The organism is Algoriphagus antarcticus, assembly GCF_002150685.1.
In the GTDB taxonomy this organism is placed as follows: Bacteria; Bacteroidota; Bacteroidia; order Cytophagales; family Cyclobacteriaceae; genus Algoriphagus; species Algoriphagus antarcticus.
Genome location: NZ_MSSW01000077.1, coordinates 1 through 44717, shown reverse-complemented (window position 1 = coordinate 44717; position 44717 = coordinate 1). Strand labels below are relative to the sequence as shown.

Here is a 44717-nt window from a genome sequence, read left to right as displayed (position 1 = left end):
AGGTAAGGTTTGTAAGAGGTGAGAAGTGATAGGTGAAAGGTATCATTTAGCCTATGTCCGAGTCTTCAAAGACCGAAATATCCTAACAACTGAATGTTCTGTGAGGACACAGACCACGGTCGGAATGCATTATTTTGATGTGTCGGATAATATTAGCTGAGGTATAAAAGAAAGTCAAACCCTAATCACTGAGTGCAACTTTGACCTTGTCTAAAGTGTTTGAATCTTATGCATACTCTTGAGCCATACTTTAACTGGAGAAATTTATATATAGCTTCAGAAGATCCCCAGTCCCCTTTTTTTGGTTACCAAAACAGTGAGGTTCACTTTACAGATCAGATTTATAATTTTTTGATTCATCCTCAATGGGACAATATAGAAAGCGAGACACTTTTTTTGAAAGTTATTTTCGCGGATTACAAGGATGGTTTTGCTGTAATTGAATTGATAGGAGAATGGAATGACCTTTTGCACAATGACATTATGACGCTTAAGCGTAATATTATTGAATTGATGATTGAAGAAGGGATCAATAAGTACATCCTGATTTGTGAAAATGTATTCAACTTCCACACTGATTTAGATGCTAATGATTATTATGAGGAATGGCAAGATGAATTAGAAGAAGGCTGGATTGCCGTATTAAACTTGCGTGATCATGTCTTGACCGAAATGAGTAAATATGGCATTGATCAATACTTGGTTATGGGAGGGAAGCTGAACGATATGAGTTGGAGAACCCGTCACCCAAAGCAACTTTTTGAAAAAATTGATGAATTGGTGATGAGAAGGTTGAGTATTTGATCTCAAAGTTTTTAGCCAAGGTTTTCTGATTTCTGATTTAAGTTCTGAATTTAATTTTTTGCTCGAAAGTGGACGATTTTGTCCGAGTAAATAATTCAAGATTTTTACAATTCGGCTCATTCTATTGATTTAGGCCATTTTTTGATGGCACGAAAGTGGAAATAATTTTATATATCATTACGGAACCAGTCACATCATTACTAGATCTGAAACGATACATTGAGTTGAAAAGGGCTTCTTTCAGGTCGAAGCAATCTCAGCATCATGAACAGATTGCTTCGGGCTTTATAGACTTAGAATAAATAAAATGATTAGAAAAAGCCCTCGCAATGACGATTAAGCAATAACGAAACGCAATGATGCCAAAAGCCAACTATAAAACATTCCCACTTCCAACAACCTAACTCATGCTTAAAAACTACATAAAAATCGCTTTAAGGAACCTAGCTAAGCATAAGTTTTACACATTTATCAACATCATAGGACTTTCTGTAGGTGTGGCAGTCTGCATGATTATATCTCTTTTTGTCATCAATGAACTGAGTTATGATACCGGATTCAAAGATGCGGATAGAATTTACAGGGTTAAGAGTGAAATTGTTTTTGGTGGCAACCATTGGGATATGGTTTTGGCACCGGCTCCTTTAGCAGATGCCTTGCCTGAGGATTTCCCTGAAGTAGAGTCCGCGGTTCACTTTAGAACCAGAGGGACATATTTGGTTAAAAGATTAGATGAAAATATCAAGGAGGACAAGGTAGTCTGGGCAAGTAAGGACTTTTTTAAGGTGTTTGAAATACCACTGCTAGAAGGAAATCCAGAAGGTGCTTTATCGGAGCCAAATACCATGGCTATCAGTAAGAGTACAGCCAAGAAGTACTTCCCCAATGAGGATGCCTTAGGACAGTCATTGACCTTGGACAATGATATGGATTTTAGAATTACGGGAGTTTATCAGGATATTCCCAAAAACACTCACTTCCATTTTGATTTTCTGCTATCAGCAGAGGGACTTGAGGAGGCGCAACGAATAGTTTGGATGAGTAGTAATTTTCAGACTTATTTTAAGCTGAGGGAAAATGCTGATCCAGATGCACTGAGGGCTAAGTTGCCATCTTTGATCAAAACCCATATGGAGCCAGAAATCATTCAGGTTTTTGGTGAGGGATCAACACTTGAGACGCTATCTAAAAATGGTGGCAAATTTGAATTTGATATTCAGCCTCTCCTCGATATCCACCTGAAAAGTGACTTGATGGGTGAATTTGAGCCTAATTTCAACATAACCTACATTTATCTTTTTGTTGCGGTAGCACTCTTTATACTTGCCATTGCCTGCATCAACTTTATGAATTTGTCCACAGCGAGATCTGCCAATCGAGCTAAGGAAGTAGGCATTCGAAAAGCGATGGGTTCTTTCCGGTCACATTTGATCCGGCAGTTTTTGATGGAATCTATCCTCCTGAGTTTTATTTCATTCCTAATAGCTATTCCCATAGTTTCCATATTGCTTCCATTTTTCAACGATTTGGCAGGAAGGGAGCTTGTATTGCCATTTAAGGATTTCGCATTTTATGGGATTTTAGTTGCGGGAGCCATAGGAACTGGAATGTTGGCTGGTATGTATCCAGCGTTTTTCCTCTCGGGGTTTAAGCCGATCAGTATCCTGAAAGGTAAAGTATCCATGGGAATGAAAAGTGGTTTGATCCGTAGCTCTTTGGTCGTGTTCCAGTTTGCCGTTTCCATTATCCTTGTTATCGCAACTATTGCCGTTTTCAATCAGCTGAATTACATACAGAACAAGAAGATCGGATTCAACAAAGAGCAGATCATCACCGTAGATGATATCTACGCGCTGGGTGATCAGGCGGAGACATTTAAAAAAGAAGTGCTGGCAAATAGTATGATGGAAAGTGGGACGATCACTGGCTTTTTACCAGTTTCTGGCACTTGGAGAAATAGTACCTCTTGGTGGGGAGAGGGTAAAGATCCAAAACAGACAGAGAATTTGGTTTCCCTACAAAACTGGTCGGTGGACTACGATTACGTCAATACTATGGGCATGAATATCGTGGAGGGGAGAGATTTTTCAATTCAATATGCTTCAGATTCCAATTCGGTAATTTTGAACGAAACAGCTGCAAAGAGTTTCAATTTTGAGGGTGATCTAATTGGACAAAAGATCTTCACCCTCTCGCAAGGTGAGGAGTTGGATTTGAAAGAACAGGAAGGAAAGACTGTGGTAGGTATTGTCGAAAATTTTCATTTCGAATCCTTAAAAGAGAATATCGGTCCTGTGATTATTTTGCTAAGTGAAACACCTGATGGGATTGCTTCTTTTAGGTTTAATTCCAGCGACACAGAAGCAGTAGTCACTTTCATAGAATCAAAATGGAACGAACTTGCCCCTGGGCAACCATTTACCTACTCATTCCTGGATGATCGTTTTGGAAATATGTATGCATCTGAAACACGATTGGGAAAGGTATTTGCCATTTTCGCCGCTTTTGCAATTATCATTGCCTGCTTGGGTTTATTTGCTTTGACAGCATTTACAGCTGAGCAGCGTACCAAAGAAATCGGGATTAGAAAAGTATTAGGATCCAGCGTACGAAGTATCGTGTTCTTACTCTCCAAGGAGTTCACAAAACTTGTTGTGATCGCATTTCTAATAGCTTCACCGATCGCATGGTGGGCAATGAACCTATGGCTGGAGGACTATGAGTTTAAAATCCAATTGGGCTGGAAGGTCTTTTTATCTGCGGGAGTATTTGCAGCGGTAATCTCCTTGCTGACGATAAGCTACCAATCCATCAAAGCGGCTACGAGCAATCCTGTGAATTCGCTGAAAAGCGAGTAATGAGATTTTAACATTAGAAGATATTAATTCCTTGTACGGGTGGCGGATAGGAAAATTACCATAACTGTTGGCTTTGAAGGTAAATTATACGGAGCGGGCCATTTAATACGTGTGATTGGTGAGCCAAAAAATCATTGAATCCATGTTGACTAAGTAAGCTGCGAAGAATAAAAGTTCTCTAATTCTGGATATAAATTTTTAGAAAAAAATAACTTGTATTGACATGGATGAAGATATCAGATGGCAACAACTGTTTTCCAATTTCAATAAAGCCTTTTTGAAATTATCCCAAGCTGTTCTCAGGCTAAGGAGAAAAAGTTATCAGAGCTGGAGACGGAAGGGTTGATGGATCGATTTGAATACACCTATGAACTTGCTTAGAAAACACTTCAGGACTACATTAAGGATATTGGAATATCGGATATAAATGGACCATCCAAAATTTTACAGGAAGCTCTCAAAATGAAGTTAATTACTGATTCCGAAGGCTGGAGTAAGTTGAAAAAAAGCAGAGAAAAAACTTCTCATACCTATAATCCTGAGACTGCTGAGGAAATAAAAGAGTTGATTTTGGATCTGTTCTTTAAGCTTTTTAGTGACCTTCAAACCAAGCTTGAATCCGAAAGATCAGGCAACCAAAACCTATTGGATCTATGAATAATACTGGAATTAGCGAAAGTGTATTATCAAAAATAAAGACCGTTTTTTCAAATTTTCGCGAAATTGAAAAAGCGGTACTTTTTGGCTCAAGAGCAAAAGGCAACTTTTATGAGGGTTAGGATATTGATATTGCTGTGTTTGGAGAAAAGCTGAATTTTGAGAAGTTGCTAGGTATTTCAATTGAGTTAGATAAGATTGATCTATTGCAAACAATCGATCTGGTTCATTTTGAAAAAATCAAGGAAGCAGAGCTCAAAAAAAACATATCGAGCGAGTTGGGATCAAAATCTATGATCTGGAATTGGCAACAAAAAGATGAGCTTTTACTTGATGAGATTGGCTGATTGACCTCGGCCTGTGTACTTACTGGCAGTAATGATGGTGGTCTATGGGGATACAGACCACGGTGGCGGAAATCAAATTCCTTTGGTTTATTAAATGATTGTTTTTGGTATTTTTGTTTGAATCTTATTTGATGTAATAGTATGAAAACGATCAACGTTGAAGTCCCGGAAGATATAGCAAAACGATATCTCAACATGTCGCCCTCCGAACAACTGTCTGTTTCGAAAGAGTTGATCCGCATCCTTGAGAAAAGAAAGGGACTGCGGGAGATTATGGATGATATGAGTGAACAGGCAAAAAAAAATGGGCTTACCCCTGAACTATTGGAAGAACTCTTAAAAGATGAATAATTGAGAGTTGTCTTTGATTGTAATGTTTTGATCAGTGCCACTCTGAAAAAAAACTCATCGTCTGATGTGGCTTTCAGATTGGCCATAAAGGAAGGGATTGTACTATATTCCTAGAACACATTAAAAGAATTGTCCAGCAAACTCCTCAATTCAAAGTTTGATAAATATGTTTCAGTGGAAAAAAGGATTGAATTCCTGCTTGAATTCAAAGAGGTTTGTCAGTCGATTGAGATCTGTCACGATATCAATATCTGCCGAGATCCTAAAGACAACATGTATCTAGAACTGGCACTTTCAGGCAAGGCTGACTATGTAGTTACGGGTGACAAAGATTTATTGGTTTTACATCCATTTGAAAATATTCCCATACTATCTGCAACTGACTTTTTTGTCAATTTTTGATTTACCTTTTTTTTAGCCAGCCTTTTGATTTGCTTTTCAAAAAGTGGGATCACTGATATTTCAAAGCTCATCTAGTAGATTTTGAATTGGGCGAGCCTTCATTTTACACTGTTCCACAAGCTTGAGCTCAATAAGTGCCTCTTTAAGTTCATCCAAGATTTGCTCTTTGCTTGGTTCTTCATACTCAAGACTCTCTAATACTTTGAATTCCTTTTTCAATTCATTCCATTCTTTGATAGGAATGTAAACACCAGTCGCTTTTCCTTGGCTGTCTTGAATGATTTGTAATTTCATAACTCAAACTTACTTGATTAAGAAGATATTATATAAAATGATAGTTATTATAGTATTTAATACCGTACCCAAAAAAGGCTATTACAATGAGGAAAAGATTATCAATCAGATTAGAAGCACTCAGATAGACAAGCAATATCTTCGTGAAATGAGGTTATGGAATCGAAGAAAATTTTGCAAATAGGCCAGATTGCCTGCCTTGTGGGAGGAGAGCTTTGGACTAGAAAAGCCCTAGTCGAAATAGTAGGAAGTGTAAGTCCTCTCTTACTACAGCTATCGGGAGACAAATCAGACCTAACCTACTCACTACGATTCCAATAAATTTTCAAATTATTTGTGGAGCGGCCGGCGGCAATGATATCGAGTTTTCCATCGCCATTGAGATCAGCTACGGTCAAACTCTCGGTGGCCATTCCGCCTTGATCGATCCAATGGGTTTTGAATTTGCTATAAGAATCATCCACAGGCTCATAGAGTTTGATTCCCATTTCTTCAGCCTCATTTGGCGATCGCCAACCTGCTACAATTTGAATAGTACCATTTCCCAAAAAATCTCCTGTTGCAATTCCGTGGCCTTCCTTAAGACTTTCATCTAAGACAATCCTTCTGATTTGGGTGGATTCCGTTTTTCCGAAAGGACCCAAATAGACTGTCACTTGATTACCATGCATGGGTTCCACACCTGCCAGCAGCATTCCATTGCGGTAAATATCAGCCAGACTCAATTCACCAAAGGATTGATGTTCAAGGGGAGATTCTTCAGTAGGTCCAGCAAACCATTCACCAGCCTGATAGGAAAAGCTTTTTACTCCCTCTTTTCCTCCTATGAAAATTGTCTCACCATCCCCAACTCCTAAGTCTTTGGAGGTCATATTGTGGGTCAAATGCATGGATTCATCGATAAGCTGTGTTTTCCAAGGACTTTTTGGATCGGTTGGTTTCTCATACCCGATCACTTTCACCCCAGCTCCTTCGCCTCCTTTATTTCCTCGGCCATGTAATGGAAGTACCACCAGTTGATAGTTAGAAGCTCCAGTTTTCACCCAATACATGCGATGAACAGTAGGCTCGTGCGGTAGCTGAACCGGAGTCCAAAGCTGAGTGGGATCGGATGGTCGGATCAAATAATGCACCGACCCTGATTGAGATTCATCGCTGGTTTCTCCGGGATTCCACTGAGCACCTACGGCAATTTCTACTTTGCCATCTCCATTGATATCCCGGGCAGCAATGCAAACGTTATCAAACTCAGTAAGATTCTCAGCCAATACAAATCGCTTCCAATCCCCATTTCGGTACCAGACGAATTGTTTTTTATCAGCAAGGATCAGATCTGGCTTTCCATCTCCATCCACATCACCGACGACAACGCCATATCCTATGGAGACGTTGGAGTCGATGATTTGGGATTCAAACTTTGGGTTTTCGAGAGCAGAAAACAAAAGTGAAAACAAGGGTAGAATCAGGAGGTTCATAGTTCAAAAATTTTGGTGTCTTCTAAAGTTAGAAAAAATCGAGTTGGATGCTATAGTGAGGGAGTATTCAACAAATTCGTGAATATGGTCTGCAAGTCAATTTCCACAAAGTAGAAGGGATTGTGATAATCATACTAATTGATTACTGATCGTGCCGTTGGCACTCTTGGATCCAACTTCAATTATACGTACCCTGAATTTCGCTTCGCTGTATTCAGGGCTCTTACTGGATGTGCCGTTGGCACAAAAATGAGTAGATTTTCATAAGCATCTTGCCAAAGGCAAGACCTGTAAAAGCCCAGAATTCAATTCTGGGTTAAAGCAGGAAGTACAATCATCCTAAAGTGCCAACGGCACGATCCGTATTATTATGACTTCAACGCCGTTAGCTTACGAAGGCAACTTTATCAAAGTAGAGTGAATTGCGGATATACATTTTAGTAAACTCAGTTCAGGTTTCTTAAAATCGATTCAATCAATATCTTTGGAAAACCTGAAACCGTCTTTCCCAACAGATATGAAACCCATCCTACTTTTTTCTCTAAGCATATTCCTTTGTTTTTGGGCGCCAAAACTCCGAGCAAATCAAATTGATGCAACTGGCCGAGAAATAAAAACGGGCGCTGAGCAAACTGAATTATACCTACCTCTTTTAAAAGGTAAAAGGGTGGCGGTGCTGGCCAACCAAACATCTATTATTGGCCAAACTCATTTGGTGGATAGTTTGCAGAAGTTGGGGATTAACATTGTAAAAGTTTTTGGGCCTGAGCATGGTTTTAGGGGGGATGCGAGTGCTGGCGCAAAAGTGAGTGATGCTATAGATGCGCGCACCGGAATTCCCATCATATCTCTTTATGGCAAAAAGAATAAACCGAGCAAAGAAGATTTGCAGGATGTAGATATTTTAATCTATGATCTGCAAGATGTGGGAGTTCGATTTTATACCAACATCAATGCCTTGGCTCGTTTGATGGAAGCTTGTGAAGAAAATAACAAACGCTTAGTAATCTTGGACAGGCCTAATCCCAATGGATATTTAATTGATGGGCCGGTGCTGGATATGAAGTATAAATCGGGTATCGGTATGTTTCCGATTCCTATGTCGCATGGGCTCACTGTCGGTGAATTTGCTATGATGGCTAACGGAGAAGGTTGGCTGACCAATAAAGTAACTGCAGATATCAAAGTGATTCCTGTGGCAAATTATTCGCATGATATGCGCTATGTTTTACCTGTGAGCCCATCACCAAATTTGAATACAGAACAGGCAGTTTTGCTTTACCCGAGTCTTTGTATGTTCGAAGGCACGTACATAAACCTAGGTAGAGGAACCTATTTTCCTTTTACAGTTTTGGGAAGTCCGGCCTACAAAGGAATTTATGACTTCAATTTTACGCCAACAGGCATAAAAGGAATGGCTGAGACCCCACTTTTCATGGATCAATTATGCTATGGCCTGGATTTGCGTGAGTACGACACAGAACAATTAAGAAAGAGCGGACAAATCAATTTTGAATGGATCAGAGCCCTTTATAAAGCCAGTCCAGAGAAGGAAAAGTTTTTTGATTCTAAGTTGAGCAACCAAATGAACAACATCGAAATCCAGATTGGGCGTGGGGATTTCAGACAGCAAATCATTGACGGTGTGCCGATGGAAACTATCCGAGCAGGTTGGGAACCAGAGCTGACTGCTTATAAGAAGATGCGGTTGAATTATCTGCTTTATCCTTAAATTATTCTAGCTGTTGGGTAAATCCTAGAGTTCACACAGACCTCTAAGGATGATTGACCGCGAGCGAACAAAAATGTCCGATAGATTTTTGGGATTAAGTGCTTATCACATCTTAAGATGATGATTTGCGGGTTTTTGGATGGCATAGAAGTGGATTTGAATTGGTAGAATCAATTCATCACTAGTAGCTATTAAAGTTTGAGTGATGTGATTTGAGACTAAACTATTTACCAGCAAAAAATATAAGATCTAAAATTTTATCACTATTGATCATGCTAAAGAATTATTTTAAGATCGCATTACGGGGTTTTTCAAAGCATAAACTCACGTTTTTCATCAACCTATTTGGCTTGTCTTTGGGACTTTGGGCGGCAATCTTAATAGGACTATGGGTCGATTCCGAACTCAATGTCAACAAGGAATTCGAAGATATAGATCAAATTTATCAGGTGATGGAACACCAATCCTATGGTGATGATATTTTTACGATGGGCTCGACTCCTGGCTTATTGGCAGAGAGCATGAAAGAAACTCTTTCAGAGGTTGAATATGCATCCACCTATACTTGGCCAGAAACTCGGTTATTCGTTCAAAAGGATAAAAGGATCAAGTTAAATGGTTTTTATGCGATGCCTGATTTTCTCCAGATTCTCCGGTACGATGTCCTTCAGGGAGATCCAAATCAAATGTTGACGGAAAACAATCATGTTATTCTTACTGAAAAAGGAGCAATTTCTCTTTTTGGCAAGACGGATGTCATGGGCGAAGATGTTGAAATACGACAGGGAACAGATGCAAAAAACTTTATTGTTCAGGGAGTTTTGAAAGATTTGCCTGAGGGTTCTTCCATTAGATTTGACTATTTGTTGCCCTATGCGCTTTATTTTCAAGAGAATGAATGGGTTTCTCAATGGGGTAATAATGGGCCAAGTACACTAATTAAACTTCGAAAAGGAACAGATGCAGCGGAATTTTCAGAGAGTATTGAAGGGTATGTTGCAGCAAAAAATGAAGGGTCAAATGTCAGGCTTTTTACCTTTCCTTTGGGAGACTTATACCTTTATGGGCAGTGGAAAGGTGGGCAGCTAGTAGAAGGAAGAATCCAAAATGTAAAGCTTTTTGCCATGATCGGGCTATTTGTTTTGATCATTGCCTGCATCAATTTCATGAACCTGAGTACTGCAAAATCTCAGAAAAGAGCCAAAGAAGTAGGAGTTAGAAAAGTAGCAGGTGCCGATAAAGGATCTTTGGTGATGCAGTTTATGAGTGAATCAATTTTGATCACCCTTTTTTCAGGAATTATTGCAATTATTTTAGTAGAAGTTTCAATCCCAGTTTTTAATAATTTGACAGGTAAAGTCATGACTGTTCCTTATGGATCTGGTTTGTTTTGGCTTCAGTTTATTTCAATTATTATTTTCACAGGATTAGTGGCAGGGAGCTATCCTGCTTTTTATCTATCTGCCACCAAAGTAGTCTCTGTTTTTAGGTCTTATGCCAAGGCAGGAAAGGGTGTGGTGATGGCTAGAAAAGGCCTCGTTTTATTTCAGTTTATTTTAGCTACGATTCTGATAGTTTCTACTATGGTAGTTTATCAGCAAATCAATTTTGCAATGAATCAGGATTTGGGTTATTCTAAAGATCAGTTGATTAAGATTCCATTGGAAGGAAAGATTTTAGAAAGCTTTGATGTTTTTAAAGCTGAACTTGAGAAAAATGAAAACATAGAATCTGTCAGTCGTTCCTCCTTTGGGTTTATGGGTAGAAACTCAAATAGAGGAGATATTTCTTGGGAAGGGAAAGATCCTGAAAATGCCGCCTTGTTTGAAATCATTAAAGTTGACTATGATTTCCTAAAAACTGCAGGTTTGGAATTGGTTCAAGGAAGAAGTTTTGATCTTGAACATGGAGCTGATTCAGTTTCAGGTGCGATTTTGAACCAAACAGCCCTAGACCTGATGGAGCAAGATCATGAGGGGAATGAGTTTTTTAGGATTTCGGAGGATGAAATGGCAATCACTGGAGTTGTTAAAGACTTTCATTTTGAAAGTTTCCGACAAAATGTTGCACCTGCAATATTGCTTTTGGATCCAGGAAATTCTTCGCAAGGATATATTAAGGTGAATACAGATAAGGTTCAGGAAACTGTGGCTTATATGGAAAAAGTGGCTAAAAATCTTAACCCGGAATTTCCATTTGAATATAGTTTTATGGATGAGAATTACGCCCGATTATATCAAGAAGATGTACGTCTCAGAGACCTAGCTCAGTATTTCAGTATTCTGACTATCATCATTTCCTGTTTGGGATTATTGGGATTGTCTGCTCATGTGGCTGAGCAAAAGACCAAAGAAATTGGTATAAGAAAAGTACTGGGTGCATCTACATTCTCCATACTTCAGGTGATTAATAAAGAGTTTATTTTGATTGTGACCATATCCATCGCGATTGGTTCTGGATTGGCATTTTGGTTGATGCAAGATTGGCTAGATGGATATCAATATAAGATATCCTTCGAATGGTGGTTTATTCCGCTGGCTGCAGCCACTATTCTGGGCATAGCTTTCTTGACAGTAACCCTACAGTCGCTTAAAGCTGCTAATTCGAATCCTGTCAAAGCAATTAAATCTGAATAAAAGAGTAGCAAGTGTATAACTGAAATTTTCCATTTACTTCAAGTCCCTTGTATGTTTACAAACTACCTTAAAATTGCATTTCGAAGTCTGATCAAGCGTCGGCTATTCACAGTGGTGAATTTGCTTGGGCTGGTTCTTGGGCTAGTAGCGTTCTTGGGACTTCTCGCCTATGTGGGAACAGAATGGAGCTATAATGATTTTCATGCAAATAAGGATAGGATCTATCGCATGGTGGTCAATGAGAGTAATGACTCCTATGAGATTTTTTTACCTCCAGGATATGCTGATGTGCTTGAAACTAATTTTTCGGATATTGCTTCTGCAAACCGTATAGCCGGGTTTATCGGAGGTGGATTGGTGGCAATTCCTGAAACCGATCTGGTGTTCAGAGAAAATGAAATCAGTTTTGTAGAGGGAGACTTTTTTCAGACTTTTTCATTTCCAATAGCACGGGGAACTGCCGATTTAAGTGCCTCAAATACTGCCGTGATTACTCAAGCGATGGCTGAAAAGTTTTTTGGAAATACGGATCCTATTGGGAAAAGCTTTCTGCTCAGCAATCAATTTGGAAAGCAGGAGTTTACTGTAACTGGAGTCTTGGAACCGATCTCATTCCGTTCAGATATCACTGGGAATATATTTCTATCCATCCACACTCTGGAAAATCCTGCCAATCGCCCAGGGAATGATTGGGCAGACCCAAATGGATTTGATTCTGGATTTGTCAACCTGTTTATATTGACCAAAGCCGGTGTAGATCGGGATGAATTAGCCGGGCAGCTTACTAGTTTCATCCAAAAAACCCCTAATTCTGAGGGAACGACAATAGTACTCCAAGACTTACCTAGTCTTCATTTGGGAACTTCGATTTCTGATCCGCTGCCTACGGTTACTAAGATGGGTTCGGTTTTAGTCTTTTTAGCCATCGCGATATTGATTTTGGCCATCGCCTATGTCAATTACCTCAATCTCTCTTCCGCCAATATTCTGACCCGGATCAAAGAGATTAAGATGCGAAAGGTGTTGGGCGCACATTCTTGGCAATTGGCCCAACAATTTATGACTGAAACTTTGCTACTGCTTCTAGCATCGTTGATGATTTCTGTTGTCTTCTTATATCTTTTGGCACCATTTGCTGCCGGTATTTTTGGGAAAGAAATTTGGTTCGGAGCATTGCAAAAGCCACAAACCATCTTGAATATTAGCGCTATTATCGGCTTCTGTGCATTGATTTCAGGATTTTATGTGGTGGTTCTTTCTGGGAAATTTGAACAGCGATCTCAATTGAAATTCAAGCCTGAGAGTCACTTGGTTCGCAAATCGCTGGTAGTTTTTCAGTTTGTTATTTCTATTGGAATCATCATTTGCACCCTAGTAATCCGAGACCAACTTTCCTTTATGCAGTCTCAAAGTTTGGGAATGAATGTGGATCAAAAACTAGTCGTAGAAGGCCCAAATGATGTCGGTGAAAATCGATCTTCCAAAATGAATGCCTTCAAACAATCCCTCGAAGCTCAAACGTTTGTGAAAGGGATTGCCGGTTCAAATACCCTGCCTGGTCAAGGCTATAATTTTTCAGCGGGAGGGATTACCCCGCTGGTAGCCAGGCTTGAGGATAAGGAGTACAGTTATTCTATGTTCATTATTGATGAGCAATTTATTCCTACCTATGAAATCGAGGTATTGGCTGGAAGAAATTTCACTTCGGATGAGGCTGACCAAAATTGGAATAATCTGAACAAAGTCATGCTCAACGAGTCAGCTGCTACTCAACTTGGATTTGAGACTCCAGCTGCAGCAGTCGGTGAAAATATTCTATGGGGAAAGCCATTTGAGGTAGTCGGAGTGACTAAAGATTACCATCATATGTCGTTGCGGGAGCCTATCAAACCCATGATTTTCTTGGCTTCTCAAGCTGACGGGTACTTTACTTTGGTAGTAGATCCAGCCCAGATGAAAGAAGCTATTGCCGCTACCCAAAAGACTTATGAATCGGTATTTCCGGGCAATCCCTATACTTATTCCTTTATGGATGATAAGTTTGGAGAGCAATATGAGCAGGAAGCACAATTGAGTTTGGCCTTTTCTATTGCTGGAATACTGGCCATTTTGATTTCCTGCTTGGGATTATTTGGCTTGGCAGCCTATGCTGTTCAGCAGCGAATTAAGGAGATTGGCATTCGCAAAGTGCTGGGAGCGAGCACACAAAGCCTCTTGAATTTGATCAGTAAGGATTTTGTAATCCTGGTTTTCCTAGCGATGATTTTCGCTTTTCCTCTGGCTTGGTATGCGATGGATTCTTGGCAGGCAGATTTTCCATATAAGGTAGGACTTTCCTTTTGGACATTTGCCTCGGCTGGAGTCATGACTTTAGCTATCGCGCTGCTAACTGTAGGTTTTCAAGCGCTCAAGGCAGCTTGGGCTAATCCTGCTAAGACGCTGAAGAGCGAGTAGTTTTTTGAGTAAAAAGTATAAAATATCGAGAACTAATGTATGTCGAATACTGAACCCGCTTGCGGCTGACAGTTGATGAATATTGCAGGGAAAAGCAAGAAAAATAACTTCACTACAAGAGCGAAGCAGACAACAATGACAGAACTTTAAGAGTGAATGTCGAACCCCGAATGATGAATGTTGAAGTTCCAGAATTAAGAACAACCTAAAATTCTAAACCATGTGGAAAAACTACCTTAAAATCGGCTGGAGAGTTCTGAAGAAAAACAGACTTTATACCATTCTCAATGTATTGGGCCTGACGATGGGTATTTCTGGTTTTTTGATGATTATGCTCTTCATTCAGGATGAGGTGAATTATGATAACTTCTATCCTGAATCGGAATCGGTATTTCGGATTACATCTCATTGGGGGGATTACTCTACGGGGAGCTTTGCAACAGCTCCACCTCCCCTTGGCCCGAGAATCCAGGCCGATATTCCTGAAGTGGAAGCTATTACCAGACTTTTGAAATGGAATGATTTCACTATTCAGCCTGGCTCAGGTCAAAATAAGGAGCAGGTATTTCGAGAGGAAAGCGTCTATTATGCGGAACCTAACTTTTTTATAGTTTTTGATCTCAATGTTCTGGCAGGAAATAAGGAGAAAGCACTTTCAGATTCCAAAAGTGTGGTGATTACTGAGAGTTTGGGACGCAAATACTTTGGAGATGTTTCCCCCCAAGAGATGGTTGGAAAACCCATAATTATGGGCAGCAATAATCCAGATCTGAAGCAAATTTCCGCAGTGGTGGAGGATATTCCTGCGCAGTCGCATTTTCATTTTGACATGCTGGTATATGAGCCAGGGATGAATGCTGAGATTTTTGATATGGATAGCTGGTCTTGGTCTATTCTTTACACTTATGCCAAATTCCCAAAAGAAAAGCAGCGGGTCGTGGGTGAAAAGCTGGATCACCTTGTGGCAACTTATATCATCCCATCTCTTGAAGCAGGAGAAGAGAATTCGAATTACAATCTGAAAGTAATGTCCGTGCAGGATATTCATCTGAACTCGCACTTACTGCGGGAGCATGAGTCGAATGCCTATCAGAGTAATATCTATATTTTCTCCTTGGTTGCGGCATTTGTGTTGCTTTTGGCTTGTATAAATTTCATGAATTTGGCTACCGCCAAAGCTGGGCTTCGCTCCATGGAAGTGGGGGTGCGAAAGGTGATGGGATCACAGAAATCCCAACTCATCTATCAGTTTCTCACCGAAGCGCTCATATTGGTGTTGATCAGTATGGCGATTTCACTGGTAATCGTGGCACTTTCTAACGAGCCATTCAATCAGCTTACCGGTAAAAACCTACAGTTTAACCTGTTGACAAACGAAATGATTTTATGGATGATTCCTGCTCTGGTAGTCATTTTGACATTGCTCTCAGGCTTTTATCCGGCATTTTACCTATCATCTTTTAAGCCGCTACAGATCATAAAGCGGCAATTGTCAGTTGGGAAAAATAGTCACAATTTCCGCAATGGGCTGGTGGTTTTTCAGTTTGCCACTTCACTTACCTTGATCATTTGCACCTTGCTGGTTCAGCGTCAGATGAGTTTTATCCAAAATTCTGATCCGGGCTTTGATCGGGATCAGTTGGTTATCATTCATAATGACGGGGAAATTCAAAATTCCCAGCGGGATGATTTCAAAGGCCATTTTGTCTCCAGTTCCAATGTGCAATCTCTGAGCTTTTCGACAGGTATTCCCATGTCTGGCTCGTTCCAGATGCGTTCTTTCAATTTCCCTACCAGCGATATGGAGCATGGCATGAATTGGTACGAAGCGGATGCTTCCTATTTGGATACGTATCAATTCAAACTTTTGGAAGGTAGAAACTTTGGTCAAACATCCGGTGCCGATCAAAATAAGGTAATCATCAATGAAATGGCGGCAAAGCAATTGGGGATAGCGGATGATCCGATTGGACAATTGGTAGTCAAAAATGCCGGAGAAAATGACGAGGCTACGCTTGAGGTAATCGGATTAGTTGAAGACTTTAATTTTGAATCTTTTCGAAATGAAATCAAGCCACTGGTGATCGAATACATGTATGATTATTTCCTTCGGGATTATATTTCTGTAAAAATTCAGGGTGGAAATATCGAGGCAGGAGTAGATGAACTGAATGTTGCATGGAAGCAATTTGAGCCAAGAGTGCCGATGAATTACAGCTTCTTGGATGAGGATTTTGGAAGAGTGTATCAGTCCGAAATGAAAATGGCGAACCTACTTCAGGTCTTGACAGGTATTTCTATTTTGATTGCCTGTTTGGGATTATTTGGATTGACGGCTTATACCACCGAATTGAGAAACAAGGAAATCGGAATTCGAAAGGTATTTGGGGCCACAATGTCCGAGATCTTCCTGCTGCTCTCGGCTTCTTATTTCAAGTTGATTCTTATATCCATACTGATAGCCGTACCACTGGCTTTGGTATTTATGCAGCGCTGGTTGGAGGATTTTGCTTATAAGACAGGGATTGAGATTTGGGTGTTTGTGCTTGCAAGTCTGGCTTGCTTTGGATTGGCGTTGGCCACCATATTCTTCCAAACCTATAAAAGCATCCGGGCAAATCCTGTTAATATTTTGAAAAGTGAGTAGGGCAGAAAGTATGAAAAGCTTAAGTGAGAAGTCCAAAAAAATGTGTGATGAGGGATATAAGATTTGGGATTTGATAACAATGAAAATCATGATAACCAAGAATCTCGAACGCTGAACTCCGAATTTCGAATGAAGAAGTAATGAAGAACCAAACCGCTTAATGACCACAAACTCATGTTCAAAAACTACTTGAAAATTGCGATCAGAAACCTCCTCAAAAAGAAGGTGTATTCATTCATCAATATCTTCGGATTGGGAGTGGGCATGGCTTGCTGTGTACTTATTTTCATGTTTGTCCAAGAGGAACTCTCCTATGACAACTACCATGAAAAAGGTGACCGAATCTATCGTGTCATACATGGATCAACTCAAGAAGGCGTTGAGGAAAGCGAAGCTACCAATGACTTTTGGGTTTGGGGGAATGCACCTGTCGGTCCTGCATTAAAACGGGATTTTCCTGAAATCGAAAAAGTTGTCCAATTCTCAGGAAGGGCAGATATTCTCTTGAGTATAGGTGATATTACACAGCAGGAAGAAGGGATTTTGTTCATGGACTCTACTGCTTTTGAGGTATTCAGTTGGGAATTGCTCCAAGGCGATCCAAAGACCGCTTTAGCCGCTCCTTACAGTGTCGTACTGACTGAATCGACTGCCAAAAAGTACTTTGGAGATGCGAATGCGCTAGGTCAATCTATCAAAGGAAGTGAAGTGGCCGGAAGGGCAAATGCAGGCGAGTACACAGTAACAGGGATCTTGGCTGATGTTCCTTCAAATTCCCATTTTAAATTTAACCTTTTGATTTCATTGAATACTTTTCGCCAGACAAGAGCGGAGGTTTTTGATGACTGGGGTTACGCAGACACGTATACCTATTTGCTGGTCAATGAGCAATTTGATCAAGCGGCCTTTCAGGAAAAAATTCCGGATTTCATCCAGCGGGGAAATACTGATACTGAGGAATCCAACTATATGATTCGCTTAGAGCCACTTAAAGATGTCTATCTCCGCTCGGATGCGCAGCGTCAACCCGGCCAAACTGGATCCCTTTCTAATATCTATGTCTTTTCGATTATTGGAATTTTCATCCTCGTAATTGCCATTATCAATTTTATGAACCTCTCCACGGCTCGATCTATGGAGCGTGCCAAGGAGGTAGGGATACGGAAGTCCATTGGCGCGGGTCGGAAGAGTTTGATTTTTCAGTTTTTGGGAGAAAGCTTGATTATAGTCCTATTGGCGGCTTTAGTGGGATTTGCTTTGGTATCGGTTTCGATTCCGTTGATCAATGAGCTAACTGCAAAAGAATTTCAATTAGCCAGCTTGATTAATTGGCAGACAATTCCAGTTGTTCTGGCCACAATTGTCATCATTGGACTTTTGGCAGGTTCTTACCCTGCATTGGTGCTTTCCAGTTTCAGGCCAGTTTCGATCCTGAAGGGAATCAATAATTCCAATGCCCGAGGAGTAAACCTTCGAAAGACGCTGGTGGTATTTCAATTCAGCCTATCCATTGCTCTGATTGCTGGAACGATGATCGTGTATTCTCAAATGGCTTTGCTTTTAGACCAAGATATGGGTTTTGACAAAGAGCAGATGGTAGTTTTGGATTACAACTACGATGGAGATGTCACTAATGTCTCGGCTTCTATCAAGAATGAAATGGAAGCCATCCCTGGCGTGAGTTCAGTGGCTTTTTCCAGAAGCGTACCAGGAAGTCACTTCCCAGCTGCCTATACTACGCTGGAAATGGCAGATGGGGAAATGGTCGGTCAAGCACAACCAATTTTCCAAGTAGGCTTGGATTTCATCGACCACTATGGATTGGAATTGGTAGCGGGAAGGTCTTATTCGCGAGATTTTCCTTCAGATTCTACGCAGGCGCTCGTGATCAACGAAGCTGCAGCCAGGCAATATGGCTATGCAAATCCGGAAGATATTATTGGAAAAAAATTTGATCAGTGGGGTAGAGCTGGAGAGGTGATCGGTGTGGTCAAGGACTTCAATTATATCTCATTGCATGCATCAATTGAACCGTTGACGCTTCCATTTGAAGCCTATGCTAGCCGCTATGTCAGTGTGAAACTGACTGGGGAAGATATTCCTGCCACGCTTGCAGGCCTTGAGGGAGTTTGGAATCAGCTTGTACCTCACCGGCCTTTTATCTACAGCTTTCTAGATGAGGATTTTAACCAGCAATATCAATCGGATTTTCGATTTAGGAAGATTTTCACTACGTTTTCTATCCTCGCTATTCTCATTGCAAGTTTGGGCTTATTAGGATTGGCAACCTATACCGCAGAGCAGCGAACCAAAGAGATTGGTATCCGGAAAGTGATGGGTGCAAATGTGGGGAATATCGTCGGCCTGCTATCCAAAGACTTTGTCAAATTGATCTTGATAGCCATTCTAGTTTCCACGCCAGTTTCTTGGTATGCCATGAATCTATGGCTGGAAGGCTTTGCCTATCAAGTATCGATCCAATGGTGGGTATTTCTTGTGGCAGGAGTAGGCTCCATTATTATTGCCTTAATGACGATTAGCTTCCAGTCTATCAAAGCAGCCCTGATGAATCCGGTGAAGAGTTTAAAAAGTGAGTAAAGGTGAAAAGTCAGAAAGTTGAAGTGAGAAGTCTGAAAGGGTTTAGCAGGTATGATTTTAGAAGTCAGAAAGCTGAAATCAAAAAGCTGAAACCTAAAGCGGGTAGCTACAAATTCAATTAAATAGAGAAGCGGAGTTATTGGCTATACTTAGTGGAAATGTAGGCCTACATCATTGAGAACACATTCAATCCCAGCAACAAGCTGCTAATAACCAGTACTGTATAATTCAAAATCCTCCATATTTTCTGCGGTAGCTTCAGACTCATGTTACTGAGAATAATTGATACAATACAGAAAAACATACTGAGAAGGGTTGTGCCCCATCTTCCATGAAGAAAATCCGGAAAGTAACTTTGAAAAATAGCTACTCTTTCGGCTTGGGTAGCCCCTAAATCAAAAATACAGATCCACAATACATATATCGAAAGAGGAATCGATAAGCTTACTAAACTCACTAGAGTAAATACTTTCAAGCGGTTTTGATTTAGGCTTTTCATAGGTGAGTTTGAAGAATATGTAAGATGTTTCAGGTTTGCCAACTTTGCTTTTGCGCAGGTCTAAAGTTATAAAATTCCAATTGCCTAGAAATAGATAGGATTAGTTACAAACTAAGCTTAGTGTGTTTTTAGGAGCTAAAATAAAGTACTGAGTGCTCGAAACGTATGACAAAATACTAAACTTCTAAAAACATGAGCCACATCGCTATACCTATTCCGACAATTCCTGGAAAGCATAATATTGAAATCCAAGTGATCATTAATAACGAGGTGCAGTCGCAGGGTGCAACTTTGCGCCTGCCAATACTGTTCGAATCTTATGCATACACTCGAACCATACTTCAACTGGAGACACCTATATGTAGCTTCAGAGGATCCACAGTCCCCTTTTTTTGGTTATCAAAACAGTGAGGTTCACTTTACAGATCAGATCTATAATTTTCTGATTCACCCCCAATGGGACAATATTGATAGCGAAACACTTTTTCTGAAAGTTATTTATGTGGATTACACCGATGGTTTTGCAGTAATCGAACTCATGGGAGAATGGAATGACCTTTTGCATAACGACATTATGACGTTAAAACGTGGGGTTATTGAATTGATGATCGAAGAGGGGATTACTAAATACATTCTGATTTGTGAAAATCTGCTGAATTTTCACGCCGATTTGGATGCCGATGATTATTACGATGAATGGCAAGATGAATTGGAAGATGGCTGGATTGCCGTATTAAACTTGCGCGATCATGTCTTGGTCGAAATGAGCAAATTCGGGATCGATCAATATTTGGTCATGGGAGGTACCCTGAACGATATTAGCTGGAGAACCCGTCACCCAAAACAACTTTTTGAAAAAATTGATGAATTGGTGATGAAAAGGTTGAGTATTTAATTTCAAAACTGGACAAGGTTGGGAATATTCAAAGCAGGAAAATTTTACTCCATATTACCTTTTTGCTCCAACTTATGCTCGGCAATTGTCAACTGCGTTCGACCTCCAGAATCAACTTTGCCCGCAAGCGGACAGTTTTGTTCGAGGTGACTATTTTAGATTTTAAGAAAAGCTCTTTTTAATGTATTCAGGCTATTTTTTGATGGCATAGAAGTGGGATAATTTCATACGTCACAATGAAACCAGCGACGTCATTCCGGGACTGAAATAGAATATTGAATTTACACGAGGCTCAGCCAGGTTGAAGCCATCCCTTCGGGAGGCAGGCAATATCAAACTTTGAAGTAGATTGCCTGTCCTCCGGGAGGCGGGCTTCAGATTTGTAATGATCTGGTAACCGTTAAGCTTAGTATAAAATCCTTGCAATGATGAATAGTAATGACAACCGACAACCCAAAACCGACAACCCCCAACTGACAACCCAAAACTCACAACTGACAACCGACAACCAATAAAACCATGTTCAAAAACTACCTTAAAATTGCTTTTCGCGGATATTTGAGAAATCGAAAATTCACCGCTTTAAACTTGATGAGTTTGGTTGCCGGTCTGTTTGTAGCCTACGTAGGCATTTCTTACATCAGTTTTGAAAACAGTTATGAAAGCTTTCATGAAAATTCCGATCAAATCTATCGACTAGCTCGAACCTACCGTTCTCAGGATTACAGTGTGATAGGATTCTCGAATTGGTCTGATGATACAGCTGAATCCCAGCAAGGACAAGCTGAAACTTTTAAATCATCCCCGGGAATTGAGAACATTACTCAATTTATTACTTCACCTAATACAGAGTTTATCCGGTCGGGAGAAAGTAAAATTCAAAACGATGGGATTTTGACTACCAATACGCCAGCTGGTTTTGTAAATATGTTTACTTGGGAGCCAATTCTAGGGACTTTGGAGAGCTTCTCCTCTGGCAATAAAAAAGTAATGCTCACAGCTTCGGTTGCCGAAAAGCTCTTTGGTCCAGACTATTCATCGCAGTCAGGTCTAATCAATAGTTCTGTGCAGATTGGTGGTGAAGACTATGAGCTTGCAGCAATTATTCAAGATGTTCCTCTCAATTCTCACTTTGATTTTCAGGTTGCCATAAGTTCAGGTCGCATTGATTATTGGGGCAGTAGAATTTATGTTCAGACCAGTGAAAAAAGCGATTTCAAAGAAGTTGAAAGTCAACTAAATAAAACCATCGCAGGCTTCAACCCACGGCTTGCAAAAGAGGAGTTATATGCCGGGCACTACCTTCAACCAATCCAAGATATTCACCTCAACTCGAATATTCTCTACGAGTCGAAAACTCCCGGGAATACCAATTACATTACCCTAATCGGCTTTTTTGCAGGCTTTATTCTGGTAATAACAATTTTTAATTATGCCAACCTTACACTGGCTATTAAATCAAAAGAAAGTAAAACAATCGGAGTCAGGAAAGCCATGGGAGCTCAAAATTCCATGATCACCACTCAGTTTTTGATGGAGGGAGTTTTACTTTCACTGATTGCTCTCCCTTTTGTTGGACTTCTGATTTCCTTGGTAATCCCTCAATTCAATGCATTGATGGGGACGGCGATTTCCAATAATCTAATCACTGAGCCGATGACCTTTTTGACCTTATTAGTTTTGGCAATTCTGGTGGGCATATTGGCAAGTTTATCCCCGGCGATTTACTTGAGCATGAGGGGCGCAGTCAGTCTTTTCAAAGAAGATCTAAAGCAGTCTAGCTTCCAGCAATTCCCTATTCGAAAATATTTGGTGATCAGTCAGTTTGTACTTTTGATTGCCATTAGCTGTGTTTCCTATTTCATATCCCAACAGCTTCTATTTGTGGAAGGAAAAGATATCGGATACAAGAAGAAAGGGATACTTTATACCTACTCTTCACCGGAAAATCGGGGAGTTTTTCAGCAAAGACTTCGGCAAATCTCTGGAGTGATCGCGGTTGGGAATGGGAGTTCTTTTGGGATTCAATCATTCAATCAAGGGACCTATCAGCTTGAGGGATTGGAGACTGTTTTTGATGATTCCAACCAATTGTATTTGGACTTCGAAGGAATCAAAGCATACGAATTGGAGACTACGCTCAAGGAAAAACCTGGAGCCCGAACTACCCTTATCAATCGCACGGCCGCAGAGAAATATGCAAACCTAAAAGGGATAACTGCGGAGGATCTGATTGGTATGCAGATCGTCACCGAGCCTGAGTATACCGATGAAGAATCGGGACAAATTGGGTTTCCATTTACTATTGGGGGGATTTTCGAAGATATTAATCTCTTTTCCCTTCATGAAAAAGTTGAACCTTATTTCTTGACTATCTATGAAAATGTTGAAATGGATGGGCGAAGTATAGTTTCCTATTATCCTGAAAATGCTGCCGCCGTTTTAGCTGCTGTGAATTCAATCTATAGTGATTTGGATGAGCCGTTTCCTTTGGAACTTGAATTCCTCAGCGAAAATGTGAGCCAGCTTTATGCTCAAGATCGACAGACTGCCGACTTGCTTCTTTACTTTAATATTATTGCAGTTTTCCTTGCTGCCTTAGGAATCATTGGGATTACCATCTTCTTGACGATGGCTCGAAAAAAAGAAATTGGGATACGAAAGGTGCTAGGAGCTTCCGTCTTTTCAATCATCCAATCGGCTACCAAAGAATACTTGATCTTAGTCGGCATTGCTTTCCTGATTGCTTGGCCAATTGCCTACTACGCGGCGAATTCATGGCTTTCTAATTTTGCTTACCGGATCGAAATCAATCAATTTGTCTTCGCTTCCATTGGTTTGATGACTTTTGCATTCACAGCAGTCATTGTAGGGATCATCGCCTATCAAGCTGCCCAGGCAAACCCTGTGAATAGTTTGAAAAGCGAGTAGAAAAAGGAATGTAAAATGCTGAATGAAGAATTTAAAATTAACCTAAATCCAAAACTTAGGTTGGGGTAAAAAATGTAATGATTTCGGTCTGTGTCCCCACAGACCGAGGTTTAGACTGAAGTGAATACTCATTCTCCGGAATGTAATCCTACCAGATTCCCTTCCGAATCTTCAAAAAAGGCCATAAAGCCACTTTCTCCAATGCTGGTTTTTTGCAAGGTGATTTCAGCTCCGGCAGCTTCGATTCGATCCAAGACGAGCTGAAGATTTGGATTTCCATTGAGGTAGATCACTGCCCCTTCTTTACTGGGTTTATGATCCGGGCCTTGGACAAGTCCTCCGCCTGAGTGAGGTGGTTCTGTGGGAAACATTGCCATTTTCGTATCCATCATATCGATGACCATCATTTCTACTTCAAAAATTTTCTCGTAGAAAGCTTTTGCCCGAGTTAGGTCCGTGGCGGGAATTTCAAACCAGTTGAGTGCGTTGGTGTCTTTGCTGAGTCGTTCCATTTTTTGTTTTTTTAGTTTAAAATCTTGGGTTTTGGTTTCGAACTTTGAAAAATTTCAAAGAAATCTTGTTATCAGTAAGTTACAAAAAAAATATAACCACATTTCCCTTAGCTAATTGATTTGATCAAAGAACCTTAGAAAGTGAAGTTTCTTTTAAACTAGGATATAATGGGAAAAGGTTAGCACTTAAAATAAAGTACCATCCACTGCCCACTGAGTTCTGCCCACTGAGTACTGCCCATTGCCTCCTGATTCAACTTTGCCCGCAAGCGAACGATTTTGTTCGAGTAAATTAATCAATATTTTTCTAAAGTGCTTAATTGATTGTTTTAGGCTATTTTTTGATGGCACAGAAGTGGAAATAATAGAGAACATCAATGAGATACCAGAGACTTCATTGCGAGGGTCCCGTGATTGCGGGACCAGCGAAGTCATTGCGAGACCTGAAACGAGGTGTTGACTCTATACGAGACTCAGCCAGGTCGAAGCAATCTTATCGGTATGAACCAGATTGCCTGCCCTCCGGGAGGCGGGCTTCGGATTTGAAGAAGTGTAGTAAATTATTAAGTGTGTTATTAAATCCTCGCAATGACGTAAAGGCCTTCAAAAATAACGATAAGCAATGACGCCAAAATTCAACCCCCAAACTTTCTAACCAAAGAAATCCATGCTCAAAAACTACTTTAAAATCGCTTGGAGAAGTCTGATTAGACAGCGAGTCTTTTCCTTGATCAATATATTCGGGCTGTCTATGGGATTGGCTTGTTTTCTCACCTTGCTGGCTTTTGTCAAATTTGAGAAGTCTTATGACTCCTTTCATCCAGAAGATGATCAAGTCTACAGGGTGGTTCAGAATGTTAAAGATGATCAGCAATGGGCATGGGTAGGAGGGGCTGTAGCTCCAATGCTACGAAATGAATTTGGAGAAAAACTGGATGAAGTAGTGAGCATCATTAAGATCTCCACCTATGCGAAAGCTCCCGAGGGGCTATATCCAGAAGATCGATTCAGAGAGGATAAATTCCTTTTTGCAGATCATGGTTTCGATCGCTTGTTTGGCTTTGAGCTTGTTGCTGGTTCTTGGGAAGGTGTATTTGAAACCCCGTATCAACTAGTGATTACAGAGCGAATCGCGAAGAAGTATTTCGGAGACCAAAATCCGGTAGGGCAGGTAATTTCTTTGACCGGCGACTTTGATTTTGAGATCAGGGGAGTTTTGAAAAACCCTCCGTCCAATTCACATATGGACTTTGACTTTGTGTCGAGTATAGTCTCTTTTAAAGCAACTGAAAATTTTCCTGCAACTGCTGACTTTGGGAGTTTCTGGTGGCCTCAAACATACACCTACTTGAAGGTGAATGAAAATCAGGTGGCTTCAGAAATAAGTCGCTCCATTCCACAGATCAATCCAAAATATAGAAATGAGGAAGAGGCTAAGTCGTATGTACACTATTTGCAACCTATAGGAGAAGTGCATACGAGTCCTGATTTCCAAGGAGAATGGACTCCCTCGATGTCTTCAAAAACCTTATGGGTATTTCTTTCCATTGGAATTTTTGTGTTGGTTTTAGCTTGTATCAATTACGTAAATCTCGCAACTGCCAGAGCCATAGTTCGCATGAAAGAAATCGGGATTCGTAAGGTTAATGGAGCTCAAAAAGGTCAGTTGGTCGGTCAGTTTTTAATGGAATCGATCCTGATAAATGGGATCTCAATTTTCTTTGGCTTGATTCTAGTTATCCTGATTACTCCCCTCATCGAGTCCGCCATAGCGCTGACCATCCCAGTAGATTTCATTCATGATTCAAAGCTACAAGCCCTTATAATTGGGATTTGGCTGCTTTCGGCTTTAGTTTCAGGGATTTTCCCAGCCTTTTACTTGTCAAGTCTGAAACCGGAGATGATTCTAAAGCAATCTGGAATAGGGATAAGGAAATCCGGACTGAGAAAAAGCCTTGTAGTGTTTCAGTTTGTTATATCTACTTTGCTGGTTTTCAGTGCTACTGTAGCCTATTTTCAGCATGATTTCATGAATAATGCCTCCATGGGCTTTGAAAAGGAGGGTTTGATTTCTGTGAAAATGGGAAACCTTGCGACACAGAATGGTGAAACTTTAAAGCAGGAGATTCAGAATATATCTGGGATACAAAATGTGAAATTTGTAAGTGATCGTCCCGGTGTGGATACCGGCTGGAATCCATCGGTTGACTACCCAGAAATGCAAGAAGGGAATAATCAGGCCATAAATGTTCAATACGTGGATTTCGGATTTTTTGAAACCATGGAAATACCCATGATTTCAGGACGCGAATTTGAAGAGGGAAGTGCAGATGGGGGCACATCTTATTTGATGCGTGAACAATTCCCCGCGCTGGATAATGTAGCTATGATTGTAAATGAAGCTGCTTTAGCTTGGTTGGGCAAGTCTAGTGAAGAGGCCATTGGTGCGCCGCTGCGAGTTTACACTGAAGAAAATGGTCAGCTCTTTTCTAATTACAAAGGGAATATAGTCGGTGTGGTAAAGGATTACCACACCCGAGATTTGCGTTTTGCGATAGCCCCAACGGTGTATCTGCCGGTAAAAAATCCAGCATTTAATGGAAGTCAGCACATGCTGATTAAAGCAAGTTCGCACTTCAATGCAGAGATGCTGGAAGATCTTCAAGCCACTTGGAAAACAGTAATTCCAGGATTGCCTTTTGATTATTCATTTATCGACGAGGCCATCAATCTTCAATATGAGCAGCAGCAGAAGACGAGTTCGCTTTTGGGCGGATTTGCAGTTTTGACCTTATTGATTTCCTGTTTGGGGATTTTGGGACTTTCCATTTTCACTTCTGAGTCTAAGCGAAAAGAAATTGGGATTCGCAAAGTACTGGGTGCTTCCGTATTCGGAATTATTCAAAAGCTTTCCCTCGAATTCTTGATTCCGGTTGGAATTGCGATGTTGATCGCCTTACCAATTGGCTATTATCTGATGAATGAGTGGCTGAGCCAATTCGCCAATAAAGTCCAAATTTCCAGTTGGTTCTACTTGGGAACAGCCTCGATTTCCTTGGTCATCGCTTGGATGACGGTATTAATTCAATCTTGGAAATCCGCCACAGCGAATCCGGTGGAGTCGATTAAAAGTGAGTAAAGCGAGGTGTAGGATCTAGACGCAAGTAAAAATTATCTAGAATCAAGAAGGCAGGATTAATGGATAGCATGCTCTCAGCAATACAGAAAACAAGTTTGCCAAATTAAAAAAAGCCCGGATCAACTCCGGGCTTTGCTACTTTATAATAAAATATATTCTTAAAATACTCCTTTGAATTGCTCCATTTTCTGATCCACCTGAGTATCTACCTCAAAAGTTAGCATCACATCTGCCCACATGAAAGTAACCGAAGCTACTTGGTTGTCTTCTGCGGAGATGAAGTAAGCAAGTCTTTCAAAAGTTTCTGGTGTTGGCATTGGGGATACTTTTATCGCCACAGCATCGTCTTTTGCCAGTGCAGCTTCGTCCACCTTGCCATCTTTCGTGTATGCATAAACTGCATTTGCTTTGCTGTTCAGGTGGATAGTCCAGTCCCCAGATTCCTGTGGAGTGATGAAAATAGAATATTTGCCTGCTCCTATGTTTTTGCCGGCAATGCTTACACCAGTGCTGAATTCTATGATCGAAGGGTTATTTGCGCCGGCTCTCCATGAGACGCCATATTTTTCCAGCTCACCGAATACTTTTCTCCCTTTTACTGCAGGCGAGGAGTAGTCAATGCTGATTTTGGTGAAGCCTACTACTTGGGAGATTGAAGCAGCCGGGCTTGGTGCTGGTGCTTGTAGCTGCGCAAAAGATGTGGTGGAAACTGAGAAAAAGAGTACTAGAGCAAATGCCGATAAAAAGAGTTTATTGTTTTTCATGAGTCTGTCAATTGTTATTGGATTTATAATAATGGCAAGCTATACCAATTTATTCAAATGGAGATTACAAGGAACTTTGAATATTTAAATGTCAAACCTTTTGGTGAAATAGCTACTCCCGAGGGAATGGTTTCTGACTTGGTCTATAGAAAACATACTTAAACCACTGGTTTGTTAGTTTCTAAGATTTTGTTTTTAATGGTTTTCATCAAGTTCTTCGGATAGGTTCTGTTTCCTATAAATAGGTCGGTCATAAAGGATATAGCATAGTCTCCATATTTTCTCAATAGTAAGTTTCGGATAGTTCGATAGCCATAAAACCATTTTGCTGCTGACTGAGAGGTGTTAAGTTCAGGCAATAATTCTTTTTCTAGTTTTTGTTGATAAAGAGTCCCTGCCTTTTCTGGATTCAAGGCAGATTCGATGATAGCTTCTGCTGCCAATTCTCCACTCCACAGGGCATTGGAAATCCCTTCTGCTGTCACCGAGTCGGCAAATCCTGCTGCATCCCCAATCAGGAAAACATTTTTCCTGTAAAAGCCATCCGTGCGTGGAGATATTGGAATCTGAAAACCATGAGCCTTTTCACTCAGGATTTCTTTAATTCCCAGTTTTTCCACATACTTTTTGTAATAGCTCTTCAGGTCTATTCTTGTTCTGCGCGTGGATGCTATACCAAGCGAAAGGTGGTTGTTTTTGGGAAAACTCCACGCATATCCATAGGGAACGCTATCCATGTCAAATCGCACATCTTTGGATAGTCGCTCGAAATCCTCCGGATTAACTTCTACTTCATACTCTAAAGCGGGTATGAGTGTTCTCGTTTCTTTCCATCCTGCTAGCCTAGCGGTGGGACTGAGTGCCCCATCTGCAGCAATGATAAACTTTGCATGGAGGTCGCCTTGATTGGTATGTAGCGTAAGAATATCGCCAAAAGTGATGTCTTTAAGCTTATGTCCTTCTTTTATTTCTACTCCAAGTTCTTTCGCTTTTCCAATCAGAAAACTGTCAAATTCATCTCGCATGACCATGCTTATTACTGGCACATCTCGCTCAGCATTAAGCACTCTCTGTTCACCTTCCAAATAGAGCTTAATCTGATAGAACTCACATTCTACAACTGATGAAATATCAAAAGGTAACTTCCGTCTCCCCCGGTAGACCAATCCTCCACCGCAGGTTTTATACCTTGGCAAGGTTTCCTTTTCAATTATAACTGTGGACACTCCTTTTTTCGCTAGATAGTAAGCCGCCATAGCACCTGAAGGGCCGCTGCCTATTATCGCTACATCATATAGACTCATAAAATTGAAAGAAAATCCATGTTAAAACGAAATTGCAAAGAAATATAGAATCAATGCCCATTTTTATTTCTGAAGGTCTTTTTTTTAATATCACCGGGGATTTGGATTTTTTCACCCAGAAGACAATCTTATCCCCGCTCCGGAAGCTTGGATCGATCATTTTTATTTTACACCTTTTACTTCTTACTATTTAAAAACAGATCGCTTCATTCCTTCGTTGTTCCCGATGACGCTGGCCGGACTCCCGTCTTCTGTCTTACGCTAATTCTTCTCCAATTCCTTTTTGATAAAAGCCACACTTAGAGGAATCTGTCTGACGGATCTTGAGCTTTCGTCCTCTATGCTCAAATACTCAGTTCCTTGCTTTTTAGATTCCTTGATCAGTCCGGCGATGTCTATGTCACCTGTCCCTAGGACTACATTGGTTTCTACATCTCCATGCCCGTCCTTTGATCCTGGAGTTCCATTTTTGCGGTCTTTGAGATGAAGTACGGGGAATTTTCCCGGATATTTTTTCATAATCTTCAGCGGATCACCACCACCCATTTTCACCCAGAATACATCCATATTGAAAGCGAAGTTTTTGGCATTTTTAAGCATATAATCAAATGTGACTCCTTTGCCGTTTTTCGCAAACTCATAGCCGTGCGGATGATAAAGGAATGTGATTCCTTCCTTTTTCAGTTCTTCGCCCACAGCATTGAAGAGAGCAGTTGCTATTTTTATTTCCTCAATGGAAATCGGGCCATCAGTATGAGGTATCCAATAGCAGGTGACATATTTTGCATCATACTTCTTCGCTTGATCAATAATGGGTTGCAGGTCTTTGGTTAGTTGATTGTAGTCAGCTCCTACACCGATGACAGAAAGATTATTGTCTGCTAGAAGTTTTGCATATGCATCATCAGACATTCCGTATCCGCCACCGCCTTCCAGTGCAGAGATTCCCCATTCTGAAATTAGTTGGTGATACTTGACTGGGTCTATTTTCATTTCGTTGCGAAGGGAATAGAGCTGAAGTGCCACTTCCTGTGCATGGAGCTTCATGAGTGGTGACATTATAAACAGGAAGAGAAATAATAATTTGACGCGTATTTTCATTTTAGGATTTGATTGGGTTTGACCTAAAATATCGATTATTCTTCAGTTTTCGAAAGGAATCCTTAAATTCAAGCTTATCTCTGCGCTATGAACTCTGATCGACGAAAATTTATCCAAAATACCTCCCTGATGGGACTCGCTATGTCTATTTCACCTTCTTTTTCTTTTGCTCAAAACCGTGATGAAGTTATAGGTCACGGAGATTTTCAATATCAGGTTGACCAGAAATGGGGTATGCTTGACCCTTCCAAAGTACCTGTGAATAACTGTCACGAGATGGTGATGGATCGCAAAGGAAGGATGATCATGGTCACTGATGAACCTAAAAACAATGTCATTGTCTACGATCAATCCGGGAAGTTTCTTAGTGCATGGACACTTGGAATGGATCGTGCGCATGGCCTGACCTTAGTGGATGAAGGCGATGCGGAATATCTATGGATCTCTGATAATGCAGGTAGAGTAGTGAAAACGACACTGGAGGGGACGATAGTGGCTGAAATAGCTACTCCGGTAAAAGAAGGAATATACACTGAGAAAATGTCCTATGTGCCTACAGAGACTACAGTCGCGCCTAATGGAGATTTGTATGTGGCGGATGGCTACGGCTCCCAGTTTTTTTTACACTATGACAAAGACGGAAAGTTCGTTCGGAAATTCGGTGGTAGTGGATCAGGTGATGCGCAGTTCAGCACCGCACATGGTATCACGGTGGATCAGCGTGGCGGTAAAGCTCCCACCTTGCTTTGTACTTCGCGAGGCCATAATTCTTTCAAGCGATTTACCATGGATGGGGAATACATAGAGACTATATTTTTGCCAGGTGCATTTGTGTGCCGTCCGGTTATTCATGGAGATAATCTATATGCTGGGGTATGCTGGTCGAGACTTAGGTATTTAGAGCAAACGCCGGATTCAGGATTTGTGACTATTTTGGATAAAGACAATAAGGTGGTTTCTAATCCTGGGGGTACAGCCCCAGAATATAGAAATGGAGATCTTCAGTTGATGGTACAGTCAGAAGCGATCTTCAAGCATTGTCATGATGTGTGCATAGATCAGGATGAAAATATCTATGTGTGTCAGTGGAATGCAGGGAAAACTTATCCGATTAAGCTTATCAGAGTTTAGTATATTCCTGTGGTTTACTAATGGTAGGTGATTTGAAGTCTATTAAATTTTGAAATCTTTCAATCCGCGACAGCGGACAAATTTTTAAAATTATTGAATTATGAAAAAGATAACTGTAGGCTGGTTTGAAATACCGGTAAATGACTTGGGAAGAGCGATTTCTTTTTACCAGAAGGTTTTTGATTGTTCGCTTCAACAGATCGACATGGGGGAATTCCAGATGGCATTGTTCCCGGGTGAAGGTGAAGGAAAAGGCGCTGAGGGAAGCTTGGTTTCTCACAAGGATTTTTATGAGACAAGTAATTTAGCAGGGACACTGATCTATTTTTCTTCCGATGACGTATCTATCGAGCTGGCAAAAGTGGAAGAGGCTGGAGGAACTATACAGATACCCAAAAAGATGATTTCGCCCGAAAATGGTTATATGGGTGTTTTTTTGGATTCTGAAGGTAATCGAATAGCTCTTCATTCTATGAAGTAACCTTTCTTCAAATTGGCCTTATAAATTTTTTTTGTCACAATTTTAGTGTAATGGGATTAGCCTATACACTGAAATTTATAATTTACAATTCAACTTAGTTTAGAAAATTTTTATGCTGCTTACTAAAGGTTTATTGCTTTCCGAGGAGAATATTACAAATCTAGAGTATATCCAAAGGAAAATTGCGATGATATTTGCACTTTTAGCTTTTGCTCTATTATTGGTATTAGTGATTTCAGATGTGATTCTTGGAATGTCTCCCGTGATAATTTGGGTTAAAATTGGACTTGCACTCCCTTTTTTGGCTGCCTATTTTCTAGTTTCCAAGTATGGTAAAGCGCAAATTACTCTTAATGTGCTGCTGCTGCTCACCCATGTAGTAATCTGTTTCAATTTTCTATATAATGACGGAAGTGACGGCCCTACTATCTATGTTTTTTTCTTGATGCTGGTCCTATATTCCTTGATGATTCAGGGTTGGCTCAAGGTTTTGTGGTTTGTATGTTCTCTCTCTATGTTTTTCGTGCTTTTCTATGCAGAAGCATATGGGTATATAGAAGTAGAAAATTTTTATGAAGGGATTCAAAATCAGTTTTTAGATCACACATTCGCTATACTTTGGATAAGTGTTTTCGTGTTTACGGTGCTTCATTTTTTTACCAAAAGCTACCAAAACCTCAATCATTTACTCTACACCATAAAGCAGCGACAAGATCAAACTTTGGAAGAAGTGAAAATGCTAAATGATCAAAAGAATAAATTAATAGCAATTCTTTCTCACGATCTCAAAAACCCCATTGGCATGCTTCATACCACGCTGGGACTTGTGGAGAAAGATGCTTTTGAACCGGGCGAAATGGAGCTAATTCTTAGCAATTTGAAAGGTCAAACCTACCATTTGAATAAAGTACTAAACAATACGCTGACCTGGGTGATGACCGAATTGGAGGATACACCTATCAAACTTTATCAGATTAGCTTGACAGAGCTGACGGAGGAAATGAAAGATATGATGCTGGTTCAGGCAATAGAGAAAAATCAGACTATTGAGGTTTCAATCGAAGGAGAGGATCTTGATATTTCATTAGAAATCAATGAGATAAGGATCATTTTAAAAAACTTGTTGGATAATGCTATCAAATTTTCTCCTCTGAATTCCATAATTAATTTAGATCTTAAGATATTCAAAGATAAATTAAGTTGGTCGGTCTGTAATAAGGGAGCAACTATTTCACCGGCAGATCAAAAAGTGCTATTTTCTTTCCGGGCTAGAACCTCTTATGGCACCAAGAAAGAAAAGGGCACAGGGGTTGGTTTGCCACTGTGCAAAAGAATTGCAGACAAAATCAAATATGATCTGGTCTATTCCACCTCTGAGGATCAGCGAAATTGTTTTACATTGACCAAAAAATTGAGCTAAAGAATCACTACTCTTAAGCTCATAGCGCCATGTGCACCGATCACTAAAGACTGCTCAATATCGGCAGTTTTGGAAGGACCAGCGATAAATACTCCAAAGCCGGATTTCGTCATTCCGATTCGCTCGTAAGCTTCGTGCATATTCCCTACGATATTTTCTTTCCTGATCACGATCACCAAATGTGCTGTGATGAAAGGAATAGCTCTCAAATCCAGATTACTTTCATCCAGCCAAATTGCTGCATTCTCAGCAGAAGCAACTTGCCCTTCGATAATTGCCAAATCCAAATCTGCAAAACCGGCAGGATGCAGCGGTAATTGACAATTGGTAAATTTCTCAAATGTAAGGGAAGAGCTATAGATTTTTGGAAATTCAGATTCTGCAATCAGCTGCTCCAATTCTTCCTTGCTAACCACAGTGCCTTTATTGCCATTCAAAGAATTAGTGTAAGTTTCTACAAGATCAGTAGCAACAGCGAAATCAGGGATATCTGGGAGTGGTTTCTCTTCGAGGTTAAGTCCTTTGATCGCTGCCAATATGGATACTTTGCTGCTCATTTTCATGTGTTTATAATTTGATTTTCAAAGGCCACATGGAATCTCGCATACATTATAATCATCCTAGCGTGTGACTTTGGAGTCATGCTCGATTTCTATTCTTTTTGTACCAGTCTTTGAATGATTCTGTTGGTAGTTCCGGTAGATTTCTGCCTTTTCCCCATACATTCAGTGGATTGTATATGATGCTGTCTGGCAATGTCTTCAAAGAGGCACGCATCAGTTGCCCAGAAATCTTATAGGCTAGTGGACTTGTGAATATACCATCTGCCAATTTCATCGAAAGTCCTTTCAGAGAAGATCCTTGTGCCTTGGTGATTTCCTGTCTCCATTCGTACAGTTGTTCGTGAATGTTGATTTTCACAGGACATACGTCAGAGCAGCTACCGCAAAGTGTGGAGGCAAAAGGTAATGTACTGTATTTCTTCAGATCGATTCCCGGAGAAAGTATGGATCCTATTGGACCAGGGACGGTGCTTCCGTAGCTGAATCCACCACTTCGGCGGTAGATAGGGCAAGTATTCATACAGGCTCCACAGCGTATGCATTTCAGGGAATTTCTGAATTTCTCTCTGCCGAGTTGCTTGGTTCGGCCATTATTTACCAGGATCAGGTGAAGTTCCTTGCCTGGAGATGGACTTCGGAAATGCGAGTTGTAATTTGTGATGGACTGACCAGTAGCTGATCTAGCAAGAAGCCTAAGGAAAACTCCTAGGTCTTTTCTTCTTGGAATCAGCTTCTCTATTCCCATGCAGGCAATATGTGTATCTGCCAGATGAACGCCCATATCGGCATTGCCTTCATTGGTACAAATGACAAACTCACCCGTTTCTGCAACCGCGAAGTTTACACCTGTGATTGCTACTTTGGCTTGTAGGAATTTTTCACGTAGATGCAAGCGTGCTGCATGGGTAAGGTACACCGGGTCAATATTCCCTTTTTCGGTATGAAGTCTTTCATGGAAAATGGCTGAGATATCAGACTTTTTTAAGTGAATAGCCGGCATCACGATATGGCTTGGTGGTTGCTTGAGAAACTGAATGATCCGCTCTCCCAAATCTGTATCTACCACATCAATGCCTTGTTCCTCCAAAAATGGGTTCAAATGACACTCTTCCGTGAGGATAGATTTGCTCTTGACTACATCCTTGCAATTCTTTTCTTCAAGTATTTTTCCGATGATCTGATTATGCTCTGCTGCGTTTTCTGCCCAGTGGACTTTTATGCCATTGGCAGTGGCATTTTTCTCTAATTCTTCGAGATAGAAATCCAGTTTGGAAAGGGTATGATCCTTGATTTGGGAAGCCAGTTCACGCAGCTCTTCCCATTCAGGGATTTGATGGATGGTTGCGTCCCGCTTTTCGCGTACGATCCAAAGTGTTTCATCATGCCATTTTGCACGAGCTACATCCTTTAGAAATACCGTCGCATTCTCTGGATGATTCATGAGATGACTTGGTTTAAGATTTCTGCAAAATGCATGAGTTGAACATTGTTTTTTTCTCGGGTGGCGATTCCCTGCATGTGCATGATACAGGACATGTCGCCGCCAACGATGATTTCTACACCTTTTTCCATATGATCTGCGATTCGGTCTTTACCCATTTGCACGGAGATAGCTTCTTCGCTTACTGCGAAAGTTCCGCCGAATCCACAGCACTCGTCTTTTCTGGTCAACTCCACTACTTCCAATCCTTCCAAATCTTTCATCAGCTGAAGAGTTTTGTTGAATTTGGGTTCATTTAGTTCGGAATCACTTGCGAGCCTGAGCCCGCGAAGTCCATGACAGGAAGCATGGAAGCCGATTTTGTGAGGGAAACTACCTTTGATCGAATCAACTTTCAGAACGTCGGTGATAAATTCACTGAGTTCGTAAATATTGGATTGTACGTGTTCTTGGTTTATCTGGAGCTTATCTATTGTAGGTGAATGATCTTTTACATGCAAAACGCAGCTGCCAGATGGGGCTACGATGTAGTCAAATCCTGCAAAATCACGGATGAATTTGGATGTAGTTCCCGCAGTATCTGCTTCGAAACCCGCATTGGACATCGGCTGACCACAGCAGGTTTGATTCAGTGGATAAGTGACTTTGCAGCCTAGTTTTTCCAGTAATTCTAAAGTTGCTATCGCTACATTTGGATAAAACTGATCAATGTAGCAGGGGATAAACAGGCCGATATGCGGGGTGTCTTTTTTCATGTGTTTATAATTGATTTTTATAGGTTACATGGAATCTCGTATGGAGAATCGTCATCGCTTTATGTAATTCCTGTGATATGCTCGATTTCATTGGTATTGTAAATTAAGCCATCTGTTCCATTGATACCAGCATGGCTGCGCCTAATGCAGAGCCATTCGGGAAATCACTTGGAATGATCGTTAATTCCGGGAGTTTTTTGCGCAGCATCTCTACAAAGATGTCGTTGGCGTTGAAGCCACCGTCTATGAACAGTCTGCCTACTGGCGCATTGTCCAAGACAAGTTTGATAGCTGCAAATTGAAGATCCGTGAGCTCATGGATAAAGGTGTAATACGCTTCATTGAACTCCGAAAAACGCGACCAGTCATTTTCAATGGCTTGATCTAAACCATAATCGTCCGGCTTTAGGTATTGAAAATGAATTCGTTTGCCTTTATGATCTCTTACTCTTTCAAAAAGAGTCTCACTGAATTTTAGTTTCTTGTAGGTTCCAAGGGGCATCTGGAAGTGTTCATACAGCTTTTCTACTTGGTATTTGTGTTCTTCTCCGATGAATAATCTCGAGATTTTGATAGGATCTCCTTGAATGCTAAGAAACTGTAGGCAATCTCGCTTGAGCTCCTTTTTGGTGAGCTTGGTTTTGTTGAAGGGATTGATACAGATCGCCCAAGTGCCGGTAGAAAGCAGGGCAAAAGGCTCCGTTTCTTGTTTGATATATGGCAATAGAGCCGAGGAGGAATCATGTACACCTATGCCACAAGGAATATTTCCAAGCTCGGGCTTGGTCTTCAAAAGAGTATTTCCCGGAACAATTGGAGGGAGGAGCTTGCGGATTTCCTCTCTATTCACCCACTCATGATAGTCGTTTGCCTCATAGTCCCAAAGCCCCGTATGACATCCGATACTGGTGTAATCAGAGACCATTTCACCGGTGAAAAGGAAACTTAGATACTGGGGAAAATGAAATGAATGCTTTATTTTTTTGAAGAAATCCGGTTTGGCGTATTTGATGAAGTACAGCTGCAAGCCCGAATTGAGCATAGCTAATGGGGGAGAGGAAGTGGCTTGGCAAAAGGTCATTTTCCCTCCGTTTTCTTCATAAAACCTACTTAAAAGATCTTCTGGGAAAGGCTTGAGGTAATCATAAAGAGGCGTGGCAGGAACACCATTCTCATCTGTATGCACGAAAGAAGCTCCATGACAGGAAAAATTCAGCCGCATGATCTGATAATCCGGAGATTTCAGGGCTTCCTTAAAGGTCCTCAGCATCCATTCTTCCAGCGGAGCCAGAGGTTCACTTGGGAAATTGTCTTCGTCTGGGATTTCATCTAGACGTATATAGGAACTGTGTACTTCGGTTAAATTTTCATCAAAAAGAAAGAACTTCTTGTTAGTCTTGCCTATATCAAAAACAGCCGTTACTGGGATTTTACTCATAGCTACGCTGTCAAAGCGATTTTCGGATGATCATTTTGAACGGACTTTTAAGTGGGATTTTATCCTCTACTCCTAATATTTGATTTGCGATCGTGGTACCCATTTCTACAAAGTCAGTGGAGATAGTGGTGATTCCTTCTGCCAAAATCTCCTTCAGAGGAGTCTCGTTGTACGAGATTAGTCCTATGTCTTTCCCAAGTTGGAGGGATTGTTCACGGGATTTTTTTACAATATTGGCAAGGTCGGTCTCTGCCAAAACGATGAATGAATCGCCTTCATAAAGTTGTTCATCGTCGATTCCATCTAGGATCAAGTTGTTGAAATTGTGGAAAAAGCAAAAACGCTTAAAACCGTCAATGATCTCAACTGGGTACATGTCTCCTTTCGGGAAAACCAGAATCAATCTCGTGTATTTCCTCAAGTGGGTAATACCTGACTCCAATGCCTCAAGAATATCTCTGGCAAAATCCTGATAAACTCCCGGGAATTCGTTTTCATGATCTTTCACGTCACGATCCATTATCAGGAGTTTATCTTTAGGAATTTGTTGAATCAAGTCATAGCAGGTTTCCGGATGGTTATTCTCATCGAAGAAATGCGGTGCTAAGACATAGTAATTGTAGAGCCCCAGATTTCTCTCCAAAAGGTTTTCGAAGATCGTGCGATTGTAATGGTGGATTTGTAGATCTACCGTCGCTTGATTTCCTAAAGTGTCTACTATGGAATAATAGATGATCTTCTTATAAGAGCTCAGCTTATTGAAAATCAATAACACCTTTACCTTGTTAGCCATATTAGTAGAATTCACGTAGAAGCCTTTACCTCTCACAGAAGTGATGATGCCACGATCCCGCAGTTCATTGTAAGCTTTTTCTACCGTGTCACGCGAGAGTAGAAAGTCAAAACTCGTTTCATTGATAGAAGGGATCCTATCACCGATTTTGAGCTTACCTCTATCTAGATCATCGAGAATGAGATTGACTACTTGCATATACTTAGGAGTTCGCGAATCCGTATGGATCTTTTCCGATTTGTCAACTAACATAGCATTTTGGGTTATTGTTGGGGGTACTAAGGGTAATCGAGGTTTATTAATTAATATTTTATCTTGGGAATGCAGCAGCTAGTCCGCCATCAACATTCAGCATATTTCCAGTTGTTTTACCTAGCTGACCACTTACGAACACGAATGCTGCGTTTGCGATGTCGCTGGTTTTTACACTTTCTTTCAATAAGGTACGATTTGCATAGTACTGAGGCAAGTCTTTTACTTCAATCCCATAGGCTTTAGCGCGATTTTCGCCCCATCCACCTTCCCAGATGTTTGAGTTTTCGATTACCGCATCAGGATTCACCACGTTGACTTTGATTTTATCTTCAGCCAATTCAGCAGCCATTAATCTGGACATGTGAAGTTGTGCTGCTTTGGCAGTACCGTAAGCCACATTTTTCGGCCCGGCTACCAAGCCATTTTTACTTGCAATGTTTACAATATCTCCACCATGGCCTTGAAGCTTCATGATTTTGACTCCAGCTTTGGAGATGTGATATTGACCCATCACCAAGATATCATTCAGTCTGTCCCAGTCTTGGTCTGTATGATCTTCGAAAGACTTGCTGATAGAGATTCCGGCATTATTTACCATGATATCCACTCCGCCAAATTGCAGGCAAGTAGCTTCCATTGCTGCTTCTAGACTTTTCCCATCAGTCACATCTAGTTTCACTGCTAAGAATGCGTCTTTTCCATATTTCTTCAAAAGTGCGTCACTAGTCTGCTGCAGTCTGTCTCCGTCAATGTCTGTGACCACTACGCAGGCACCTTCTTGAATATATTTCTCTACGATAGCCAAACCGATTCCGCCAGCACTTCCAGTGACCAACGCTACCTTTCTAGAAAGTGGTTGCTCTTTAGGCATTCTCTGAAGTTTTGCTTCTTCAAGTAACCAATACTCAATATTGAATGCTTCCTGAAGCGGCAATGAAACGTATTTAGAAACAGCTTCAGCACCACGCATTACATTGATTGCATTGATGTAGAATTCACTTGCGACTCGGCTAGTTTGCTTATTTTTTGCGTAGCTAAACATTCCAACTCCTGGCCAAATGAGGATTACCGGATTTGGATCGCGCATCGCAGGACTATTTGGATGCTTATGTGTCCCGTAATAATCCGCGTACATTTCTCTATAGCTCTGGAAAGCTGATTCGAGTTTTTCCTTTAAAGCAGCCAGATCAGAAAGATCTGCATCCGCGGCGATGTCCATTACCAAAGGAGAAATTTTTGTTCTCAAGAAGTGATCAGGACAGCTGGTTCCCATAGGAGCCAATTTACCCAAGTCATGACTGTTGATAAATTGAAGCACTTCTGGAGCATCGGTGAAGGTGCCAACCATTAGATTTTCTGAGGAGGCAAGACCTCTTAACAGAGGAGCAAGTTTAGCTGCTTGACTTTTTCTCTTTTCAGGAGCTAGAGATTGTACTTTTTCTCCTCCGAAAACAGGGCGTTTTTTGCCGTAATTCTGAGCTAGGTATTCAGAAGCAGTTTCAATTACTTCCAAGCTGTTGAGATAGCATTCGAAAGCAGTATCGCCCCAAGTGAAGAGTCCATGTCCACCGAGCATGATGCCACGGATTCCAGGATTATCGTCAAGTGCCTGCTTTAGTTGTAGACCAAGATCAAAACCTGGTTTTTGCCATGGCACCCAAGCGATCTGACCGTTCCAGAGATCCTGTGTGATCTGCTCTCCATCTTTAGCTGCAGCTATAGCAATGGCAGCATCTGGGTGAAGGTGATCTATGTGCTTGAATGGCAGGAAAGAGTGCAATGGAGTATCAATAGAAGGCGCTTTAGACTTAAGGTCGTAGATACAGTGATTGAAAAGCTCAACCATTTCGTCTTCAAATTCCAAACCTCTGTAGATTCCTTTCAAAGCGCGAAGCTTGTCCACATAAAGACCTGCCAAGCCAGCTTTTGTCAAGGTTCCAATGTCTCCACCAGAGCCTTTTACCCACATCACTTCCACCTGCTCATTGGTTAAAGGATCTGCTTCGTAAGTTTTGCAGCTGGTGTTTCCGCCACCGTAATTGGTGATTCTCAGATCGGCTCCAAGTATATTTGAACGGTAAATAAGAAGATCAACTTCTTTGCCCTCAAGTTTGGATGCTACTGCATCATCCCAGAGGTAACTTACATGCTTAAAGTTTTGTGTTGTTATGCTCATTGCGTTTCGCAGATTGTTCTGATAGTGAATATGGGTGAAAAGATTGCCTCAGGTATCCTGTGCTGTCTTGAAGACCTAAAGTTTTTTATCGATTTTTTAGATTGATAATGGTTGTAATATTTTGATATTTTAAATAAAGTATTCAAGATGATTTGTTGGAAAGTATTTTATAGAATTTAATTTTGTTTGGGTCCATAAAATAGCAGAGTGGCAAAGATTACTTCCACAAGCTTGAGGTTTTGAAAATTCTGAGAGATCCAGAAAACTTTTTCACGACTGTAATCTAAAAAGTAATAATTAGAATGCATAAAGGTTACTTATGTTAGTGACCACCGAGAATACAATCTAAATGCTTGTGCAATTCATTATTTGTAATCTCGCAACTGGAGAAATTCCTCTAAATGTTGCTTAAGTGGTTTTTAGATGGATGTTATTTTTTGGTTATCAATTTGTTTGAATTAGCCTTGGGGTACACTCTTCTAGTCAGTTGTCTAAACTAGTTGATTTGGAATAATCCAGTTTTATCATATATTATTCGTAAGGAATTTTCCTCATCATAAAAGCATTGAAACGTAAAATAATGGCTTCAATTTACGTTTAGAGTTCTTTTCCGAGTTGATTTAACGGGAAATTGAAAGGTATCTTCAAAGCTTTTATTTCTTTCTCCTTTAGATGAGGTTGACACTGGGTTATATATTTTAAGATTCTGGGATGTCACTTACTGGAAGTTTAATGTACCTCAAAGTCCTTATTTGAAGCCCTTTTTTTAACCAAATCGAGTAATTACACAACAGCAACTCAATCAGAATGAAAATCACAGAAGACCAAATAGCTTCATTTTCTTACACAGACTTTCATGTTAGTTCCCTAGATCTTTTGCGTGAGCGATTCTCAAAACAAAATATTGATTTTGAGCATGTCATCCATAAGATTCAGGCGTTTCAGATAGCTATTCCCAGTGCAGCTTTGGGAAATGGCAGAGCGAGTAATAAGCGATCAAGAACAGGTGGAGGGCCGAGAAATCTTAATGAAAAGTTAGAAGATATAGGATTGTTGCAACAGTTGACTTGCAAGACAAATTCTGTGTCTGTCTATATTCCATGGGATTTGCCAGAGGATTATATGGAAGTAAAGGATTTGGCAAAAGAGCTAAATCTTGACTTCGACACGATGAACAGCACCAGTTCGCAGGATAAAAACCAAAAGGAATACGCCAAATTGGGATCCTTAGGCAACCCTAATAAAACTATTCGTGAAGAAGCCATCGCTCATAATGAGGATGTGATCAACATAGGTGAAAAACTTGGGAGCAAAGGGTTGACAGTTTGGATGGCTGATGGGAGTAATTTCCCAGGGCAGTCCAATTTCAGAAGTTCACTCAATTGGACGGAGGAATCACTTCGTGAAATCTACGAATTCATGCCTTCAGATTGGGGTATGATGCTGGAATACAAGCCTTACGAACCGAATTGTTACCATACCGTAGTTCCGGATTGGGGGACATCTTCTATGCTTGCCAAGAGATTGGGTTCACGGGCAAAGGTACTAGTGGATCTTGGAAATCACTTGCCGAAAACAAATATTGAGCAAATCGTAGCTACACTGATGTATCAAAACCTGCTCGCTGGCTTTCATTTTAATGATAGTAAATATGGTGATGACGATCTGAATCCAAGTAGTATCAAGCCTTATCAGTTATTTTTGATTTTTTGTGAGTTAATCAGTGGCGACCAAGATGAAGCTCAAGCCTGGGATAATATTTCTTGGATGATTGATGCAAGTTACAATACGCAAGATCCTTTGGTCGATTTAATTCAAGCATTGGAATCAATAGCTATTGCTTACGCAAAAGCACTTCTGGTAGATAGGAAGAAACTTCATGAATGCCAGCAGAACGGGGAAGGATCACTAGCACAGGAAATTTTACAAATGGCTTATTTGACAGATGTGAGGCCTTTAGTGTGTGAAGCTAGAGTTATGGCTGGAGGAGCAGCAGAACCTTTGGAGGCGTATAGAATTTTGATGATTCGTAATAAATTGGTTCATGAGCGCGGAAGGAAATCTTATAATTCAATTTTTTAGCCAGAAGTAAATCTTATTATCTTAGGGCATGTTGAAACGCTACGCTTTACCCCATGCCTTACTTTTTCTCACTTCTTTACTAGTGTTTACAGCTTGTAGTACCAAAGCGGAAAATAAAGTAAACGAAGAAAAAAAGACTAACATTATTTTTATCCTCGCAGATGACCTGGGTTATGGGGATCTGGGTTTTTTGGGTCAACAATACATAGAAACTCCAAATATCGACCGGCTTGCCAAAGAAGGTATGTTTTTTACAAATCATTATTCTGGAGCCACCGTCTGTGCACCATCTAGATCAGCATTTTTGACAGGCTTGCATACTGGACATACGCCGATTAGAGGTAACAAAGAAGTAAAGCCTGAAGGTCAGTTCCCCATGCCGGATTCTATTCCTACAGTTGCCATGGTGATGGAACGTGCAGGTTATAAAACCGGTGCTTTTGGGAAATGGGGTTTGGGTTTTATAGGCACTACCGGAGATCCTGGTCAGCAAGGTTTTGAGCAATTCTATGGCTACAACTGCCAGCGATATGCGCATAGATATTACCCAGCCCATCTATGGCACAACAGTGAAAAAATTATTCTGGAAGGAAATGGATGGATGGAGAAAACAGTTTTTGCTCCTGATGTCATTCAGAAAGAGACTATTTCATTTATAGAAAGCAACAAGGATAAGCCCTTCTTCCTCTTTATGCCTATTGTATTGCCTCATGCGGAACTGGCAGCACCTGACGATGAGATTTTTCAAAAATACAGAGCCAAATTTGCTGATGAAAAGCCGTTTCCAGTTAGAGAAGGATCTGAATATGGTCCTGACCTTAATATTGCCGCCTATCAGTCACAGCCTTATCCACATGCTGCTTTTGCGGCAATGGTGGAGCGGATCGATGTATATTTAGGAGAGGTGTTGGCAAAATTAGACGAGTTGGGATTGTCTGAAAATACCTTGATCATTTTTGCTTCGGATAACGGTGCTCATCAAGAAGGCGGTGCTGATCCGGACTTTTTCAATAGTAACGGGCCGTATCGAGGACATAAACGAGACTTATACGAAGGTGGTGTACGTACACCTATGATTGCTTGGTGGCCTGGTAAGATTAAAGCTGGTTCACAGAGTGATCACATCTCAGCATTCTGGGATTTGCTGCCGACTTTTGCTGACGTAGCTGGCGCAAAAGTGCCTAATAACATTGATGGGATTTCATTCTTGCCTGCGTTATTGGATCAAAAGGATCAGCGGGAGCACGAATTTTTGTATTGGGAATTTCATGAGCAAGGCGGTAAACAAGCTGTGAGACAGGGGAAATGGAAGGCCGTGAAGCTTCAGATTTTTGGTAATGATAAGCCAACGATTGAGCTCTATGATCTAAGTGTTGATGTGAGTGAGGAGAATAATATTGCAGCAGAACACCCTGGGAAAGTAAAGGAACTGGAAGGATTAATGAATTCTGCCCATACTCCAAATTCTATTTTTGGTTTATTGCCTTCAGAACGCAAATGAGAAAAACACTAGGGTAAAATGAGAAAAGGCGAAGAAAAATCCCCGCCTTTTCGAACCAATCTATTTACTGTAATATTTTTGAATATTTGAATATAATTAAGTGATAGAAATCGAGTGTCCTTCTCTGTCCTGTTTTAGTCTTATCTATTCATAATATTATTACTTGAGTACAATTTAAAAGAAGATAAATTAAATAGTCTCTATATACGCTATTCTGCCAGTAAGCGAATTCTCTTTGGTCAATGGGTTGGAAGACCGATGACCGAAGACCGGAGTAAACC

General features: G+C 40.7%; 31 protein-coding genes and 1 pseudogene. 20 read left to right on the top strand and 12 right to left on the bottom strand.

Translation table 11 applies throughout. From position 1 onward, the window contains the following. Positions 1 to 228 precede the first annotated feature (228 nt). The 7 genes and pseudogenes from BVH04_RS21725 (at position 229) to BVH04_RS21700 (ending at position 5419) form a co-directional block, all read left to right on the top strand. Positions 229 to 804 carry a hypothetical protein gene (locus tag BVH04_RS21725; protein WP_086543565.1) on the top strand — a complete coding sequence of 192 codons (576 nt, stop codon included), beginning with the start codon at positions 229 to 231 and terminating at the stop codon, positions 802 to 804. A 407-nt stretch (positions 805 to 1211) separates the two neighbouring features. Then, positions 1212 to 3662, top strand: coding sequence for an ABC transporter permease (locus BVH04_RS21720; protein WP_086543564.1), 2451 nt, complete (start codon positions 1212 to 1214; stop codon positions 3660 to 3662). 393 nt (positions 3663 to 4055) lie between these two features. Then, positions 4056 to 4319, top strand: a pseudogene (locus tag BVH04_RS21715) (nucleotidyltransferase substrate binding protein); the annotation flags it as partial. Beyond that, the gene (locus BVH04_RS25235; protein ID WP_116116573.1) at positions 4316 to 4441 is read left to right on the top strand and encodes a nucleotidyltransferase domain-containing protein; all 126 of its coding nucleotides are present in this window, start codon (positions 4316 to 4318) and stop codon (positions 4439 to 4441) included. The pseudogene BVH04_RS21715 and the gene BVH04_RS25235, both read left to right, overlap by 4 nt. A 3-nt stretch (positions 4442 to 4444) precedes the next feature. Beyond that, complete coding sequence (locus BVH04_RS26725) at positions 4445 to 4666, top strand: hypothetical protein (protein WP_394335241.1); 222 nt, start codon at positions 4445 to 4447, stop codon at positions 4664 to 4666. Between the two features lie 141 nt (positions 4667 to 4807). Further along, the gene (locus tag BVH04_RS21705) at positions 4808 to 5017 is read left to right on the top strand and encodes a hypothetical protein (protein ID WP_086543561.1); all 210 of its coding nucleotides are present in this window, start codon (positions 4808 to 4810) and stop codon (positions 5015 to 5017) included. A gap of 129 nt (positions 5018 to 5146) precedes the next feature. Then, entirely contained in the window at positions 5147 to 5419 is a 273-nt protein-coding gene (locus BVH04_RS21700) for a putative toxin-antitoxin system toxin component, PIN family (RefSeq protein WP_086543560.1), read from the top strand. 60 nt (positions 5420 to 5479) lie between these two features. Here the strand turns inward: BVH04_RS21700 and BVH04_RS21695 are convergent, their stop codons facing one another. Continuing rightward, positions 5480 to 5713: a hypothetical protein gene (locus tag BVH04_RS21695; protein ID WP_086543559.1), complete on the bottom strand. Its 234-nt coding sequence runs from the start codon at positions 5711 to 5713 to the stop codon at positions 5480 to 5482. 299 nt (positions 5714 to 6012) lie between these two features. Beyond that, positions 6013 to 7188 carry an FG-GAP-like repeat-containing protein gene (locus BVH04_RS21690; RefSeq protein WP_086543558.1) on the bottom strand — a complete coding sequence of 392 codons (1176 nt, stop codon included), beginning with the start codon at positions 7186 to 7188 and terminating at the stop codon, positions 6013 to 6015. A gap of 517 nt (positions 7189 to 7705) precedes the next feature. Between BVH04_RS21690 and BVH04_RS21685 the strand changes: the two genes are divergently transcribed. The 7 genes from BVH04_RS21685 (at position 7706) to BVH04_RS21650 (ending at position 23580) form a co-directional block, all read left to right on the top strand. Next, positions 7706 to 8920 (top strand): exo-beta-N-acetylmuramidase NamZ family protein, encoded by a 1215-nt coding sequence (locus tag BVH04_RS21685; RefSeq protein ID WP_086543557.1) that lies wholly within the window; start codon positions 7706 to 7708, stop codon positions 8918 to 8920. 272 nt (positions 8921 to 9192) lie between these two features. Beyond that, on the top strand, positions 9193 to 11556 hold the full coding sequence (locus tag BVH04_RS21680; RefSeq protein WP_086543556.1) for an ABC transporter permease: 2364 nt from the start codon (positions 9193 to 9195) through the stop codon (positions 11554 to 11556). 51 nt (positions 11557 to 11607) lie between these two features. Beyond that, the gene (locus BVH04_RS21675) at positions 11608 to 14010 is read left to right on the top strand and encodes an ABC transporter permease (protein WP_086543555.1); all 2403 of its coding nucleotides are present in this window, start codon (positions 11608 to 11610) and stop codon (positions 14008 to 14010) included. A gap of 220 nt (positions 14011 to 14230) precedes the next feature. Continuing rightward, positions 14231 to 16657, top strand: coding sequence for an ABC transporter permease (locus BVH04_RS21670; protein ID WP_086543554.1), 2427 nt, complete (start codon positions 14231 to 14233; stop codon positions 16655 to 16657). A 174-nt stretch (positions 16658 to 16831) separates the two neighbouring features. Then, positions 16832 to 19255: an ABC transporter permease gene (locus tag BVH04_RS21665; protein ID WP_086543553.1), complete on the top strand. Its 2424-nt coding sequence runs from the start codon at positions 16832 to 16834 to the stop codon at positions 19253 to 19255. Positions 19256 to 20073: 818 nt separating this feature from the next. After that, positions 20074 to 20649 (top strand): hypothetical protein, encoded by a 576-nt coding sequence (locus BVH04_RS21655; protein ID WP_086543551.1) that lies wholly within the window; start codon positions 20074 to 20076, stop codon positions 20647 to 20649. A gap of 519 nt (positions 20650 to 21168) precedes the next feature. Beyond that, positions 21169 to 23580, top strand: coding sequence for an ABC transporter permease (locus BVH04_RS21650; RefSeq protein ID WP_086543550.1), 2412 nt, complete (start codon positions 21169 to 21171; stop codon positions 23578 to 23580). 128 nt (positions 23581 to 23708) lie between these two features. On the opposite strand, the gene BVH04_RS21645 is transcribed toward BVH04_RS21650, so the two are convergent. After that, positions 23709 to 24092: a VOC family protein gene (locus BVH04_RS21645; RefSeq protein WP_086543549.1), complete on the bottom strand. Its 384-nt coding sequence runs from the start codon at positions 24090 to 24092 to the stop codon at positions 23709 to 23711. Positions 24093 to 24759: 667 nt separating this feature from the next. Between BVH04_RS21645 and BVH04_RS21640 the strand changes: the two genes are divergently transcribed. Next, positions 24760 to 27231 (top strand): ABC transporter permease, encoded by a 2472-nt coding sequence (locus BVH04_RS21640; RefSeq protein WP_086543548.1) that lies wholly within the window; start codon positions 24760 to 24762, stop codon positions 27229 to 27231. 158 nt (positions 27232 to 27389) lie between these two features. On the opposite strand, the gene BVH04_RS21635 is transcribed toward BVH04_RS21640, so the two are convergent. The 3 genes from BVH04_RS21635 to BVH04_RS21625 form a co-directional block, all read right to left on the bottom strand. Continuing rightward, on the bottom strand, positions 27390 to 27995 hold the full coding sequence (locus BVH04_RS21635) for a DUF2911 domain-containing protein (protein ID WP_086543547.1): 606 nt from the start codon (positions 27993 to 27995) through the stop codon (positions 27390 to 27392). A 158-nt stretch (positions 27996 to 28153) separates the two neighbouring features. Further along, entirely contained in the window at positions 28154 to 29299 is a 1146-nt protein-coding gene (locus BVH04_RS21630) for a geranylgeranyl reductase family protein (protein WP_086543546.1), read from the bottom strand. Positions 29300 to 29560: 261 nt separating this feature from the next. Next, positions 29561 to 30400 carry a sugar phosphate isomerase/epimerase family protein gene (locus BVH04_RS21625; protein WP_086543545.1) on the bottom strand — a complete coding sequence of 280 codons (840 nt, stop codon included), beginning with the start codon at positions 30398 to 30400 and terminating at the stop codon, positions 29561 to 29563. Between the two features lie 87 nt (positions 30401 to 30487). Between BVH04_RS21625 and BVH04_RS21620 the strand changes: the two genes are divergently transcribed. The 3 genes from BVH04_RS21620 to BVH04_RS21610 all read left to right on the top strand — a co-directional run bounded on the left by BVH04_RS21620 (position 30488) and on the right by BVH04_RS21610 (position 33432). Continuing rightward, on the top strand, positions 30488 to 31531 hold the full coding sequence (locus tag BVH04_RS21620) for a 6-bladed beta-propeller (RefSeq protein WP_086543544.1): 1044 nt from the start codon (positions 30488 to 30490) through the stop codon (positions 31529 to 31531). Between the two features lie 100 nt (positions 31532 to 31631). Further along, entirely contained in the window at positions 31632 to 32012 is a 381-nt protein-coding gene (locus BVH04_RS21615) for a VOC family protein (protein ID WP_086543543.1), read from the top strand. Between the two features lie 112 nt (positions 32013 to 32124). Further along, a complete protein-coding gene (locus tag BVH04_RS21610) occupies positions 32125 to 33432 on the top strand; it encodes a sensor histidine kinase (protein WP_086543542.1) in 1308 nt (435 codons plus the stop codon). Here BVH04_RS21610 and BVH04_RS21605 read toward each other — a convergent pair. The 6 genes from BVH04_RS21605 to BVH04_RS21580 form a co-directional block, all read right to left on the bottom strand. Next, complete coding sequence (locus BVH04_RS21605) at positions 33429 to 33989, bottom strand: LutC/YkgG family protein (protein ID WP_086543566.1); 561 nt, start codon at positions 33987 to 33989, stop codon at positions 33429 to 33431. The two genes, BVH04_RS21610 and BVH04_RS21605, sit on opposite strands and share 4 nt — an antisense overlap. Positions 33990 to 34071: 82 nt before the next feature. Beyond that, on the bottom strand, positions 34072 to 35436 hold the full coding sequence (locus tag BVH04_RS21600) for a lactate utilization protein B (protein WP_086543541.1): 1365 nt from the start codon (positions 35434 to 35436) through the stop codon (positions 34072 to 34074). Then, positions 35433 to 36191, bottom strand: a complete 759-nt coding sequence (locus BVH04_RS21595) for a (Fe-S)-binding protein (RefSeq protein ID WP_086543540.1) — start codon at positions 36189 to 36191, stop codon at positions 35433 to 35435. Before BVH04_RS21595 ends, BVH04_RS21600 begins: the two co-directional genes overlap by 4 nt. 103 nt (positions 36192 to 36294) lie before the next feature. Continuing rightward, complete coding sequence (locus tag BVH04_RS21590) at positions 36295 to 37629, bottom strand: FGGY-family carbohydrate kinase (protein ID WP_086543539.1); 1335 nt, start codon at positions 37627 to 37629, stop codon at positions 36295 to 36297. 10 nt (positions 37630 to 37639) lie between these two features. Next, positions 37640 to 38674 carry a GntR family transcriptional regulator gene (locus tag BVH04_RS21585; protein ID WP_086543538.1) on the bottom strand — a complete coding sequence of 345 codons (1035 nt, stop codon included), beginning with the start codon at positions 38672 to 38674 and terminating at the stop codon, positions 37640 to 37642. Positions 38675 to 38732: 58 nt separating this feature from the next. Continuing rightward, a complete protein-coding gene (locus tag BVH04_RS21580; protein ID WP_086543537.1) occupies positions 38733 to 40853 on the bottom strand; it encodes a bifunctional aldolase/short-chain dehydrogenase in 2121 nt (706 codons plus the stop codon). An 807-nt stretch (positions 40854 to 41660) separates the two neighbouring features. On the opposite strand from BVH04_RS21580, the gene BVH04_RS21575 reads away from it, so the two are divergent. Continuing rightward, positions 41661 to 42935 (top strand): TIM barrel protein, encoded by a 1275-nt coding sequence (locus tag BVH04_RS21575; protein ID WP_086543536.1) that lies wholly within the window; start codon positions 41661 to 41663, stop codon positions 42933 to 42935. Between the two features lie 28 nt (positions 42936 to 42963). Next, positions 42964 to 44436 carry an arylsulfatase gene (locus tag BVH04_RS21570; protein ID WP_086543535.1) on the top strand — a complete coding sequence of 491 codons (1473 nt, stop codon included), beginning with the start codon at positions 42964 to 42966 and terminating at the stop codon, positions 44434 to 44436. Positions 44437 to 44717 lie beyond the last annotated feature (281 nt).

Bases quoted from the DNA above. Each gene is read 5' to 3' on its own strand.
- BVH04_RS21580 (WP_086543537.1), bottom strand. From the start codon at position 40,853: ATGAGCATAACAACACAAAACTTTAAGCATGTAAGTTACCTCTGGGAT.
- BVH04_RS21635 (WP_086543547.1), bottom strand. From the start codon at position 27,995: ATGAAAAACAATAAACTCTTTTTATCGGCATTTGCTCTAGTACTCTTT.
- BVH04_RS21610 (WP_086543542.1), top strand. From the start codon at position 32,125: ATGCTGCTTACTAAAGGTTTATTGCTTTCCGAGGAGAATATTACAAAT.
- BVH04_RS21695 (WP_086543559.1), bottom strand. From the start codon at position 5,713: ATGAAATTACAAATCATTCAAGACAGCCAAGGAAAAGCGACTGGTGTT.
- BVH04_RS21625 (WP_086543545.1), bottom strand. From the start codon at position 30,400: ATGAAAATACGCGTCAAATTATTATTTCTCTTCCTGTTTATAATGTCA.
- BVH04_RS21575 (WP_086543536.1), top strand. From the start codon at position 41,661: ATGAAAATCACAGAAGACCAAATAGCTTCATTTTCTTACACAGACTTT.
- BVH04_RS21645 (WP_086543549.1), bottom strand. From the start codon at position 24,092: ATGGAACGACTCAGCAAAGACACCAACGCACTCAACTGGTTTGAAATT.
- BVH04_RS21685 (WP_086543557.1), top strand. From the start codon at position 7,706: ATGAAACCCATCCTACTTTTTTCTCTAAGCATATTCCTTTGTTTTTGG.
- BVH04_RS21570 (WP_086543535.1), top strand. From the start codon at position 42,964: ATGTTGAAACGCTACGCTTTACCCCATGCCTTACTTTTTCTCACTTCT.
- BVH04_RS21630 (WP_086543546.1), bottom strand. From the start codon at position 29,299: ATGAGTCTATATGATGTAGCGATAATAGGCAGCGGCCCTTCAGGTGCT.
- BVH04_RS21615 (WP_086543543.1), top strand. From the start codon at position 31,632: ATGAAAAAGATAACTGTAGGCTGGTTTGAAATACCGGTAAATGACTTG.
- BVH04_RS21650 (WP_086543550.1), top strand. From the start codon at position 21,169: ATGTTCAAAAACTACCTTAAAATTGCTTTTCGCGGATATTTGAGAAAT.
- BVH04_RS21720 (WP_086543564.1), top strand. From the start codon at position 1,212: ATGCTTAAAAACTACATAAAAATCGCTTTAAGGAACCTAGCTAAGCAT.
- BVH04_RS21655 (WP_086543551.1), top strand. From the start codon at position 20,074: ATGCATACACTCGAACCATACTTCAACTGGAGACACCTATATGTAGCT.
- BVH04_RS21590 (WP_086543539.1), bottom strand. From the start codon at position 37,629: ATGAGTAAAATCCCAGTAACGGCTGTTTTTGATATAGGCAAGACTAAC.
- BVH04_RS21690 (WP_086543558.1), bottom strand. From the start codon at position 7,188: ATGAACCTCCTGATTCTACCCTTGTTTTCACTTTTGTTTTCTGCTCTC.
- BVH04_RS21725 (WP_086543565.1), top strand. From the start codon at position 229: ATGCATACTCTTGAGCCATACTTTAACTGGAGAAATTTATATATAGCT.
- BVH04_RS21585 (WP_086543538.1), bottom strand. From the start codon at position 38,674: ATGTTAGTTGACAAATCGGAAAAGATCCATACGGATTCGCGAACTCCT.
- BVH04_RS21620 (WP_086543544.1), top strand. From the start codon at position 30,488: ATGAACTCTGATCGACGAAAATTTATCCAAAATACCTCCCTGATGGGA.
- BVH04_RS21705 (WP_086543561.1), top strand. From the start codon at position 4,808: ATGAAAACGATCAACGTTGAAGTCCCGGAAGATATAGCAAAACGATAT.
- BVH04_RS21675 (WP_086543555.1), top strand. From the start codon at position 11,608: ATGTTTACAAACTACCTTAAAATTGCATTTCGAAGTCTGATCAAGCGT.
- BVH04_RS21605 (WP_086543566.1), bottom strand. From the start codon at position 33,989: ATGAGCAGCAAAGTATCCATATTGGCAGCGATCAAAGGACTTAACCTC.
- BVH04_RS21600 (WP_086543541.1), bottom strand. From the start codon at position 35,436: ATGAATCATCCAGAGAATGCGACGGTATTTCTAAAGGATGTAGCTCGT.
- BVH04_RS21680 (WP_086543556.1), top strand. From the start codon at position 9,193: ATGCTAAAGAATTATTTTAAGATCGCATTACGGGGTTTTTCAAAGCAT.
- BVH04_RS25235 (WP_116116573.1), top strand. From the start codon at position 4,316: ATGAATAATACTGGAATTAGCGAAAGTGTATTATCAAAAATAAAGACC.
- BVH04_RS21665 (WP_086543553.1), top strand. From the start codon at position 16,832: ATGTTCAAAAACTACTTGAAAATTGCGATCAGAAACCTCCTCAAAAAG.
- BVH04_RS21670 (WP_086543554.1), top strand. From the start codon at position 14,231: ATGTGGAAAAACTACCTTAAAATCGGCTGGAGAGTTCTGAAGAAAAAC.
- BVH04_RS21640 (WP_086543548.1), top strand. From the start codon at position 24,760: ATGCTCAAAAACTACTTTAAAATCGCTTGGAGAAGTCTGATTAGACAG.
- BVH04_RS21595 (WP_086543540.1), bottom strand. From the start codon at position 36,191: ATGAAAAAAGACACCCCGCATATCGGCCTGTTTATCCCCTGCTACATT.